Here is a 42,236-nt window from a genome sequence, read left to right on the forward strand (position 1 = left end):
TTAAAAGGCATTGAATTTCAGGAGTTAAATGAAGATGACATGACCACAGAAGAACTTCTTCTTCATATGATTAAACTTTTAGACATGGAAGATACGACATTTACAACAAATGTATTGAAGCTTGTTAAATCAAGAAATGAAGAGTTACTTACAGAGTACATATTGAGTGATTCTATCGTTTCAAAAACATTGAAATATCTTTTAATGGTTGGAATATTTGTCACTGAATTAAAAGGGAAACAAGCAGGGGAATGGATGGAAGAAGCAAGAAAAAATGGAGCCTCAGAAGCTCAATTAGCCGATGTAGGATTTATTTGTTTATTAACGGCGGGTATCCCTGCTTGGTTTGAAGCAAGCGATTCATTAATAGAAAAATAGAGTGAGAATGAAGGTGAAAAACATGACGAAAATATATCAAGATATTAAGTCTACATTGTCTTGTGTAAAGAATGGCCATACGTTAATGGTAGGTGGGTTTGGATTAATTGGAGCTCCTCTAACATTAATTGATGGTCTAACAAAAAAAGATGTAGTAGGTTTAACAATCATTAGTAATAACTTAGGTGAGAAAGGAAAAGGCTTAGGAGCTCTGCTAAGCCAAAAGAAAATCAAAAAAGCAATTGGCTCTTATTTTACAAGTAACCGTGATGTTGGTGATGCTTATCAAAGAGGTGAAATTGAATTAGAACTTTTACCTCAAGGGACATTATCTGAGTCGATGCGTGCTGGCGGGGCTGGCATTGGTGGTTATTATACGAAAACAGGAGTAGGGACAGAACTAGCAAAAGGTAAAGAAGAAAGGGAAATTAATGGTATTAAATATATCTTCGAACCTGCGATACGAGCAGATGTTGCTTTAATTCGAGCTTGGAAAGCAGATACACTAGGTAATTTAGTATATTACAAAACAGCTCGTAATTTTAATCCGCTGATGGCAACAGCAGCAGATATCGTAATCGCAGAAGTAGACGAGATTGTCGAACCTGGAGAACTGTCGCCGGAAGAGATTGTAACACCTCATTTATTCGTTGATCACATTATTAAAGCACAAAAGGTTTTAACGAAAGAGGGTGTTATAGCGTATGTATAAAAAAAATCAAATTCAAGAATTGATCGCAAAACGTGCAGCGAAAGAGTTAAGAGGTTCTTGTGTCGTAAACCTCGGGATAGGGATTCCAACTTTAGTAGCAAAATTCATTGAAGATGAAAACGTTTATTTTCATACAGAAAATGGATTGTTAGGTGTTGCGGATGTTGATGAAAATCAAATTGATCCAAACTTAGTTAATGCAGGAAAGTTGCCTGTTGGTGAAACGATTGGCGCCTCGTTCTTTAATAGTGCCGAATCTTTTGCCATGATTCGCGGAGGGCATGTTGATGTAGCAATCCTTGGGGTCCTACAGGTGGATCAGTCAGGACAAATCGCCAATTGGGCAGTTCCAGGTAAGAACATTATGGGAGTAGGTGGAGCAATGGATTTACTTGTAGGAGCAAAGAAAGTCATTGTCACAACTACCCATACATCGAAAGACGGAAAAAGTAAATTACTAAGAAAGTGTCATTTTCCTATCACCTCGACAAGAAGTGTAGATATGATTATTACTGAATTAGCTGTATTTAAAGTAGAAGATAAAACATTGAACCTAATTGAATTAATGCCAGGTGTCAAACTTGAAGAAGTGAGGGAAAAAACAGAAGCCAACTTTATTGTCCGAATAAAGGAGGGAGCTAAGTGAAGATACATTCATTGGAAGTGTACATCGTAGACTTACCAACGATTCGACCGCACCATTTAGCGATGCATACTATTGTAACGCAGACGATTGTACTAGCTTGTATGAGAAGTGAAGATGGAATAGAAGGGTGGGGAGAGGTTGCAACAATTGGCGGAGCTTCTTACTTTGAAGAAAGCCCAGAAGTTATCAAATTAACCATTGAGAAGTATATTAGTCCATTACTCATTGGAAAGAATCCAATTAACTTTGATGCTCTCTCTCATACGATTGGTATCCATGTTAAAGGCAATTACTTTGCAAAGGCACTAGTTGAAGCAACAATGATAGATTTAGTGGCTAAATATAAAAATGTTCCAAGCTATGAATTATTCGGAGGCCAATGTCACACATCATTACCTGTAGCTTGGACGTTAGCGAGCGGAGATACGGTAAGGGACATTGAAGAAGCCAAGCATTGTTTAGAAACGAAAAGGCATAATATCTTTAAATTGAAAATAGGAAAAGGTGATCCGAAAAAGAACGTCGCACATGTGATTAAAATTAAAGAAGCGATTGGTGGTGCAGGCAGCGTTCGTGTAGATGTTAACCAAGCTTGGGATGAAGCCACATCTCTTTATTGTATAGAAGCGTTGGAAGATGGGGGCGTGGATTTAATTGAACAACCATTAATGAGTTGGAATAATGAAGGGATGTCAAGATTATCTTCCAGATTTAAAGTCCCAATTATGGCAGATGAGTCACTAGGAACAATTCAAGAGGCCTATCAAATTGCCAAGAATAGAGCAGCGGATGTATTTGCACTAAAAGTTCCCAAAGCAGGCGGCTTAACGGCTACTAAAAAAGTAGCAGCCATTGCTGAAGCGTCAGGCATTCCAATGTATGGCGGAACTATGATTGAATCATCCCTCGGAACGGCCATCTGTGCCCAGCTTTATTCCACAATTCCAGAAATGAAATTTGGCACAGAGCTATTCGGTCCTTTACTATTTAAAGATAATATAACAGTAAATCAAATTGAATATGAGAATTTTGAAATCATAATTCCAAATGGACCAGGGTTTGGGATGGTGGTGGATAAAGAAAAAGTGAAACATTATTCAAGAGAAACTGTAAGTAGTATAAACTAGTAGGGAAATAGTAGTACCCTAATTAATTTATAAAATATTTACAAGTCATCTTGAAAGGATGTAGTTCGATGGGACAGCCGACATTATTAATTACTGCATATGCAAAAGCACCGCAAAATACAAGTATGTATGAAAATTACAAGTACGCTGGGATGGTGCTTGAAATTCATAAGGAAAGTCACATTATTATTAATGCAGAATTTACTTTTTTGACAACATTGGCACAAGATTTTTTTAAGAGAATGGTAGTTGGATATGATTTTAGTAAAGATATTAATCCTTTAATAGAGGATATTAAAACTGATTTTTTAGCTCCATCACAGCAGTCCGTTATTGTTGCTTTAAAAGTAGCACACCAAAGGTATAAAGATAGTTTAGAAGGAAGAGATAAAAAGTAAGGATGCGGAGGTAAGGCAATTGACTAATGTCGTTATTATCGACTCCGTTCGAACAGCTATTGGGAGATTAGGAGGAGCATTAGAAAATGTTCCTGCTGATTTTCTAGCAGCAGCTGTTCTTGATGAAGTTGTTAAGCGAGCGGATATACCAAAAGAGATGATTGATGAAGTAATCATGGGACAAGCAAAACAAAGTGCTGATGCCTCAAACTTAGCTAGAATAGCTTCACTCCGTGCAGGTTTTCCTGTTGAGGTACCAGGATATACGATTCATCGTCAATGTGGATCTGGCGTTCAAGCAATAAATTCAGCCAGCCAGCAAATTCAAGGTGGCTTGGGGAAGGTTATTATTGCCGGTGGAGCAGAATCGATGAGTACAGCTCCGTATTATTTAAGAAATGTTCGCTTTGGATTAAAATCAGGAAATGGACAGTTGTTGGATCCAAATACAGAAAGTCAGCCTGGTTCACAGCCTATCGAAGAATATGGAATGTTAACAATGGGGATGACTGCAGAAAATTTAGCAGAAAAGTACACTATTTCGCGAACTGAACAAGATGAATTTGCATTAAGAAGCCAAGAAAATGCAAGACGGGCTATTTTAGCAGGAAAGTTTTCAAAAGAAATTATTCCATACCAATTGAAAACGAGAAAGGGTGTAATGGAGTTTAAAGTAGATGAGCATCCAAGGGAAACTAGCTTAGAAAAATTAGCTGGGTTAAAGCCTGTTTTTAAAGAAAATGGCACAGTTACAGCTGGAAATAGCAGTGGAAGAAATGATGGAGCAGCTGCTCTTATACTGATGTCAGAGGAAGAAGCAAAGCGACTAGGAAAAAAACCAAAGGTGAGAGTAATTGCTCAAGCGGCTGCAGGAGTATCCCCAAATCTTATGGGAATCGGACCTGTAAACTCGACTTTGAAAGCGCTTTATATGTCTGGTTTAAAACTGGAGGATATTGATTTAATTGAATTAAATGAAGCATTTTCTGCCCAAGCTCTAGCCGTAATCAAAGAATTAAAACTTGATCTAAATAAAGTGAATCCTAATGGCGGGGCAATTGCTATGGGACATCCAATTGGAGCCACAGGAGCTATTCTAGCAACAAAGGCAATTCATGAATTAGAACGTACAGGAAAGAGATACGGTCTAATCACCCTATGTATAGCAGGAGGACTAGGGATTACCACGGTAATTGAGAATATTCAGAAATAAGGAAAAGATGATATAAAAAATCATGAAAATTGGAGGAATTAACAATGAAAAATCAAAAGGTAATCGATGTTTATAATGGATTAGTAATTAAATTTAAAGAACTAATTAGTGAATACGAACTTGACCATGATGATTATCAAGCTCTTGTAAATTGGATGGATCAATTAGGGAGAGCAGGGGAAATTCCCTTATTTATGGATGTTTTCCTTGAGACGCATGCTCTTCAAGAAATGTATAAAAGTGTAAAAGGGACTGAACCTACGATTTTAGGACCTTATTACATTGAAAAGACCCCTGTTGTCCAAAATCCAGGGATATTGCCACAACGTGAAAATGAACCAGGAGATGTTCTTTACTTTTCAGGATCAGTAAAAGATGTAGATGGAAATCCACTAGCTAATACAAAAATTGATATGTGGCAGGCAGATGCAAATGGAGAATATTCTTACTTTGCGGAAGATATTCCAGATGATAATTTACGAGGTGTATTTTACACAGATGAGAATGGTTACTTTGAAGTTCGAACGGTTGTGCCAGGCAATTATTCTATTCCAGCTGATGGACCTACAGGTCAATTTTTGAAATGGATCGATCATCATCCATATCGTCCTGCCCATTTGCATCTCTTATTCCAACCAGAAAAAGGTGATAAATTAGTTACACAAATCTATTTTGAAGGTGATCAATATTTAGAAGATGATGTGGCACAAGGAGTTCGAGGAACGTTAATTACTAAGTTAGATAAACATGCTGGTGCGGAAAAAGGATTGAAAAGTAACTATTATACAGCTCATTTAGATTTTGAACTTCGTTTACAAGATAAACCTGTTTTTAATAAAGCGGTTACAAATAATTAATTGTTTAAGTAAGAGGCAGTTTACGTGACATAAGGCAAAAGAAAAGGGGCAGATTCCTCAAACTGAATATATATTGCTTTGAAACATTAAAAAGCTATATATAGGAGTTGCTAGAGGAATCTGTCCCTTACCAATTTATATGACGCTTAAAGAGTAGTAAATCCTTCACTTCAAGGTTCAAAAGAGATAAAGAAGGAGGAGTGGAACAGCCTCTAAAGTCTTGATTATTCCGATTAACTATCAGGGGGGAAATCCTAAAAACCACACTAATGTAAGTTTCATTTTAGATTGTGTTATATCTCCAGGTTGATATTACTATTCGGATAGTCATTTAAAAAGAATTTATAAGCGTATTAGGGCTCAACAATAGAACAGATAATTTTAGAATAGGAGGAAGGAAATGCGTAGTATTGTTGCTTCGGATGTTGTTGCTGCTAGTAAATTTAATCGCTTTCATTTGCTCGTTTTTCTTTGGTGTTTTTATGCTATTGGTTTTGATGGATATGATATTGCAATGTATGGTGTAGGATTGCCGTGGATGATGGAGGAGTGGAATATCTCATCCGTTCAAGCGGGAGCTGTTGGTAGTTATTCTTTATTTGGAATGTTAGTTGGTGCTCTTATTTTAGCTCCAGTTGCTGATAAATTGGGACGGAAAAATGTAATTGTACTTTGTATGTTTTTATTTAGTGTCTTTACACTAGGTGCAGGGCTTGCGCCTAATATCACATGGTTTACAGTTATGCGCTTCACCGCTTCAATTGGCATGGGGGGCTTGATGCCGAATGCCATTTCATTAATGACAGAATACTCTCCTAAAAAAAATCGTGCCTTCATTGTGGCTATAATGTATGTTGGATATGCATTAGGTGGAATAATGGCTTCCTTGATTGGCATGTATATTGTACCTCATACAGATTGGCGCATGTTGTATTATATTGGGATTATTCCATTAATTACTCTTCCATTGTTTATGAAGCAGTTTCCGGAATCCATTACTTATTATTTAGCAAGGAAGCAAGTTGGCAAAGTAGTCGGTATTTTAAATAAAGTCCATCCAACCGGCAATTATAAGGAAACAGATGATTACAAGCTTAAAGAAGCTGAAGAAGGGGCTAAAGGCTCTCCAGTAAAAAAATTATTTACGGACAAACGTGCATTTAGTACTGTTTCGATTTGGATTGCTGTATTCTGCACATTGATGATGGCTTACGGGCTTAATACGTGGCTGCCAAAAATGATGCAAGACACAGGCTTCAGCATCACTTCAAGCCTGTCGTTTAACTTAGTTTTATGTGTTGGTCAAATCCTTGGTTCAGTTGTAGGCGGTTATTTAGCTGAAAAAATAGGTCATCGAAAAATTCTTGTTTCCCTATTTTTTTTAGGAGCGATTACATTTGTTGCATTGAGTATGACAAGTAATGTGATCGCTCTATATTTCTTGATTGCCATTGGTGGTGCCTGTACAGTTGGGGCAATGAATTTAGGAAATCCATACATTACAGAATATTATCCCCGCGCAATCCGTGCAACTGGAATAGGTTATGCCCAAGCATCTGGGCGCATCGGTTCTATCCTTGCTCCAACTTTAATCGCTATGCTTATGGCAACAGGGATGAATCCAAACGTTCTTTTTGCTACCTTTGCTGTTCCGAGCCTTATTGCAGCTCTTGGATATATACTGATTCAAGAGAAATATGGCTCCTTTGACAAGTTAGTGGAAGAAGATAATGAAGGGGTTGAAACAAAAGAAGAGATCACCATTGTCCCATAATGCAAGTGTTCTCTACGGGATTATCGATATTAAATAGAAAGATTCTACTAAAAGAGAAATGTGCTGATTATATGTGATATGGAAGAGGGGAAGGATTTTTCTCTTTCCTTCTTTTTCATAATATTGTGCTTTATTGATGAAAAAATATATAAGCCTAATTAAAAAATAGCTAGTTAGATGTCTGAACTATACATTTCTAACTAGCTATTTTTATTCTATGTTTTTATAGTTATATTAGATATAGAAATCCATTCTATTCATTATATAGAAATCCAGCTATTGTTTCTTCTTTCTCTCCTGCCTGCCATTCTATTGGCAATCCGACATAATTCTCAGCAAGAGTTGTAGCTGCTGCTCTTGAAGAAGTCACATAATCTAGTTCAGCTAGTTGGATTTGTTGTTCGAACGGTGTATGATCAGGATGGCGATGCAGCATTGCTGTCATAGACCATGAAAAACGCTCTGCCTTCCAAACACGACGTAAACAAATTGTAGAGTAACGTTTGAGTAGTTCTTCATTGCCTGTTGCATAGTAAGTATCAAGAGCGCGTGCTAGGACTTGCACATCTGCTATTGCTAGGTTGAGTCCTTTAGCACCTGTTGGAGGCACAATATGAGCTGCATCACCAGCAAGGAAGAGGCGTCCATACTGCATTGGATCGCAAACAAAGCTCCGCATTGGAACAATATTCTTCTGAATAATCGGACCTTCAGTCAATTTCCATTCACCATTGATTTCAAGGCGAGCGTGAAGTTCTTTCCAAATTCGATCATCAGGCCAGTTGGTGATATCATCATTAGGGTTAACTTGAAGATAGAGGCGCTGAACTTCCGGTGAACGAGTGCTTAATAAGGTAAAGCCGCGTTCGTGGTTAGCATATATCAGTTCAGGTGCTGATGGAGGGGCTTCAGTAAGAATACCGAGCCATCCGAACGGATAAATTTTTTGATATTCTTTACGAACTGAGTTAGGAATAGAGGGCCGGCTTGGGCCATGAAAGCCATCACATCCTGCAATATAATCACAGGAGATTTCCTGAAGTTCGCTATCTTTATCATAGTGAAATTGGATTTTTGGTTCCGTAGTTTCAATGCCATGTAAACTTACTTCTTGGGCATTGAAAATAATCTTTCCACCTACATTAAGACGGGCAGCAACTAAATCTTTTATAACCTCATGTTGGGCATATACTGTAACTTTCTTTCCTCCGGTAAGGTCATGTAAGTTAACTCGATGACTCTGTCCGTTAAAGCGGAGTTCAATCCCTTCATGGAAATGTCCCTCTCTCATAAGCCGTTCACCAACACCCGTTTTCTTCATAAGATCGACTGTACCTTGTTCGAGTAATCCGGCACGAATTGTCCCTTCAATTTCTTCACGACTGCGTTTCTCAAGAATAATAGAATCTATACCTTGAAGATGTAGGAGATGAGATAACATTAGTCCAGCGGGACCCGCTCCAATAATTCCAACTTGTGTGCGCATATTTGCAACCTCCTTAATAATTTAGATAGATAATAGGTTTGAGAGGCGCTTTCATAGAGTAAATGGCATTGTTAATTAGTAAAAAGCAATCTCATTAATTTATAAAATATTCAGTTAATTGTAAGCGCTTCAAACGTTATGATTATGCTACAATATAATTGAGACAAATAGAATGCTAGAATTCTTTTATACGGAACAATAGTGAAAATTTTAGGGGGAGTGATTAAATTAACATGTCCAAAGAAGGATATCTTCTTAGCTCTGTTAAAAATGCGATGAAAATTCTCCGCTTATTTTCAATAGAGGAACCAGAACTAGGGGTAACTGAGATTGCTTCTAAAATAGGATTGAGTAAAAGCTCTACCCACCGCCTCATTTTAATTCTCTTACAAGAAGGCTATATTGTAAAAAACAAAGATAATAGTAGATATCGCTTAGGGTTATCTCTATTGACTCTCAGTGGAGTCATTATAAACCATAAGGAAATTCATAGAGAATCTCTTCCCATCCTCCAAGATTTAGTCAAGCAATTAGGGGAAACAGTACATATCAATGTATTGGAAGGAAGTGACGTAGTCTATCTTCATAAAGTAGAGTGTAATCATCCTGTCCCGCTTCTCTCTGGTATTGGGGAAAGGAATCCCGCTTACTGTTCTAGTGCTGGAAAAGTAATTCTTGCTTATCAAAAGAAAGAACTCATTAATAAAGTTCTACAGTCTAAATTATCCTCGTATGGACCAGACACTATTACTAATCCACAAAAATTACGGGAAAATCTATTAGAGATTAAGAGTAAGGGCTATTCAATTTCCATTGACGAATTACATGAAGGAGTTGTTAGCATCGCGGTCCCGATAAGGGATTATACAGAAGAGGTCATCGCTGCCATTAGCGTTGTAGGGCCAAAGCATAGAATGTCGGAACATCTTTTTGGAGATTATGTCCAAACTCTTAATCGTGCAGGGGAGAGACTATCTATCAAGCTAGGATGTATTGAAACTGTAAAAACAAGATAATTAATAAAAAATAGCAGGAGAAGAGTATGAGTAAAGACAAAGAGGAGAGAAAGCGTTTTTCTACTTTGGAAAATGCATTACACGTATTAGAGTTATTTTCGGTAGAGGAACCTGAACTAGGGATTAGTGAAATCGCTAACAAGCTAGGGATTGCCAATAGTACTGCCCATCGATTAGTAACGAGTTTGAGGAGTGAAGGATTTATTACAAAAGATGCTCATACAAATTTATATCGTCTTGGAACTTCTATTCTTGCTTTAGGAAATGTCATAATAAAACACTCTAAGATTTATAACATTTCCCAGTCTATTTTAAAGTCGCTTGTTCAACAAACGAACGAAACCGCTCATATAGCGGTGCTGAGAGAATTTGAAGCTATGTACCTTAATAAAATAGTCTGTTCTCATCCCGTTCGGTTGCTTTCTTATATTGGAAAGTGTAATCCAGTCCATTGTACAAGTACTGGCCAAGTCTTGCTTGCACATCAATCAAAACGATTTATTGAGGAATTATTTCAGAAAAAGCTGCAACGCTATACCTCGAAGACCATCATTGATCCGGCTTCTCTACTTGACCGTTTACAAAAAATTAAGAAACAAGGGTATGCTTTAAGTGTTGAAGAACTGCACAAAGGAGTTTCTTCTATCTCCGCGCCAATTTACAATTTGAAGGGCAACGTAATCGCATCTGTCACAATTGCAGGTCCAGTACAACGCATAAATAATAATATGACTTCAAATCTAGTCAAGAGTGTTATTCAATCAGCTAACGAAATCTCTCAGCTTTTACATTATAAGTGACCATTTAATAAAACCTTGTTTATGGAAAGGTATGGTCAATGCAATATAAAAAAAGAAGAAGAGTGAACTTGTATAAGCAGGCTTTCACACTGGGTGCATCTTTCAAACAGTTTAAATAAATTTATTCGAATGTGTGACATTACATTAATGAATATCTAATTATCCTCTATATAAAGGGGTATTTTTTGTTTTTAAAGAATATAAAGAAGTGAAGAATGTACTTTTTATCGATTGAATTTTTGAAAACGGGTATCAAGATTGCTCGACTGTTGAATATTGTTCTTATAAAAAAGTTTTCTTGTGTATAGTGAAACTAGTCATTTAGAGTTTAGTTGCTTGTATTAGATTACAATATTTAAAAATGGTGTAGAAGTTGTAGGCCTAGGCTTTTTTTGTATAGGGGAATGTATCTATAGATGCTTCATATTTTTAATGAAATTGATTTTGTTCAAGTTTCTGAAAATGCTTGTTGAAAGCTTCTCTTAAAAAGGCGTTTGATAGAAAAGTAGAAAGGGAAAATAATAAAATAAAAAGACAAAAAACAATTGTGAATTTTTCCGAAAAAGCAGGTGGCTTTATGGAGTTTATTGATATTGTAGTTTTCATGAAAGAATATGGGGTTATTGTTTTTATTCTTCTCTTGTCCCTTGGGATGATTGGATTGATTATTCCGGTATCAAATGAACTGATTGTCATGACGGCAGGCTATTTTGCAGCTTTTCTATCGCAAAATGACCTCTTACTCTGGTTTTTAACATGGGCAGGGATGACGATTGGAACCCTTGTAAATTATAGTATTGGCCGATGGATTGGTGTACCTCACTTGCTCAAATGGAAAACATTGCGTGAAAAACTGTCTCTAGAGCGAGGACAAAGCTTCATTGAACGTTATAAAAAAAGTGCTTTTCCTATAAGTGTTTTCATTCCTTTTATAAGGCATCTAATTCCGTATGTTGCAGGAACGGGCAAAAGTCCTTTTTTTCTTTTTTTTTCTCTTACAACTTTTGGCAACCTTGTGTGGACGTCGCTGTTTTTCGTAGCTGGAACTTATTTTCATAAATATATTTCAGTTATGGAGGAAACAGTAACAAGCTATGGGCTTCTTTGTTTTATTCTGATTTTTGTATTATTAATGGTTATCCGAAAATGGACAATCAGAAATAAACAAAAAGCTAGAATGAAAGGATAATCATTATCCACATTCTAGCTTTTGTATTAAGCCATATAAAGGGGAAGGCGAATTGTAAATGTTGAGCCTTCATTTGGTTCACTTTCAATTGAGATACTTCCGTTCTGTTGCTCAATAATTTTATAGCAAACCATGAGTCCAAGTCCATTTCCTGTCTTCTTTGTTGTAAAGAATGGGGAACCGAGCTTTTTGAGAAGATGTTTTGGAATACCGCATCCGTTATCTTTTACTTCAATCACGGCTGTATGTTCGTCTTCTTTAAATACTTTAACATTAATTTTCCCATCTTGTTCGATGGCTTCGATGGCGTTTTTTAAGATGTTGAGAAACACTTGTTTACATTTTGTATCATCGCAGTATACGTATAAGCTTTCTTCTGTTAATTCCTGTTCAATTTTAATGGAGTGACGAAAAGCTTCGCTGTCTAGCAGCATAATAACGTGTTCTAGTAAAGACTGAAGGCGATGAAATTTAAAATCTGTTTGTTTTGGTTTGGCTAAAACCATAAGCTCATTTGAAATCGTTTCGATTTTTGTTAATTCTGATTCCATAATCTTAAAAAAGTCATCGCGGTGATCATTATCCATTTTTAATAGTTGTAAGAAACCTTTTAGAGAAGTAAGAGGATTTCGAATTTCGTGGGCAATTCCTGCTGCAAGCTGACCTGTGACAGAGAGCTTTTCTGATTCCATCATATGCTGTTCTGTTTTTTTTCGATGGCTAATATCCCTTGCAACAGCAACAGCTTCAACATACTGCTTTGTCTCAGGGTGGGGGATGAAGGCAACAGTTGTTTCCATCCAAATATAGTGTCCGTCTTTATGTTGAATGCGGAAGTTAAAAGTTTCGATTGAGTCGTTCATTTTTTCTAGCTGCATATGCAACTTTTTTAGGTCTACTGGATGGATGAAGTCTTGGTAGTTTTGATCAATGAGTTCTTGTTCTGTATATCCTAGTAAATATTCACAATTGGGGGATACTTGTAAGTAAGTGCCTTCTAAGGAAAAACGACATTTCACATCAATATTTTGGTCTAATACTAAATCATGTGGGGTATTTTCAGATACGGATTTTGTGCGCTCTTGATCATCAGTGGTAAATGACACATAAATCACTCCTCTTCTTTATGTAGCTATTCGCCTCGTAAATTTCCCGGTGAGCAGACAAGAAGATTTTACTGCCTAAACGATGAAGGAAGATGGACAGGTTCGTAAACAAAGAACTTCTTCTCTTTTTCAATATATGACAGGAAAAAGCAATTTATAACATTGTATGTGCTAAAAAGGACAAAACAAAAGAATAGAAACATAAAGGATATGTCCTTATTAGACAAATAAAATGTTTTTTACATAAAAACGGAAATAGCATATGTGTTTTTATAGGGAGTAACGTAAGCGGATCGATAATATCATAAAAGATTGAGAGTAACGATTATGTTTTATTTTACCTTATCTTTACTATTCGAGATAATTGAGCAACTTCCTTTCTCTTTTTGAAAGAACAGAAAAACAATACACTAGGAGTGACATTTTTGGATATAAATATTACAATTTTTATTTTTCTGTGTGCAGCTTTACTAATGATTGGCGTTATTACAACAAAATTCTCTAATCGCTTAGGAGTTCCTTCGCTTGTTTTATATATTTTAATAGGAATGGGGCTTACGAGTTATATTTATTATGATAATGCTTCAATTACCCAACTTGTTGGTATCTTCGCCTTAATTATCATCCTCTTTAAAGGAGGAATTCAGGCGAAATGGAAACATATTAAGCCTATTCTTGGTCCATCTACATCTCTTGCAACATTTGGCGTCTTAATTACAGCGGTTCTTGTTGGGGCATGTGCAAAATACATTTTAGACTTAACGTGGGCAGAAGGAATGCTTTTTGGAGCCATTGTTGGTTCAACAGACGCAGCAGCCGTTTTTTCAGCACTTGGCAATAGAAATATTAAAACTAAGCTTACTTCAACCCTTGAAGCAGAATCAGGAACAAATGACCCAATGGCCGTTTTTCTAACGGTGTCCTTAATTGAATTAATTAATGAACCATCAACATCATTATGGTCTCTTCCATTAGATTTCGTTCTTGAGATGGGGCTTGGGCTTCTTTTAGGTCTTTTATTTGGTTTTTTATCAATTAAAATTATTAATAACATCAATCTTGATTCGTCAGGTCTCTATCCTGTTCTTGCCCTTTCTTTGGCTATTGTAACTTTTAGTGGTACAACTCTTCTACACGGAAGCGGGTTTTTAGCTGTTTATGTTATGGCACTTACGGTTGGAAATAATGATTTGACATACCGTCTGTCAATTGTTCGTTTTACAGATGGTTTTGCTTGGATGATGCAGATTTTAATGTTTATTTTGCTTGGTTTGCTTGTTTTTCCTGAGCATCTCTTAGCTATTACATGGCAAGGCCTTGTTTTGTCTTTTATTCTCATGATTATTGCCAGACCAATCGGTGTGTTTTTAAGTATGATCGGTACGAAATATACAGGCAAAGAAAAACTATTTATCTCATGGGCAGGATTAAAAGGAGCAGTTCCAATTGTTTTAGCTACATATCCATTAATTGCAGGAGTAGAAGGAAGCGAGCTTTTATTTAATGCCGTCTTTTTTGTTGTCTTCACCTCTGCCCTTATTCAAGGAGCAACCCTTTCACCTCTTGCTAACAAGCTGAATCTTGCTGGTCCTGAGCAAGAGCAGTCGCCACATATTTTAGAGCTTGTATCAATGGGGAAAACAAGTTCAGAGATTATTGAAGTTGTGTTAAAAGAAGGTTCAAAAGTGATAGGAAAGGAACTAAAAGATATTTACTTACCTTCTGAAGTATTGATTACGGCTATTGTAAGAGGAGAGCAAGTTGTGACACCAAGAGGTGAAACAATTCTTGAAAATCATGACACCCTTTATGTGCTTATTCCAAAAGCAAAACGGCAGGAAGTTAAAAAAATGTTTCAATAAGAAAGAAAAAGAGCTTCAGTATACTGAAGCTCTTTTTCTTTTTGAAACTTTAACAGTGTTTCATTCGTAAATAGGAAGAGAAGGAATAAAAATGTAATAACCTCTCACACTTTTATCGCGAAAGAAAAGCTAGTATGGGAAAATAACAAAGACTAAGTAGGATATGTAACATAATGGATGAAGAATCGAATTGAAGCGCAATGATCAGGCACTCAGAACTGTTAAAAACAGGGGATATGAAAGGTGAATCACCTATTTGTCTCTATCTAAAAAAGCAAAGGTTCTTCATTTGTACAAAGGAAATAGAGATGAATGACAATGAGGAGCTAAGAGAAGCGGGTCTCAATTTTAGAATAATTTTAAGGTGAGCAGGAGTAGCTGTGCTTGGACAAAAATTTACAGAGTCTTGGTGGAGAGAATTGAAAAAGAAAAGCAATAATTATAAAGAAGATAAAGGAGCGTTGACATGAGTGTACCGTTGGAGAATAATGAGGAATATTTGTGGAAAGACCAGCCTTGTCCGTCCGCAGTAAAAGCATATTGGTTTTTCCGACGTTTAGCTGTTAAGGATCTGCTTGTTTATCACTGTGGCGCTGGGCATAATAGCTTGTTTTTTGCCGAAAAAGGTCTAGGCGTTTTAGGGTATGATGAATCTAATCAGAATGTAATAGAAGCTACAAAAAAGGCAAAAATAAGAAATGTGAAAAACCTTCAGTATCTTTCAACTTTGGAGGAGAAGGAACATGCATTTCAAGGTATTTTTGTCGCTAACGATTTTCATGTTACGACATTTTCAGAGAACGAAAAATTTGTGGAAGAAATGGCCTCAATGCTGAGAGAGGGAGGGTATCTTGCATTAGCGTGCTTAGCGCAGTTAGGAGAAGAAGACGATAAGACATCGCTTCTATCAGATCAGGATATTGCTGAGTTTCTTTCTTCACATTTTACAGAAGTTCATACAGATTTGTATACAGATATTGTGGGTGGAAAGAAAAAATGGTTTATATTAGCTAAAAAAAGATAAAGTAAATGAAAAAGGACCGAAATATATTTCGGTCCTTTCCCTTTATTTATGAAGCTGTCCGATAAACTCTTTCATAACAGCAGGAAGATCAGGCCATGCATGACCTGAGACAAGGTTGTTGTCAACATGTAAAGGTTTGTTAATATAAGTTGCACCAACACTTTCAACTTCAGGTTTGCATGCAATGTAAGCAGACATTTCTCTATTCTTTAAGAGCTCGCGATTAATGACTGTAAAAACGAGACTTGCATGACAAATGGCTGCGATGGGTTTTCCTTCTTGGAAAAAATGTTCCACGATTGACGGAACGTATTCGTTCATACGAATATGTTCAGGAGCACGTCCTCCTGGAATGATGAGTCCATCGTATTCTTCTGGTTTGATATCTGAAAAAGCTGCATGGGAGTCTAGTTTATAGGCTTGTTTCTCTGTGTATGTATCCCAATCTTCAAAATCATGGACAACAGTATTGATTTTCTTTACAGCTGGAGCCGCAATAGTTGCGTCAAATCCTTCTTCAAGACAGCGGTAGTACGGATAAAAAACTTCTAGAGCTTCAACGGCGTCCCCTGTTAAAATTAAGATTTTTTTAGACACTACAAATCCTCTCCTTTTTAAAGAATACTGTACAAGTTAAGAATAGCAGAAATGGATAAAAATTGCACAGAAAGAGGATAAGCAAATTGCTTATCCTCTCATATCCGCACAATTTTATAGAAGGTAAGGGGAGGGTGTACCTTAGTATAAAAAAAGTCTGCTTTTAGTAGCGTTTTCTTTTACATCCACAGTCATCATCTTTAAAGTGCATGTAGCCTTTAAGAACGATTTTTTTGCGACCATGATGATGGTGGCGGTCTTTTTTGTCTTCCTCTTTATCTTTACATTTACAGTCGTCATGTTTGTCATGGTGTTTATAGTCGTCTTTGTCATCATGTTTGTAGTCATATTTGTAGTCATCTTTGTCATCATGTTTACGACGGCGTTTGCAGTCATGTTTGTAGTCATCTTTGTCATCATGCTTGCGACGGCGTTTGCAATCTTCTTTATCATCGTCGTGACGGTCTTCGATTTCTTCACAAACACATTTTACTTTTTTGAATTCTTTCTCTTTACAGTCTTTTTCGTCATCTTTCCAATCTTTTTTCTTGTCATAATCATATTCGAATTCGTACATACCTATTCAGCTCCCTAATAATTTGATTAATAAATTTCGTTTCAAAAACAGTTTTCTTCTTCATGCCCAAAAGGTGAGTATCTTTTGAAAATAAGAGGTGGATTCAAACTTAGATCGTTGTTTTCGTCCATATTTTGATCTTCCCTGCAACAGCTGATATTTTGACGTTGTTTCTTTTGCTACCCCAAAAAAGGTTTTTGGAGCTTCGTTTCTTTCAGCTTTCTTGTTGCAGTTTCGTTCGAAAATAAGCGTCTTCACCTCCTTTGTATAGTAGTATCATATGAGAAATAGAACAAAACGAATGGACGAGTATACTAAATCAAAAGCCTGATTTTACGGGAAAATCTAAATAAAAGCCTAAAAACTGTTGAAAAAGATAAGAATCATAAAAACAAGTTAGAGACGTGTTATACTAAAGAAGTACAGAAGAGTTTCTTATTGAATAAGGAGGGACGAAACATGCCGTTTATTGAGGAGATGATCCTTATAATTGGGATTCTCTTTATTTTAGTTTCATCACTGCTTTGGTTTGCCCCGCTAGCTTCTATAAAATATGTAGCTTCTGTTACAGAAAAAGAAGTGCATCAAAAATTTAGAACAAAATTGAGCTATGGAAGTCTGATTGTTGGCATGCTATTTATCGGATTTTCGATTTTCTTTTAAGAACGTTTAAAAAGCTGATGTAGGAGTATAAAAGGTTTATACGTCTACGTCAGCTTTTTTACTGTTTCATAATGAAAAATAGCCTTTTCTACATATACTAGCTACTAATATAGAGGAAGGAGGGAGAAAGAGTGCAGCAGTTCTTAGCTAGGGTAGCTGCGTTTTGGCTTACTTTTCATATGCTAGCTTCTTTATACTACGGTATTTATTTACATGATAAGCACTCGCTTCTTTCATGGTGGAAACACTCTTTCTTCTTGACTCTTCCTCTTTCTTTCAGTAGCTGCCTCCTCCTGCAAATATGCTTGCTTATATTAGGAAAACAACGGGATTTTCTAAAAGGGCTTTTTCTTTCTTTTTTACTTTGTATCGTGTACAAAGTTCTTTTTTCATTTCAATTAATTATGCTTTCGATTATTTTTACGAGCTGTATAGCTTTCTTGGCTAGTGGTAAATCTATAACTATAATAAGAAAAAAAACCTGAAGAAAAAGAGGCAACGAACTAGTGTAAAATATGGGAAGTTAGCAGAAGTATTCGCCTGTTTTTCATTTCTTTACCATGGACAATATGACAGCTACAAGCGGTGTTTAAAAACAGTTGTCATTACACAGGAAAGTTGCTAAAATGTAAACTGTTGCAGTTTAAAACTGTTAACGGGTAGGGTCGAGGGTTTTTAGGAAAAGAAGGTGCGAAGAAAGTGCATCCATTTTTTGAAAGACGCTTTCATCTCGCAGAACATGGTACAACCGTAAAAACAGAAGTATTAGCAGGCATGATTTCGTTTTTTACAATCGTGTATATTATTGCTGTGAACGCTTTAATTTTGTCAGAAGCAGGGATTCCGCTTCAAGCAGGGATAGTGGCGACAGTCGTTACTTGTTTCGTCGGATGTCTTCTTGTCGCTTTTTTAGGCAATGCTCCTTTGCTTATTGTTCCTGGTATGGGTGTAAATGCTTTGTTTTCCTATACTATTGTTCAAGGTATGGGGTTGCCGTGGCAAGAAGCGCTAGGAGCTGTTTTTGTTGCTGGCATCTTGTTTACAATCGTCGCGTTCACGCCTCTTTCTCATACTCTTTCACGATCTATTCCAAAAGGCTTAAAAGAAGCTATCACAGTTGGAATAGGACTTTTTCTAACTCTCATTGGATTAGAAAAAGGTGGAATTGTTGTTGGTGGCAATAATGCTATATTAGCGCTTGGGGACTTTCACAGTCCAGAAGTCTTAGCAACTGTTGTAACACTTCTTATTGCGCTCGTATTGTTCATTCGGAATGTTCCAGCTAACTTTTTGTTAACGATTATTGCAGGTTCTTTAATCGGTCACTTTTTTGGAGTAGAAAATGCTGCTCCGAAACAAGCGGACGTATCGCTTTCGAACTATTTGGACGTCTTTGCTCAGTTTTCATTTCAAGGTATCTTTTCAGTAGCCTTCTGGATTGCTGTTTTTTCATTAGCAATGGTTCTTGTTTTTGAAAATATTGGTCTTATTCATGGTCAAACAGAGATGATTGGAAAACCTGAGAAGTATAAGCGTTCTATTCGAGCAACAGCGATTTCTTCCATGCTTTCGGGACTTTTTGGAACAAGTCCAACGGTGTCAACGGTAGAAGCTGCTTCAGGTATAACAGCAGGAGGTCGAACTGGTTTAACATCTTTAGTTAGTGGACTGCTGTTTTTAGTAGCTCTATTCTTTCTACCGGTCATTTCGCTTATTCCGAACACTGCTATTGCACCAATTTTAATTATTATTGGTGGACTTATGCTTGAGAATGTAAAGGGAATTAACTTTAAGGATTTCTCAGAAGCATTTCCTGCGTTTTTAGTAATTGTGATTATTCCGTTTACGTATAGCATTGTAGATGGAATGGCATTTGGCTTTGTTGCTTATCCGTTTATGAAGCTTGTTCTTGGTCGCTACAAAGAAGTGTCTGTTCCGCTATATATTATTGCAGGACTTTTTCTCATGAATTTCTTTTTACACGGCATATAAAAAATGGTGCGGACACTAGTTCGTGCCATTTTGTTATGTCAACTAATTGTGGGACTTTGTGTGAATTTATGTGAAGAAGACCATAAACCGTGATTTTGCGATAGAGCTTTGCTACAATAAATTCACAGCTATCATAACCATATACACCCAAAAATAAAAAACTATGAATGAGTCGTAGACGTGAAAGGAGACGTTGTTATGGGATATTACGATGATTCTGAGTCACAAGAACAGTATCGCTCGCAAAAGAAACGTAATCCAGTTTTTACATTTCTGATTATGATCATTGTGGCCGTTGTATCAAGTGCAGCTACTGTATTTTTTATGACAAGCGATGAATTTGGGTTGCTTGAGGATAAAGCAAACACAGCTTCCTCACAAACAACCACAACAAGTTCGCTGCCTATTAAAAATGCCGTTGCTGTGAAAAGTGATACAACAAAAGCAGTTGATAAAGCATTGGAATCTGTTGTGGGTATTTATACATACCAAGGAAACCAACTTTTTGAGGGCACAACAGAAACAGGAGCAGGATCTGGCGTTATTTATAAAAAGTCCGGTGATTATGCTTATATTGTAACAAATCATCACGTTGTTGATGGAGCTTCTCAAGTTGAAGTGCAAGTTTCAGAAGGAACACGCTTGCAAGCAAAAGTGGTTGGCTCTGATGAGTTAACAGACTTAGCTGTTCTTCGTATTGATGGAAGTAAAGTGAACTCTGTAGCAGAGCTTGGTGATTCAAGTAAGCTAACATTAGGAGAACCAGCTATTGCAATCGGAAATCCGCTTGGTTTCTTAGAAGGAAGTGTAACAGAAGGAATTATTAGTAGTACAAACCGTACGATTCCAGTTGATACAAACGGAGATGGTCAAGAAGATTGGCAATCTGAAGTTATTCAAACAGATGCATCAATCAACCCAGGAAATAGCGGTGGAGCTCTTATAAATATCGACGGACAAGTGATTGGGATTAACTCAAGTAAAATTGCTCAAGACGAAGTAGAAGGAATTGGATTTGCTATTCCAATGAATGTAGCGAAACCAATTATTGAAGATTTAGAGCAGGATGGGAAAGTGGACCGCCCAACATTAGGTGTACGAATTGCTGATCTTTCTCAAGTCAATCCTGTTGGAAGAACAGAAACATTAAAACTGCCGGATAGCGTTCAAGAAGGCGTTGTTATCATTGAGGTAGAAGGTTCATCGCTAGCCGAAAAAGCTGGATTGAAGCAGTACGATGTAATCACGAAAGTAAATGGAGACAAAATTTCAAGCGATGCGGAACTTCGACGCAGTATTTACGAGTCAAATGGTAAGAAGATGAGTATTACGTACTATCGCAACGGAAAAGAGCAAACAACAACAGTATCATTTTAATGAAAAAAGAGCGGCGCTTATGCCGCTCTTTTTCTATTGAAGTAGCGAGAAGAGAAGAGATAGAAAGATAAGAAAACAAATATTGTTAAACATAAAGACCAAAAAGCATTTTCATCTTCTACCACAAATAGTGAAGGAAGAAGTCCATGTACACTATGAGCATCTCCAAGAAATAAAGCGATAAAAAGGTTGTTTGCAGTATGAGCGCCTATAGCTAGTTCAGAGCGGTTAGCTTTTACTGTTATATAGCTTAGAATAAAACCAACAAAAACGTACTGAAACCCAACAAGGAAGAAAGAAACGTTCATTTCAGGATTCATAAAGTGGAGAGAACCAAAAAATAGCCCAGAACATATTGCAACCCAAAGTGGAGAGAAACAGACTTTACCCCACCATTGTAGAAGAAATCCCCTAAAAAACAGCTCTTCTGATAAAACCTGTAGGGGAACGAGGGAAATAGAAAGTAAAGCAAAGAACAGAAACCTTGTCCACTCTATGTGCTGTAAAATATAAAAATGGGGAAATAAAGAGAAGTTGATAAGCTGTGATAAAAATAATAAAAAAAATACAGTGAAAAAGCTTTTGTAGAAAAAGGGCCAACAAAATGTACGCTCATTTGTTATAAGAGTTAAGAAAGGCCGTTTATGAATTTTTTCTACTGAAATCCATAGTCCAGCAATCCAACAGATATTAAAAAGGTGACTTAACCCGAACGATACGGCTGAAGAAGGTGATAAGATGAAGGAGGTCACAACAGTATAAAGAAATGTACCTGCTATAACATATGAAAAAAGAATAATAAAAAAAGAGTAAATGTAATGTTTATGATCGTTTTTTCCTTTTACTTTATAAATAAAAGAAGGCAAAAGCATAATGTTCTCTCCTTCCAATTCGGACTTTATATCATATTTATGGTCCTAAAAGAGAAACATGCTTATTGCCTTGTTATAAGAGTTATTTTTCTTCTTGAAATAAGACGGCAGGTTCTATTCCTTCACTTTTTTCACCGGTTAGCGAACCTGTATACAAATCAATATCCACTCCGTAGTGAGGTCTAGCTTTTACTTCTGTGAATATTTTTCCAATATATTCTCCGACAACTCCAATTCCGATTAGATTCAACCCGCCTAAAAACCATAGTGAGACAATAATAGATGTCCAACCGGAATCAGCAGAACCAAGCAGCTTTTGGACGAAAGCATACAAAAAGGCAAATCCGCTTAAAAGGAACAAAAAGAATCCAATATACGTGATAAATCGAATAGGCTTTACGCTAAATGACGTAATTCCGTCAAAGGCAAATGAAAGCATTTTTTTTAGAGGATATTTGCTTTCACCTGCAAGTCTTTCTTTTCGGTCATAAAAAACTTCAGCAGTGTTGAGACCGATAAGAGGGATGATACCCCGAAGAAACAAATTTTTTTCTTTATAACGATGAAGCTCTGTTAACGCCCTTTTGCTCATAAGACGAAAATCAGCATGATTATAAATAAGTTCAATACCAAGTTTGTTCATACATCGATAAAAACCGAGAGCTGTGGATCGTTTGAAAAATGTATCTGTTGTTCGTCTTCTTCTTACTCCATAAACAATATCATAGCCTTCGTGAAACTTTACTAAAAACTCTTTAATTGCTTTAATATCATCTTGAAGATCAGCGTCAATAGAAATGGCACAGTCTGCTACTTCGGCTGCTTTTTCTAACCCTGCTATAAGTGCTTTCTGATGGCCAACATTACGAGCAAGTTTCAATCCTTTTATCCAAGGATGATGTACGCTTTCTTTAGCAATTATGCTCCACGTTTTATCACGGCTTCCGTCATCAACAAAGAGGAGGTTACTCTTTGGATGAACGAGTTTCTCATGAACAAGCTCTTCTAATAAGTTATGAAGTTTTTTCATCGTATCTTCTAGTACTTCTTCTTCATTGTAACAAGGTACAACGACAGTTAAGAGTGGGGTTTCACTCATGCTCTTTTTCCTCCTATACTATTTTGCTTCGTACAAATAAATTTTCCAAGCCGATTCTTTATGATCAAATACTTTTACAAGCTCAAGGTTGTTGTCGCTTGCATTTAAAATAGGAAGAGCAGAAAATAAATATTTTCCTCCCATTTCTTTAAAGGCACCTGTATTAAGCTCCAAGTTTTTAATTTTCTTTTTAGAATCTTTTCGAAACTCATACTTCTTCCCAAGTTCAGCTACAAAGATATAACATCTGCTGCCCCATTCATCAAAATATGTTCTAATTTTGTCGTTCTTATCAAGCTCAGAAGCAATGATTTTACGAAATTGATACTTATAAGAAAGTGGATAAACATTGCTGTATGAATCAATCGTATAAAACCCGTTGTATTGTGCAATGGCTGGATGAATACCAATGCTTGCGACTCGGTAAGTGCTTTGAGGTAAATTAATATGCTCCTTGATATCTTGAAACTGCTTTTCGGCATAAAACTCCCGGAACGATGGAGGATGATAATAAGTACCGTACAAAAATTCTTCATTAAAAGGCGCAAGCACGATAATTTGAGCTGCTACAGCGAATAATGAAAGTGCCTTAAAAAACGAATTCATTCGATACAAAATATAGCAAGCAAGAGCAAAACTTACGTAAATCACAAGCGGGCGTAGAAAATGAAAACGTGCAAAGTTAAACGTATTAAGCAAGTCAATGTGTGATTTTAAAGGAATCCACATTTTATTAAACCAAAGCGCATACCAAAGAGATAAAACGTAACTTAAGAAGAAAAGAAAGAGAAAAGTTGCGTTCTGTTTAAGCCTATTACGGACAATTACAAGAAACGAAGCAAGAAACAAAACCGGCAATATAATAACGGTATGCATTGTGTGCACATGTGTGTGACCGAAAATGAAATTTTTAAATGATAGTCGAAATGATTGAGCAAAAGTGTGTCGTGAAGAGATGAATTCACTTCTGTGCGATAATTCATGTGGAATAAGAAGTGAATAGATAAGCCTATATTCAATAAGTAAATAAATGAGTGTCATAAAGACGATGCTTAAAAGAAACATCCCATTCCATCGCTTTTTAAAAATTCCATCATAAAGCCATAGGAGAGATACAGCTACAAGCAGAAAGAAAAAGCCAAGTACAATGCTTGAATAGAAAGGAATAAGAGCAAGTGTGAGCCACTCTTTCCATGACGAATCTCTATTACGAATGTTCAAAAAAGCCCAAAGTGCAAGTGGATGTCCAAGCGTACTTAACATACCAGAAGGCCAAAAAGGGGTAAGTGCAAAAGCTAATGAAACCCCAATTGTAATAAAGGAGGCTTTTTCCTCTGTAATAAAATGCTTTCTTAATAAAAGATACATTCCAATGAAGGCTACCACTCTTGTAATGGTTTGGCTGAGTGCATATGCCGTCATAGAGGGAAAAAGATAGTGAAGCCAAACAATCAAGCTCCATTCTGTGCCGAAAGAACCTCGATCAATTCCATTCATGACTTGAGGAATAACAGCATGAAGAGGTCCTTTAAGCTGACCGCTTTCAGCAAGTACTTTGTACCAGGCAATATTGGAATCTAAATTATCATGAACGCGAATGTGCGCATCTTCTCCTAATATATAGAGAGGAGAGACATATAGGAGAAGAAGGGCTAATCCAATAAAAAAGTAGACTCGTTCTTTTTGGTAATGTGAAGATGAAAACATAAAAAACACATCCATTAACAGTATTGCTCTTTTAAGGTGTAGAGGAGCGTAGTAAAAGTATTTCCTAGCTTAAATCGAACAATGCGCCATCACATGCTTTTACAACAAATTCCAAAGCGTGAAGTTTGGAAAATTGAAACTGGCAGAAGAGGTTTTTTGAGAAAAAAAGAGGAAAACTACGGTTCAAAGTGTTAAGATAATAAAGCAGTTATTTTTCAAATATGATATAAAAAGAGAACTTTTTGAGATAGAAATGAGGTTAGTAAAGATGTCAATACAACAGGAGCAAGTGGAGTCCCGACGCACGTTTGCTATTATTTCTCACCCTGATGCTGGGAAAACAACGCTCACAGAGAAGCTGCTTTTGCTTGGAGGAATGATTCGCTCAGCGGGAACAGTAAAAGGTAAAAAATCAGGTAAATTTGCGACGTCTGACTGGATGGAAATTGAGAAGCAGCGTGGAATTTCAGTAACATCAAGCGTTATGCAGTTCTCATATCGTGATCATTTTATTAACATATTAGATACTCCAGGACATGAAGACTTTAGTGAAGATACGTATCGAACATTAACGGCCGTAGATAGTGCAGTAATGGTTATTGACGGTACAAAAGGAATTGAAGCTCAAACGCTCAAGCTTTTTAAAGTATGCCGTATGCGTGGAATCCCGATTCTAACGTTTATTAATAAGCTTGATCGTGAAGGAAAAGATCCGCTTGAGCTGTTAGAAGAAATCGAAGAAGTACTTGAAATTGAATCATATCCAGCAACATGGCCAATTGGAATGGGGAAAGCGTTTCAAGGAACTTATGATCGTTTTACAAAACAGGTTGAAGTATATCGTGGAAACGAAGAATCTGTGTTCATTCCTTTTGATGGAAAAACGGTTACAAAAGAGTTAGAGGAGCATGTGAGAAGTGAATATATACCAGGGCTTATTGACGAGATTAGCTTACTTGAAGAAGCTGGAAATGAATTTGATCTTGAAAAAGTAAAACGCGGGGAGCTAACGCCTGTGTTTTTCGGTAGTGCTATTGCTAACTTTGGTGTTCAATCTTTCTTTAATTCATTTTTACCCCTAACTCTGCCACCACAGCCTCGTCATGCTTCAAAAGGCGAAGTAAGTCCGCTAGATGACGGCTTTTCAGGATTTATTTTTAAGATTCAAGCAAATATGAATCCAGCACACCGTGATCGTATTGCTTTTGTGCGGGTATGCAGTGGGGTTTTTGAACGTGGAATGACAGTAACGCTCCCAAGAACAGGTCGTAGCATGAAGCTTGCTCAATCACATCAATTTTTAGCATCAAGCCGAGAAACGGTTGATAAAGCTTTTCCGGGTGACATTATTGGAATTTACGATTCAGGTAACTATCAAATCGGCGACACAATTATTGGTGGGAGCGAAACGTTTGAATTTGATGAACTTCCAAAATTCCCACCTGAAATGTTTCGTAAAGTTCGTGTGAAAAACGCAATGAAACATAAACATTTCGAAAAAGGTTTAACACAGCTTGTTCAAGAAGGAGCTGTGCAGCTTTATAAAACACCTTTCTTCCAAGACTATATTCTAGGGGCTGTTGGAGAACTTCAGTTCCAGGTTTTCGAACATAGAATGAAAGGGGAATATGGGGTAGATTTGGAATTCCAGTATATGAATCATCATATTGCACGTTGGATTCCAAAAGAGCAAATTCAAGACCGTATGCTTGATTCCCGTGTTCTTCATGTTCTTGACCGTGATGGACATTCTGTTTTGCTTTTTGAAAATGACTTTGTGTTCCGTCTTTTCCAAGATAAATATCCTGACGTTACATTAACAACATCATTTGAAAAGAAAAAAGAGAGCGAATAAGCTCTCTTTTTTCTTTTCAAGTTTATGATATAATAAAAGAAAATTATGAAAGAAGGTTTTGGTCACGGAAAAGTCTGCAGCTTTTTTTAATCATCAATCCCAAGATGCAGAAGACAGAAACCTTAATGATAGCGCTTTAAAAAACACGTTTCGCCTTGAAACGTGTTTTTTTGTAATTGTTTAGGGTAGAAATGAGAGAATTTTTCGTTGAATCCTTAACATTGAAGAAGGGTTTTAGGGAGAAGGGTCGGAAATTTGTGAAAAAAGCCTTGAAAAAATAAAAAAGTCAGAATATAATATAAATATAAATGGTGTAAGAAAAAATAACATTAAATTGAGAGGTTATATAACATGAGTCAATTAGCAATTACAGAAGCAACTCCACAAACGGACGTTTTATCACAAATCAAAGACATCATCTCCCAAAAAAACGTTGAACTTCTTCATCTTCAATTCATCGATCTTGAAGGAACTTTAAAGCATGTTACAGTCCCAGTTGAAAAGTTAGACGATGTTGTGGAAGGTAAAAGCATGTTTGATGGTTCATCTGTTGTAGGTTTTTCACCAATCAATAAATCTGATCTTTATCTTCAACCAGATCTACAAACATTCGCTGTTTTACCATGGTCTGTTGAAGAAGGATATTCGGAAGCTCGTTTCCTTTGTAGTGTAACAAATCCGGATGGCACTCTTTTTGAAGGAGATACACGTAATGTTTTAAAAAACACGATTGAAAAAGCTGCTGATCATGGATATACAATTTCAGTAGGTCCAGAACTTGAATTCTTCCTTTTCAAAACAGACGAAGAAGGAAATCCAACAGTTCAGGTTCACGACAATGGCGGCTATTTTGAGCCATCTCCAAAGGACATCGGGGAACGCGTTCGTTTAGAAATCTACCGTGCGTTAAAAGCAATGGGTTTCACAATTGAAGCATCACACCATGAAGTAGCGGAAGGACAGCATGAAATTAACTTCAAATATGCAGATGCACTAACAGCAGCTGACCGTTCAACAACATATAAATGGGTAGTTAAAACAGTAGCTGCTAAATTCGGCTTACATGCGACATTTATGCCAAAACCAGTAGCAGGTATTAATGGTTCTGGTATGCACGTAAATATGTCATTCTTCAAAGATGGTGAAAATGCGTTCTTTGATCCACAAGGAGAAGATGCTCTTTCTGAGACAGCTTATAGCTTCATTGGGGGCCTTATGGACAACATTAAAAACTTTGTTGCTCTTACAAACCCGCTTGTAAACTCTTATAAGCGTCTTGTTCCAGGATATGAAGCACCTTGTTATATCGCATGGAGTGCTTCAAACCGTTCTGCACTTGTGCGTATTCCATCAACAAGAGGCATGGGTACACGCGTTGAGCTTCGCTGTCCAGATCCATCAGCAAACCCTTATTTAGCGTTTGCAGCAGTTGCTGCAGCAGGTCTTGATGGAATTGAACGTAGCTTAAAACCTGTTGATTCTGTAAATGAAGATATTTTCCATATGACAGAAGAGCGCCGTGCTGAGCTTGGAATTGACAGCTTACCAGGTGACTTAAAAGAAGCAGTAGAAGCACTTCAAAATAGTGATTTTGCAAAACGTACGTTAGGTTCACACGTATATGAAGAGTATATTGCATTGAAAAAAGGTGAGTGGGATAGCTACCGTTTAGCTGTTCACGGCTGGGAACTTGAAAACTATCAAGCAAAATTCTAATTCAAAAAACAGGGTGCGAATGCATCCTGTTTTTTTATAAAAAGCTCTATTTTGTTGTGACTAGGATAAAGAAGCCATCGTGTGTAAAAAAGCGAATCTCTTTTTCATCCTTTTTAAACACTGTCATTTCTTTACGATCTTGTTGTTCTTTCTCTTTCCAGCCCCACATTGTAATTAACGTTTTATAAGAGGAAGGAATTGGTTCATCTTTCTTTATTTTTGGCCAGCTATATCTAGCATACTTTTCAACAGAGGAGTCGTGAGATATCTTTGCCTCTTTTTCAGCTGTTCTTGGAATAGGAAATTGGGCAAAAACATCAGATTCTCGTACAGAAAACAGAAATCCAATGCCAATCAATAGAAAAAGAATGATAAAAATAAATGCTTTTTTCATACTTTCTCACCTCATCTTTTTATCTCTTGTAAGTCATTCCATACCATAAGCTATTTTCCTTTTAAAACTGAAAAAAAGCATCCTGCTATTATGCAGGATGCTTTTTAGATTAGCTTATGGTCAGAAGATGGTGGTGGGTTTTGGTCTTCATCCTTTTCATCTTCTTCATGTGGAAGCATATTGCCAAGCTTGCTTGCAACAATAATGAGAGCAACCGTTACAACTCCTGAAAAAATCCAGCCTGTTACACGCATTACAACAAGCATTTTATCGTATCCATCAACACCGTATTTTCCGATTAAATACCACTTCACACCGCTTGTAGCGAACTGTCGAAGCGCCATGATTCCTGTGCAAATTTGGAATCCTTTTAGAATAGAAGGGTGCAGACAAGCTGTGAGTGTTTGTTGACGATCATAGCCCATTAACTGATAGCCATCAACGAAAAAATACATAGCGAATGGTCTTTTTGTAAATGTTGTCACAAGGAAAAAGGCGCCAATAACAGCAGAAACATATACGCTATTAACGAGCATTGCTTCAGCAGAGCCTGATAAAAGATCAACAGCAGTGCTTGAAATCATCGTTGTTAAAATAAACAGCCCTGTTACATTAAACTGCTTGTCTCGACCGAAGCGATAAAGCGTATAAAGGATACCAGGTCCTGTGGATAGAAGCATTGCATAATAGTCACCAAGGCTTTCACGGCCATATTTCCAAATTAGCCATGGAACAGCAATGTAAAATAGAATATCAAAAATAATTGTACGACTTGCTTTTCCCAAATCTATGTGCCTCCTAAAATTCGATTAGAATCAAGCTGTTTCTCTTTTGCGAAATCGGTTATAGTACTTGTAAGAACACTCGGTTCTAGTAAAAAGTGTAGCAGAAATTCTAGAAAATAAAAGGAAAAAAGGAGAAATTATTTCATGTTGAAAAAGTTTACGGTAGAAACGAAAAAAAGAGATGAAATGATTGATGTAACAGACACAGTACGTAGTGTTATAAAGGAGGCGAATGTGAAAGAAGGAGCGGTTCTTGTATATTCTCCACATACAACAGCAGGCATTACGATTAATGAAAACGCAGATCCAGACGTGAAGAAAGATATGATTCGGCGCTTTGATGAAGTTTATCCGTGGGAACATAGGGAAGATCGTCATATGGAAGGTAATACAGCAGCTCATTTAAAAGTAAGCACAGTTGGTCCTTCGCAACACATTATCGTTACAGAAGGGGATCTTCTTCTTGGAATTTGGCAGGGAATCTATTTTTGTGAATACGATGGTCCAAGAACGCGTACATTTTATGTGAAAGTATTATAAAAGAAGAAAAAGCTGACAACCTAGTTGTCAGCTTTTTTATTATATTTTAAAACAGACCAACAAGGGCTCGTACAAGTATAAGTACAATGAAAGAGCCAAAAACTGTTGCTGCAATCGCGATTAAAAAGATTTGCGCGATTTTTCTTAGATTCACCTTGTCCACCTCGTTAAATGCATTCTTTCTTTTATCGTAGCTTATTAAGAGGTAGAGAGCAACTGATAGTCCTTGTTTTTTGAAGAATCGTCATATTTAAACGAAGAAGGAACTAGTGCATAATCATCGAATCATAAGCATTTTCGATATTTTGAATTTCTTTTCGAACCTTGGCCATTTTCAAATCTAGCTCGTTAGCGGCAGAGGCAGCTTCTGATAATTCTTCTTTTAAATGGGTAGGGATTTCTCGGTCGTATTTATAGAAAATCTTATGTTCAACACTTGCCCAAAAATCCATTGCAATAGTGCGAATTTGAATCTCTGCTCTAACCATTTCTGTTTTCTCATGCATTACAACAGGTACTTCGACAATTAAGTGTAGACTTCTATAACCGTTTGATTTTGGTTCTTTAATATAGTCTTTTTCTTCAACTACAGTTAGATCAGGACGTGAATAAAATAAGTCACGTAAAAAGTAAATATCTTCTTCAAAACAACATACAATGCGTGCGCCAACGATATCATTTAAAACATTTTTTGCACTTGTTAACGTTGCAGCCGCACCTTTTCTTTTTAACTTTTTTGTCATGCTTTCCGGGCTCTTAACCCGAAACTTCATATGTTCAATTGGATTGTGCTCAAGTGAAAAATAAGCCTCCTGCTGGATGATTTTTAGTTTAGTTTTAAGTTCATCAACAGCAAACTTATATGGCATTAAAAATTGTAGCGTTTCCTTACTAGGTAACATTGTTAAAAGCTCCTTGTCATATGGAAATTTCCAGTAACTCACTTTTTTAATGTAGATTCATCATTATTAAAGCACTGCTATAAAAATTCGTCAACTTTTAAGGAATAAGGGAGATGTATCCACTAAAAATTTATTTTAAAGTGAAATAACCCCCAAAAAAGATGAGTATAACTTGAATATTATAGTAGGGTTATTTTTTTGGGTTTTTAACGTCTTAAAAATAAAAATAATGTCAAAAATGGAAAATAGTCAGTAAAGCTGTTTTGCAACTTATGTGTAAACATCATGCGAACAACTTCAAGCATGACGGCTCTACTGATGATGGGAGTATAACAATGGACAATTACGAAATTAAGCAACTAAGCAGCACGGAGGAATGGTTTCAAGTTTTTCATTTTCTAAAACGTCTTGATGCGGAATTAGATCGTGATCAATTTATTCAGCAAGCAACGGTTATGAATGCAGAAGGTCATCATTTCTTTTCGCTTTCTGTGAAGCAAAAGATGGTGGTTATTGTTGGGGGAAGCATTCATACCAACTTTTGCGACGGAAAACATTTGTACATTAGTGAGCTTCTTTATGGGAATGAGGAGATTGATTTATATATAGATGCTTTGTTTGTTTATTTGCAAACATGGGCAAAGCAAAAAGGTTGTAAGAAAATTATTGTGTCCACGAACGTTGAAAATGAGAGGTTTCAACATCATGATAGTGCACTTTTAAATTATGATGAAAGTCGTCACACGTTTGTTAAACAACTGTAATGTGAAAAATGAAACTTTGCTCTTACCTTTTTCGTTAATGTGGTAAAGACACTGTGAAAAGGAGAATGATCGATTGTGGATTTTGATTTTGTAATGGTTTTAACCATTTTGTTGTTTCTGCTTAGTTTAGGTGGGTATGTTTATTATCGTCGCCTTTTAGTTCTATGGGAAGAAAGAGAAGCAGACAATCGCTCTACTCAAACAAAAGATGTCTTTGCAAATCGGTTGAAAAACGCGCAAAAATCAAGCCAAAATGTATAATATAGAGTAAAAAAGTAGCATCTACAAGATGCTGCTTTTTTTTTGGTAACATTGGCTAATTCATTAGACGGTTCATAAAACAGTATATGGTGGAGACGCTAAAAAAATGGGATAGTTCCTAAAATCTAAACGAGAGAAGGGATAAAATGAATACGCTTGATCCAAAAGAAATACGCGAAGGAGACGACGTGTATGTTATATATCGCAATCCACATGCTGCGACAGTAGCAAACATTCAAAAAGCAGAGATTGTACAACACCCTGAAAATAAAAACGACGTTGCTCTTTTTATTCATGAATCATATCACCTTATTGGTGAAGATGATGCTCTTTTCCCTACGGAACAAGATGCACAGCAGGCATACAACGAAATCTTTGATTATGAGCAGTACGATTAAAAAAATGATTCTCTACTATATAAAGGAACGCTTGTAAAGCCCGTGTCTAACGGAGAAAGGATTTACAGAGATGATAAAACCTTTTGTACCCCAGCTTGTATATATTGAACCAAGAGCGCTTGAATACCCTCTTGGTGTAGAATTGAAAGAAAAGTTTGAAAAGATGGGCCTTGAAATAAGAGAAACAACTTCACATAATCAAGTGAGAAACATTCCAGGGAAAAATCATCTACAGCAATACCGTAACGCCAAATCAACGCTTGTTGTTGGCGTAAGAAAAACGTTAAAGTTTGATACATCAAAGCCATCAGCAGAATATGCAATACCTTTTGCAACAGGATGTATGGGACACTGTCACTATTGTTATTTACAAACAACAATGGGAAGTAAACCATACATTCGAACATATGTAAATACAGATGAAATCTTTGATCAAGCAAGAAAGTATATGGAGGAAAGAGCACCTGAAATGACCCGTTTTGAAGCTTCATGTACTTCTGACATTGTTGGAATTGATCACTTAACACATACGCTTAAACATGCTATTGAATACTTTGGAAAAACGGATTTTGGAAGACTGCGTTTTGTTACAAAGTTTCATCATGTTGATCACCTTTTAGATGCAGAGCATAATGGACGTACAAGATTTCGTTTTAGTGTGAATGCTGATTATGTGATTAAAAATTTCGAGCCTGGAACATCACCGCTTGATTATCGAATTGAGGCTGCGAGGAAAGTGGCAGAAGCAGGATATCCGCTTGGGTTTATTGTTGCGCCTATTTACATTCATGAAGGCTGGGAGGAAGGGTATAAGACGCTTTTTGAAAAGCTTGATGCACAGTTGCCTGAAAGTGCCCGAGAAGACATCACTTTTGAAATGATTCAGCATCGCTTTACAAAGCCAGCAAAGCGAGTTATTCAAAAAAACTATCCAAAATCAAAGCTTGAAATGGATGAAGAAAGTCGCCGCTATAAGTGGGGGCGATATGGAATTGGAAAATATATTTATTCTAAAGATGAAGAACATGAGCTTCGTGAGCATTTGGAATCTTATATCGATAAATACTTTCCGAACGCCAAAATTGAATACTTCACATAATAAAGCTAGAGAATATCTCTAGCTTTATTTTTTTGTTGATTGGCTAGGGGAATTTTAAGATAATGAAGAAGATAGGGGCTGGTAAATACGGGAAGTTATGGAGCGTGAAAGAAGCAAAACCGATATAATAGAAGAAAGCATTTTAGAAAGAAAGGTGCATAATAAATATGAAGCGGAAAACGCTCTTAGTCAGTTTTTTTATTTTCATTTTATTTATACAAACTGCATGTGGCAAAAAGGAAGAAACTGATGCTCATTCAAGCACTAATATAGAAAACATACCACAAGCAGCAGAAACTGTAGAAGATATGAACAATCAAAAGCAAGGAATTCTTGTAAAAAAGTATTTAAGGGGGAGAGAACTTGCCCAAACGTTAAAATATGACGAAATCATCGAAAGTGATCTAGAACCTTCTCTACATAAGAAAATTGATTCATTTGCCCAGTTACAAAAAAGTAGCGAGCAATCGTTTTATAACTATCTTGTTTACTTATTAGGAAGTGGAGAGTACGGGGAAATAGAAAAAGAGCTTGAAACATTTGAACCTGTATTTCCAGAGGTAACTGCTGATCAAAAGAAAAAGAAGAATGCCGTATTTTTGATAGACGGGAGTCAAAGTATGGAGGAAACGTTAGGAAACCAAACAAAACTTTCCTTAGCAAAAAAGGCAATTATTGATTTTGCAGCAGCTCTTCCTAACGACGAATCTCTTACACTTCTAACATATGAAAACCCAATAGAAGAGAGGGAGGAAACACAAAAAGTCCCCGCATGCCGGAATATACAAGTAGCATATGATCATAAGTCATATGAACCAGGTGAATTTGCTTCTTCTCTAGCAGAATATAGAGAAGGAGATGACACTTCATTTACAGCAGGATTGCAAAAAGCAGAAGAAGTTCTTTCTTCCTACAGTGATAAACAATATGAAAACTCTATTTATATTATTAGCGATGGAATAGATATTTGTGAGAACGAAGGAGAAGAAAGTAAAAGTATTCTTTCTAATGGCAGCGAGGATATCCATATTATTGGTCTTGATGTAGATCAAGAGGAGGAAGCGGCACTTCAACAAGTCGCAGCAAAAGGTACCTACAAGACCGTAGCAACCGAAGAAGAACTCCAAACATACATTAAGGAAGAGTGGGAGCAAGAAACGCCTGAAAAAACTTTTGTGCAAGAAGCTTCAATTTCAGATGAGGAACAGCTTAGCGAGCAGAGACGTTTTGACTCTATTAAAGAATCTTATGATAAAGCAAGCCTAAGGGAGCGTGATCGTCTTCTTTTAGGGGTAAAATATATAGAGGAACAAAAATTACTCTCATCAAATGAAATAAAACGGTTAGAAAAACGTATTTTAAATCAATATAAAAGCCGTAAAGAAGCCGTATGGGAGATTAGAGATCAAAAACTAGCTCTCATGAAAGCGAAAATAAAAGAAAATAATAAAATGATTCAAGAGTGGAAAGATAAGTGGCAGTGACATTCATAAAAGAGAAGAGCATGCTCTTCTCTTTTATGCTGGAAAATATCCAGAAAAATGTAAAAAAGGGGGAACAGAAGAGAAAATGTATGATAAACTTGGGATAATTGTTTAGTATATATGAAAGGAGAAGAAGAGTGAAAAATACCAAAAGAGATACGGCGCTTTCCTTTATATTTTTAGGACTTTTATTTTTAGGGTTTGTACAAGTATGGCACGAGCGTCAATATGTGCTTGGGGTTGGTGCAATGCTTGTAAGTTTTGTCGGCATCTGTGGGGTATGGAAAGGAATTAATAAAGAACGTCAAAAAGATATTTTGTTAGGAATAAAACTTTTTTTTATAACCATTATATTTTGTTTACTACACCGTTTTGTCTTTCCTTTTATACAAAGTATAAACAATGATCATCGCTTTCTAGCCGCTTTTTTATCAAGCCTCCTTATCGTCTTTACTATGGACAAACTTGTCCGAATTACGTATCACAAGCTTCATCAAAAGTCTGCTTAAGAAAAACAAAAGATGTGTATTATAAAACTAGTTCATATTTTTTGTGAACTAGTTTTTTTAATAGTAAAAAAGTGAAATTGATTTTTTTATAAGGAACAATACCTTGAGAGAAAAGAAGTTTAATAAAAGCGGGAAAAGTCAAGGTCTTTCTTTCGGGCAAGAACTGTGTATAATCAAGTATTGTAACAAACATAGAGTTTTTCTGTTGTAAAATCTAAAAGAGTCTGATAGAATAATAAACACAATATGTAGTGCTTAGATGAATATGGAAATACTATATTTTGTATAAACCTAAAATAAAGGTGTCATGTATTGACTTAAAAGGGAATTTGGTAATCAAACCAAAACTGTACCCGCAACTGTGATTGCTGATGAAATAAGCACATCCACTGTATGAACGAAAAGGCTTACATAAGCTTATTATACGGGAAGGGCTTAGAGTAGAGAGACGCAAAAGTCAGGAGACCTGCCTTTTATTGAGACGTTTTATTCTGTTCGGGAGTTAGGAGGATAAAGCGAGGGTTGTGCTTTTTTGTGCGCACATTCCTTCGCTTTATGCTCATTGCTCTCGAAGAGACAATGAGCTTTTTTTGTAGAGTGAATGGTAAAGACTGGAGGAAATAGTATGTTACAAACAAATTCGAACACGTTAGAAACGGTTGTCGAAAAAGATGGAGCTGAAGAGGCATTAGTTGGATATCTAGAAAAACTAAAAGAAAAATATCCACATCTAGATTTTGACGATTATGAACAGAAAATTGTTCAAGGGGTGTTCACATTACAGAAAGTCACGAGAGATCGTCTTTCAAACTTGCTTATTTTAGGTGCGCTTGAGCGTATTAACACGCTTGAACCTGATTGGACATATGTTGCAGCTAGCGTTTTATTGGACAAGCTTTACGGAAATGCAGCAGAAAACCGTGGCTATCAAGCAGATGAGAAATATGGTTCTCTTTATCATTTAATTGAGACGTTAACAAACACAGGAATTTTCAGCCCTGCTCTTTTATCTTCTTACACGAAAGAAGAGATTGAAAAGATTCAAAGTTTTATTTCACAAGAACGTGATGAACTTTTTACATACATCGGGCTCCTGACATTATCTGATCGTTACTTAGCTCAAACACACGATCGTAAAACCATGGAATTACCGCAAGAGCGCTTCTTAATTATTGCAATGACGCTTATGCAAAATGAGCCAAAAGAAAAACGTCTTGCTCTTATTGAAGAAGCATATTGGGCTCTTTCAAATCTTTATATGACAGTAGCTACACCAACACTTGCAAATGCAGGTAAAACATATGGCCAGCTATCAAGCTGCTTTATTGATACAGTTGAAGATGATTTAAGAAGCATCTACGACAGCAATACAGACGTTGCTACACTGTCAAAACACGGTGGAGGCATTGGGGTATACCTAGGGAAAGTGCGTCCAAGAGGAAGCGATATTAAAGGATTTAAAGGTGTTTCCTCAGGAGTTATGCCATGGATGAAACAGCTAAATAATACAGCGGTGAGTGTTGATCAGCTTGGACAGCGTAAAGGAGCAATTGCTGTTTACTTAGATGTATGGCATAAAGATATTTTCAGTTTCCTTGATGCTAAGCTGAATAACGGAGATGAGCGTCTGCGTACACATGACTTATTTACAGGAGTATGCTTACCAGATTTATTTATGGAGAAAGTGCAAAACAGAGAAGAATGGCATTTATTTGACCCACATGAAGTGCGAAGCGTTATGAACTATTCTCTTGAAGATTTTTATGATGAAGAAAAAGGTAGCGGTTCATTTAGAGAAAAATATGAAGAGTGTGTAAGAGAAGAGAAGCTTTCTCGCGAAACAATTCCGGCAATTGAAATTATGAAACGAATTATGATTTCACAGCTTGAAACAGGTACACCTTACATGTTCTATCGTGATACAGTAAACCGAGCAAATCCGAACAAACATAAGGGAATGATCTACGGAAGTAACCTTTGCAGTGAGATTGCTCAAAACATGAGTGCAACAACACTTGTTGAAGAAACAACAGATGGAGGCACAATTGTAATTCGCAAAGAGATGGGCGATTTTGTTGTGTGTAACTTATCTTCTGTTTCACTTGCAACAGCTGTAAAAGCAGACGTTCTACCTCGTCTTGTGAAAATTCAAATGCGCATGCTTGATAATGTAATTGACTTAAATACAATTCCTGTACCACAAGCTAAATATACGAATGAAAAGTATCGTGCTGTTGGACTAGGAACGTTTGGGCTCCATCATCTACTAGCCCTTGAGGGAATTAGCTGGGAAAGTGATGATGCTGTTGAGTACAATGATCGCTTATATGAGAATATTGCCTATTATGCAATTTCAGCGAGTATGGAGCTTGCAAAAGAAAAAGGTTCATACCCTGTATTTGAAGGTTCAGAATGGGAAAATGGCCGCTATTTTGAGGATCGCGGGTATACGAGTGATCGTTGGGAAGAACTTCGTGCTAAAGTTCAAGAACACGGAATGCGAAACGGCTACGTTATGGCTGTTGCACCGAATTCTTCAACAAGTATTATTGCGGGCTCTAGCGCAAGTATCGATCCTATTTTCCGCAAAGAATATTCGGAAGAAAAGAAGGACTATAAAATTCCAGTAACGGCACCAGATCTTACACCGCAGACAAACTGGTATTATAAATCAGCATATCACATTAATCAAAATTGGAGCATTAAACAAAACGCAAAACGTCAGCGTCACATTGACCAAGCTGTATCTTTTAATCTTTATGTACAAAATGATATTCGTGCAAAAGACCTTTTAGATCTGCATCTTAATGCATGGTCAGAAGGATTAAAAACAACATATTATGTTCGTTCAACATCTGGAGATGCAATTGATGAATGTGAAAGCTGCCATAGCTAAGCGTAACATATATAATAGAAGAAAGGTGAATTGTGATGTCATATACACTAAAAAAGCGTGACATTATGGATCGTCAGGCACCAAACAGATCAACAAGCATTATTAACGGAGAAAGCTCTAATGTTTTAAACTGGGATGACGTTCGATTTAGTTGGGCGTACCCTAAATATAAAAAAATGCTAGCGAACTTTTGGACACCGTTTGAGATTAATATGTCACATGATATTAAGCAGTTTCCGCAGCTAACAGAAAAAGAACAAGACTCTTTCTTGAAAATTATTGGACTTCTTGCTCTTTTAGACAGTATTCAAACAGACTATGCCGGGAAAGTAGCAGACTATTTGACAGACTCAAGCTTAAATGCGCTTATGATTATGCTTGCACAGCAAGAAGTCATTCATAATCACTCTTACAGCTACGTACTTTCAAGCATTGTAAACAAATCTAAACAAGACGAAGTTTTCAACTACTGGCGTGAAGAACCAACGCTTGTAGAGCGCAATGAATTTGTCACGAACGGTTATAAGGATTTTGCTGAAAATCCAAACGTCGAAACGCTCTTAAAATCGCTTGTGTACGACGTGATTTTAGAAGGTTTGTTCTTCTATTCTGGTTTTGCCTTTTTCTATCATCTTGCTCGCAACCGCAAAATGGTAGCTACAAGTACCATGATTAACTACATTAACCGAGATGAGCAAATTCACGTTGATTTATTTGTGAAGATTTTTAAAGAAATTTTAGTGGAGTATCCAGAATACAACACGAAAGAACTTCACCAATTTATTAATGAAACACTTAAGCGCGCCGTTGAGCTTGAAGTAAGCTGGGCTAAGACTGTAATTGGAGACGAAATTGAAGGTCTTGTTCTACAAGAGGTAGAAGATTACATTAAGTTTTATGCAAACGTTCGGGCAAATCAGCTTGGTACTGATCGTCCTTATGAAGGATACCGACAAAATCCCCTTCGTTGGATTAAAGCATATGAAACAGTGGATCTTGGCAAAACAGATTTCTTCGAACAAAAAAGTCGTCAATATGCTAAAACAACAGATGCAAATGGTTTTGATGAACTATAAAAAACGAAAAAGCGCAGAATCTTTTCTGCGCTTTTTCTCTTTGTTAAAAAAGGTAATGGATTGACAAGGATAGGTTATACTAAAAAATAGAGTTGGAAACTTTTTAAGGAGCAACAGCGTTAAGGTGAAAAAATATGAAATAACGCAAAGAAGGGCGAAAAACGAAGAAAAAAAGTGAAAAAAAGTGAAAAAAAGAGATGATAATCGCTTTCATGCTATTTTCACAAATATAACAAGTATGTTAAGGTAATAGGCGTAAATCAATGAGTTTCTACAATGGAGTCTTTTCCATTATAAGGTATACATAAAGAAGAGTGAAATTTTTCATAATGTAATGCTTAGAAACGATTCCCCATTTCCTATGTAAGATTGTTTGTAAAAAAGACAATCTTGAAATATGATAGATGTATGAGGTGATGAGAAAAATGAAAAAAATCGGCGTATTAACGAGTGGCGGCGATTCTCCAGGTATGAATCCAGCAATTCGTGCGGTAGTCCGCAAAGCAATCTTTGAAGGACTTGAAGTGTATGGAATTAGTCAAGGATATAAAGGGCTTATTGAAGGAAACATTCAAAAGCTAGAAGTTGGTTCTGTTGGAGATATTATTCAACGGGGTGGAACAATGCTTCAGTCAGCTCGCTGTGAAGAATTCAAAACAGAAGAGGGACAAGATAAAGGTATTGAGCAACTGAAGAAACATGGTATTGAAGCATTAGTTGTTATTGGAGGAGATGGATCTTACCAAGGCGCAATTAAGCTTACAAAAAAAGGATTTCCTTGTATTGGAATTCCAGGAACTATTGATAATGATATTCCAGGAACAGACTATACGTTAGGGTTTAACACAGCTTTACATACTGTCATTGATGCAATTGACCGTATTCGCGATACGGCTTCTTCGCATGAGCGCACATTCATCATTGAAGTAATGGGACGAGATGCTGGGGACATTGCACTTTGGTCAGGTCTTGCTGGTGGAGCAGAAACAATTCTGATTCCGGAAGCAGACGAATCTTTCGATGATATCATTGCTCGTCTTCATCAAGGAAATGAGCGTGGTAAGAAACACAGCATTATTGTTGTTGCTGAGGGTGTTATGAGTGGAAATGAACTTGCTGAGAAGTTAAAAGAAAAGTCAGGTGTCGAAACGCGTGTAACAGTTCTTGGCCATATTCAACGCGGAGGATCTCCATCTGCATTTGACCGCGTATTAGGAAGCCGTTTTGGTGGATATGCTGTTGATTTACTATTGCAAGGCCGCGGCGGACGTGCTGTTGGAATTCAAAAAAATGAGCTTGTTGATTACGATATTCTAGAAGTATTAGGAAAAGAACATCATATCGACATGAACATGTATAAACTATCTAAAGAATTATCAATCTAAAGAAAAAGAACGTGTAGTAATTTGTAACTGTTTCATAATCTTTAGACGTAAGGAGAAGAGAGAATGAGAAAAACTAAAATTGTATGTACTATTGGACCAGCTAGTGAAAATCGAGAAACATTCACGAAATTAGTAGAAGAGGGTTTAAACGTAGCTCGTTTAAATTTCTCACACGGTGACTTTGAAGAGCACGGTGGCCGTATTAAAACAATTCGTGAAGTGTCAAAAGAAACTGGTAAGACAGTTGCTATTCTTCTTGATACAAAAGGCCCTGAAATCCGTACAAACGAAATGGACGGCGGAGCACTTGAGCTTGTAGCAGGTGAAAAAATCATCGTGTCAATGAAAGAAGTAAAAGGAACGAAAGAAAAGTTCTCTATTACATACTCAAACCTTGTGAACGATGTAAAACAAGGGGATACAATTTTACTTGACGATGGTTTAATCGGTCTAACTGTAGACACTGTTGACGCTGCAAATGGTGAAATTCATACAACAATCGAAAACACTGGCGTTCTTAAAAACAAAAAAGGCGTAAACGTTCCTGGCGTAAGCGTAAGCCTTCCTGGTATTACAGAAAAAGACCGTGCAGATATCTTATTCGGGGTTGAGCAAGGCGTAGATTTCATTGCTGCTTCTTTCGTTCGTAAAGCAGCAGACGTTCTTGAAATCCGTAAGCTCCTAGAAGACAATAATGCAACGGATATTAAGATCATCTCTAAAATTGAGAACCAAGAAGGAATCAATAACATTGATGAGATCTTAGAAGTTTCTGATGGTTTAATGGTTGCTCGCGGAGACATGGGTGTTGAAATCCCGGTTGAAGAAGTACCTCTTGTACAAAAAGAGCTTATCGAAAAATGTAACCATTTAGGAATGCCTGTTATTACAGCAACACAAATGTTAGATTCTATGCAACGTAACCCACGTCCAACTCGCGCTGAAGCAAGTGACGTAGCAAACGCAATCTTTGATGGCACAGATGCAATCATGCTTTCTGGTGAGACGGCTGCTGGGGACTATCCAGTTGAAGCTGTTCGCACAATGAACAGCATCGCACTTCGCGCAGAATCTGCTCTTGATTATTCAAAAGAAAAACTTTTTGCTGATTCAGTGGGCGTTTCAAGCGTAACAGATGCAATTGGTCAAGCAGTAGCAGATACAGCAATGACGCTTGATGTAAAAGCAATCTTAGCTCCAACGGAAAGCGGATATACAGCACGTATGATTTCTCGCTTCCGTCCAAAAGCAACAGTTGTAGCAATCACAAAGAATCAATCAACTTCTCGTAAGTTAATGCTTATGTCAGGTGTTGTTCCAATCGAAGGCAACACGTTTGAAACAATTGATGATATTACAAGTGATGCAACAAACCTTGCTGTTGATAAAGGTATTATTGAGCACGGTGATCTTGTTATTCTTGCAGCTGGAATGCCATTTGGTAAGTCTGGTTCAACAAACCTTTTAAAAGTTCACGTAGCTAACTAATTTAGGCAGAATACCGCGTAAAGAGCGAGAGCTCTTTATGCGATTCTATATTACATATTCTAATTTGGAGGAATTATCATGCCATTAGTATCAATGAAAGAAATGCTAAATACTGCGAAAGATAACGGTTATGCAGTAGGTCAATTCAACTTGAACAACTTAGAGTTCACGCAAGCGATTTTACAAGCAGCACAAGAAGAAAAATCTCCAGT

The 42,236-nt window shown here is 36.7% G+C and carries 39 protein-coding genes, 1 pseudogene and 1 riboswitch (1 of these 41 only partly in view); of the genes and pseudogenes, 30 read left to right on the plus strand and 10 right to left on the minus strand.

The window, feature by feature from the left end; genetic code table 11:
• From B9N79_RS15895 to B9N79_RS15930, 8 genes are all read left to right on the plus strand, one after another.
• Nucleotides 1–378 carry the 3' portion of a carboxymuconolactone decarboxylase family protein gene (locus B9N79_RS15895; RefSeq protein WP_046216826.1) on the plus strand. Its footprint begins 339 nt before the window's first position, so only the last 378 of its 717 coding nucleotides appear in the window; its start codon lies beyond the left edge, outside the window; it ends in the stop codon at nucleotides 376–378.
• Nucleotides 379–400: 22 nt separating this feature from the next.
• Entirely contained in the window at nucleotides 401–1,090 is a 690-nt protein-coding gene (locus tag B9N79_RS15900) for a CoA transferase subunit A (protein WP_046216827.1), read from the plus strand.
• Entirely contained in the window at nucleotides 1,083–1,736 is a 654-nt protein-coding gene (locus B9N79_RS15905; RefSeq protein WP_046216828.1) for a 3-oxoacid CoA-transferase subunit B, read from the plus strand. The genes B9N79_RS15900 and B9N79_RS15905 overlap by 8 nt, the downstream gene beginning before the upstream one ends.
• On the plus strand, nucleotides 1,733–2,863 hold the full coding sequence (locus tag B9N79_RS15910) for a muconate cycloisomerase family protein (protein WP_046216829.1): 1,131 nt from the start codon (nucleotides 1,733–1,735) through the stop codon (nucleotides 2,861–2,863). The genes B9N79_RS15905 and B9N79_RS15910 overlap by 4 nt, the downstream gene beginning before the upstream one ends.
• 68 nt (nucleotides 2,864–2,931) lie before the next feature.
• A complete protein-coding gene (locus B9N79_RS15915) occupies nucleotides 2,932–3,261 on the plus strand; it encodes a DUF3870 domain-containing protein (RefSeq protein ID WP_019393320.1) in 330 nt (109 codons plus the stop codon).
• A gap of 19 nt (nucleotides 3,262–3,280) precedes the next feature.
• Nucleotides 3,281–4,474, plus strand: coding sequence for a thiolase family protein (locus tag B9N79_RS15920; RefSeq protein WP_046216830.1), 1,194 nt, complete (start codon nucleotides 3,281–3,283; stop codon nucleotides 4,472–4,474).
• A 44-nt stretch (nucleotides 4,475–4,518) separates the two neighbouring features.
• Nucleotides 4,519–5,331 carry a dioxygenase family protein gene (locus tag B9N79_RS15925; RefSeq protein WP_046216831.1) on the plus strand — a complete coding sequence of 271 codons (813 nt, stop codon included), beginning with the start codon at nucleotides 4,519–4,521 and terminating at the stop codon, nucleotides 5,329–5,331.
• 400 nt (nucleotides 5,332–5,731) lie between these two features.
• Nucleotides 5,732–7,105 (plus strand): MFS transporter, encoded by a 1,374-nt coding sequence (locus B9N79_RS15930; protein WP_085118682.1) that lies wholly within the window; start codon nucleotides 5,732–5,734, stop codon nucleotides 7,103–7,105.
• Nucleotides 7,106–7,358: 253 nt separating this feature from the next.
• Here B9N79_RS15930 and pobA read toward each other — a convergent pair whose 3' ends face one another.
• Entirely contained in the window at nucleotides 7,359–8,591 is a 1,233-nt protein-coding gene (gene pobA, locus B9N79_RS15935; protein WP_046216833.1) for a 4-hydroxybenzoate 3-monooxygenase, read from the minus strand.
• A 233-nt stretch (nucleotides 8,592–8,824) separates the two neighbouring features.
• Here pobA and B9N79_RS15940 point away from each other — a divergent pair, with 233 nt between their 5' ends.
• From B9N79_RS15940 to B9N79_RS15950, 3 genes are all read left to right on the plus strand, one after another.
• Entirely contained in the window at nucleotides 8,825–9,607 is a 783-nt protein-coding gene (locus tag B9N79_RS15940) for an IclR family transcriptional regulator (RefSeq protein ID WP_046216834.1), read from the plus strand.
• A 26-nt stretch (nucleotides 9,608–9,633) separates the two neighbouring features.
• Complete coding sequence (locus B9N79_RS15945) at nucleotides 9,634–10,407, plus strand: IclR family transcriptional regulator (protein WP_046216835.1); 774 nt, start codon at nucleotides 9,634–9,636, stop codon at nucleotides 10,405–10,407.
• A gap of 577 nt (nucleotides 10,408–10,984) precedes the next feature.
• Complete coding sequence (locus B9N79_RS15950; RefSeq protein WP_123796566.1) at nucleotides 10,985–11,596, plus strand: DedA family protein; 612 nt, start codon at nucleotides 10,985–10,987, stop codon at nucleotides 11,594–11,596.
• A gap of 26 nt (nucleotides 11,597–11,622) precedes the next feature.
• On the opposite strand, the gene B9N79_RS15955 is transcribed toward B9N79_RS15950, so the two are convergent.
• On the minus strand, nucleotides 11,623–12,702 hold the full coding sequence (locus B9N79_RS15955; protein ID WP_019393328.1) for an ATP-binding protein: 1,080 nt from the start codon (nucleotides 12,700–12,702) through the stop codon (nucleotides 11,623–11,625).
• 425 nt (nucleotides 12,703–13,127) lie between these two features.
• On the opposite strand from B9N79_RS15955, the gene B9N79_RS15960 reads away from it, so the two are divergent.
• Entirely contained in the window at nucleotides 13,128–14,564 is a 1,437-nt protein-coding gene (locus B9N79_RS15960) for a potassium/proton antiporter (protein WP_082864698.1), read from the plus strand.
• 466 nt (nucleotides 14,565–15,030) lie between these two features.
• A complete protein-coding gene (locus B9N79_RS15965) occupies nucleotides 15,031–15,588 on the plus strand; it encodes a class I SAM-dependent methyltransferase (RefSeq protein WP_046216837.1) in 558 nt (185 codons plus the stop codon).
• Between the two features lie 42 nt (nucleotides 15,589–15,630).
• On the opposite strand, the gene B9N79_RS15970 is transcribed toward B9N79_RS15965, so the two are convergent.
• Together B9N79_RS15970 and B9N79_RS15975 are read right to left on the minus strand one after the other, a co-directional pair.
• Nucleotides 15,631–16,185 (minus strand): DJ-1/PfpI family protein, encoded by a 555-nt coding sequence (locus tag B9N79_RS15970; RefSeq protein WP_019393332.1) that lies wholly within the window; start codon nucleotides 16,183–16,185, stop codon nucleotides 15,631–15,633.
• Between the two features lie 163 nt (nucleotides 16,186–16,348).
• Complete coding sequence (locus B9N79_RS15975) at nucleotides 16,349–16,762, minus strand: hypothetical protein (protein WP_019393333.1); 414 nt, start codon at nucleotides 16,760–16,762, stop codon at nucleotides 16,349–16,351.
• Between the two features lie 459 nt (nucleotides 16,763–17,221).
• Here B9N79_RS15975 and B9N79_RS15980 point away from each other — a divergent pair, with 459 nt between their 5' ends.
• The 3 genes from B9N79_RS15980 to B9N79_RS15995 all read left to right on the plus strand — a co-directional run bounded on the left by B9N79_RS15980 (nucleotide 17,222) and on the right by B9N79_RS15995 (nucleotide 20,794).
• Nucleotides 17,222–17,425 (plus strand): hypothetical protein, encoded by a 204-nt coding sequence (locus B9N79_RS15980; RefSeq protein ID WP_019393334.1) that lies wholly within the window; start codon nucleotides 17,222–17,224, stop codon nucleotides 17,423–17,425.
• A 699-nt stretch (nucleotides 17,426–18,124) separates the two neighbouring features.
• Nucleotides 18,125–19,417 carry an NCS2 family permease gene (locus B9N79_RS15990; RefSeq protein ID WP_019393336.1) on the plus strand — a complete coding sequence of 431 codons (1,293 nt, stop codon included), beginning with the start codon at nucleotides 18,125–18,127 and terminating at the stop codon, nucleotides 19,415–19,417.
• 198 nt (nucleotides 19,418–19,615) lie between these two features.
• Nucleotides 19,616–20,794, plus strand: a complete 1,179-nt coding sequence (locus B9N79_RS15995) for a S1C family serine protease (protein WP_019393337.1) — start codon at nucleotides 19,616–19,618, stop codon at nucleotides 20,792–20,794.
• Between the two features lie 17 nt (nucleotides 20,795–20,811).
• On the opposite strand, the gene B9N79_RS16000 is transcribed toward B9N79_RS15995, so the two are convergent.
• From B9N79_RS16000 to B9N79_RS16010, 3 genes are all read right to left on the minus strand, one after another.
• Nucleotides 20,812–21,666: a CPBP family intramembrane glutamic endopeptidase gene (locus B9N79_RS16000; protein ID WP_085118685.1), complete on the minus strand. Its 855-nt coding sequence runs from the start codon at nucleotides 21,664–21,666 to the stop codon at nucleotides 20,812–20,814.
• An 82-nt stretch (nucleotides 21,667–21,748) separates the two neighbouring features.
• Nucleotides 21,749–22,765, minus strand: coding sequence for a glycosyltransferase family 2 protein (locus B9N79_RS16005; RefSeq protein WP_046216838.1), 1,017 nt, complete (start codon nucleotides 22,763–22,765; stop codon nucleotides 21,749–21,751).
• An 18-nt stretch (nucleotides 22,766–22,783) separates the two neighbouring features.
• Nucleotides 22,784–24,487 (minus strand): DUF6044 family protein, encoded by a 1,704-nt coding sequence (locus tag B9N79_RS16010; RefSeq protein WP_046216839.1) that lies wholly within the window; start codon nucleotides 24,485–24,487, stop codon nucleotides 22,784–22,786.
• A gap of 253 nt (nucleotides 24,488–24,740) precedes the next feature.
• On the opposite strand from B9N79_RS16010, the gene B9N79_RS16015 reads away from it, so the two are divergent.
• A complete protein-coding gene (locus B9N79_RS16015; protein ID WP_046216840.1) occupies nucleotides 24,741–26,327 on the plus strand; it encodes a peptide chain release factor 3 in 1,587 nt (528 codons plus the stop codon).
• Between the two features lie 351 nt (nucleotides 26,328–26,678).
• The gene (gene glnA / locus B9N79_RS16020; RefSeq protein ID WP_019393343.1) at nucleotides 26,679–28,043 is read left to right on the plus strand and encodes a type I glutamate--ammonia ligase; all 1,365 of its coding nucleotides are present in this window, start codon (nucleotides 26,679–26,681) and stop codon (nucleotides 28,041–28,043) included.
• A gap of 46 nt (nucleotides 28,044–28,089) precedes the next feature.
• Here the strand turns inward: glnA and B9N79_RS16025 are convergent, their stop codons facing one another.
• A complete protein-coding gene (locus B9N79_RS16025; RefSeq protein WP_046216841.1) occupies nucleotides 28,090–28,437 on the minus strand; it encodes a hypothetical protein in 348 nt (115 codons plus the stop codon).
• A 104-nt stretch (nucleotides 28,438–28,541) separates the two neighbouring features.
• Entirely contained in the window at nucleotides 28,542–29,222 is a 681-nt protein-coding gene (locus B9N79_RS16030) for a VC0807 family protein (RefSeq protein ID WP_046216842.1), read from the minus strand.
• A gap of 144 nt (nucleotides 29,223–29,366) precedes the next feature.
• Here B9N79_RS16030 and B9N79_RS16035 point away from each other — a divergent pair, with 144 nt between their 5' ends.
• Entirely contained in the window at nucleotides 29,367–29,762 is a 396-nt protein-coding gene (locus tag B9N79_RS16035) for a secondary thiamine-phosphate synthase enzyme YjbQ (RefSeq protein WP_046216843.1), read from the plus strand.
• Between the two features lie 266 nt (nucleotides 29,763–30,028).
• On the opposite strand, the gene B9N79_RS16040 is transcribed toward B9N79_RS16035, so the two are convergent.
• Entirely contained in the window at nucleotides 30,029–30,664 is a 636-nt protein-coding gene (locus tag B9N79_RS16040) for a GTP pyrophosphokinase (RefSeq protein ID WP_019393348.1), read from the minus strand.
• 335 nt (nucleotides 30,665–30,999) lie between these two features.
• Here B9N79_RS16040 and B9N79_RS16045 point away from each other — a divergent pair, with 335 nt between their 5' ends.
• The 11 genes and pseudogenes from B9N79_RS16045 to B9N79_RS16095 all read left to right on the plus strand — a co-directional run.
• Nucleotides 31,000–31,428, plus strand: a complete 429-nt coding sequence (locus B9N79_RS16045) for a hypothetical protein (protein ID WP_019393349.1) — start codon at nucleotides 31,000–31,002, stop codon at nucleotides 31,426–31,428.
• Nucleotides 31,429–31,503: 75 nt separating this feature from the next.
• Nucleotides 31,504–31,689, plus strand: a complete 186-nt coding sequence (locus tag B9N79_RS16050; protein ID WP_019393350.1) for a hypothetical protein — start codon at nucleotides 31,504–31,506, stop codon at nucleotides 31,687–31,689.
• Between the two features lie 146 nt (nucleotides 31,690–31,835).
• A complete protein-coding gene (locus B9N79_RS16055; RefSeq protein WP_019393351.1) occupies nucleotides 31,836–32,087 on the plus strand; it encodes a transcriptional regulator SplA domain-containing protein in 252 nt (83 codons plus the stop codon).
• 70 nt (nucleotides 32,088–32,157) lie between these two features.
• Nucleotides 32,158–33,186 carry a spore photoproduct lyase gene (gene splB, locus B9N79_RS16060; RefSeq protein WP_019393352.1) on the plus strand — a complete coding sequence of 343 codons (1,029 nt, stop codon included), beginning with the start codon at nucleotides 32,158–32,160 and terminating at the stop codon, nucleotides 33,184–33,186.
• Nucleotides 33,187–33,353: 167 nt separating this feature from the next.
• Nucleotides 33,354–34,670 (plus strand): vWA domain-containing protein, encoded by a 1,317-nt coding sequence (locus B9N79_RS16065; RefSeq protein ID WP_046216844.1) that lies wholly within the window; start codon nucleotides 33,354–33,356, stop codon nucleotides 34,668–34,670.
• 137 nt (nucleotides 34,671–34,807) lie between these two features.
• Complete coding sequence (locus B9N79_RS16070; RefSeq protein WP_019393355.1) at nucleotides 34,808–35,179, plus strand: hypothetical protein; 372 nt, start codon at nucleotides 34,808–34,810, stop codon at nucleotides 35,177–35,179.
• 283 nt (nucleotides 35,180–35,462) lie between these two features.
• Nucleotides 35,463–35,667: riboswitch (cobalamin riboswitch) on the plus strand.
• Between the two features lie 137 nt (nucleotides 35,668–35,804).
• Entirely contained in the window at nucleotides 35,805–38,075 is a 2,271-nt protein-coding gene (locus tag B9N79_RS16075; protein ID WP_046216845.1) for a ribonucleoside-diphosphate reductase subunit alpha, read from the plus strand.
• A gap of 35 nt (nucleotides 38,076–38,110) precedes the next feature.
• Nucleotides 38,111–39,151, plus strand: coding sequence for a ribonucleotide-diphosphate reductase subunit beta (locus B9N79_RS16080; protein WP_019393357.1), 1,041 nt, complete (start codon nucleotides 38,111–38,113; stop codon nucleotides 39,149–39,151).
• Between the two features lie 425 nt (nucleotides 39,152–39,576).
• A complete protein-coding gene (gene pfkA / locus B9N79_RS16085) occupies nucleotides 39,577–40,536 on the plus strand; it encodes a 6-phosphofructokinase (RefSeq protein WP_019393358.1) in 960 nt (319 codons plus the stop codon).
• Nucleotides 40,537–40,599: 63 nt separating this feature from the next.
• A pseudogene (pyk, locus tag B9N79_RS16090) lies at nucleotides 40,600–42,012 on the plus strand (pyruvate kinase); the annotation flags it as partial.
• A gap of 90 nt (nucleotides 42,013–42,102) precedes the next feature.
• Nucleotides 42,103–42,236 (plus strand): class II fructose-bisphosphate aldolase (locus tag B9N79_RS16095; RefSeq protein ID WP_205635670.1); only part of this gene is annotated, 134 nt, incomplete at its 3' end.

This window comes from Priestia filamentosa (assembly GCF_900177535.1).
GTDB lineage: Bacteria > Bacillota > Bacilli > Bacillales > Bacillaceae_H > Bacillus_I > Bacillus_I filamentosa.

Coding starts and splice junctions, on each gene's coding strand:
- B9N79_RS15900 (WP_046216827.1), top strand. CDS start 401: ATGACGAAAATATATCAAGATATTAAGTCTACATTGTCTTGTGTAAAG.
- B9N79_RS15905 (WP_046216828.1), top strand. CDS start 1,083: ATGTATAAAAAAAATCAAATTCAAGAATTGATCGCAAAACGTGCAGCG.
- B9N79_RS15915 (WP_019393320.1), top strand. CDS start 2,932: ATGGGACAGCCGACATTATTAATTACTGCATATGCAAAAGCACCGCAA.
- B9N79_RS15925 (WP_046216831.1), top strand. CDS start 4,519: ATGAAAAATCAAAAGGTAATCGATGTTTATAATGGATTAGTAATTAAA.
- B9N79_RS15930 (WP_085118682.1), top strand. CDS start 5,732: ATGCGTAGTATTGTTGCTTCGGATGTTGTTGCTGCTAGTAAATTTAAT.
- pobA (WP_046216833.1), bottom strand. CDS start 8,591: ATGCGCACACAAGTTGGAATTATTGGAGCGGGTCCCGCTGGACTAATG.
- B9N79_RS15940 (WP_046216834.1), top strand. CDS start 8,825: ATGTCCAAAGAAGGATATCTTCTTAGCTCTGTTAAAAATGCGATGAAA.
- B9N79_RS15945 (WP_046216835.1), top strand. CDS start 9,634: ATGAGTAAAGACAAAGAGGAGAGAAAGCGTTTTTCTACTTTGGAAAAT.
- B9N79_RS15950 (WP_123796566.1), top strand. CDS start 10,985: ATGGAGTTTATTGATATTGTAGTTTTCATGAAAGAATATGGGGTTATT.
- B9N79_RS15965 (WP_046216837.1), top strand. CDS start 15,031: ATGAGTGTACCGTTGGAGAATAATGAGGAATATTTGTGGAAAGACCAG.
- B9N79_RS15975 (WP_019393333.1), bottom strand. CDS start 16,762: ATGTACGAATTCGAATATGATTATGACAAGAAAAAAGATTGGAAAGAT.
- B9N79_RS15980 (WP_019393334.1), top strand. CDS start 17,222: ATGCCGTTTATTGAGGAGATGATCCTTATAATTGGGATTCTCTTTATT.
- B9N79_RS15995 (WP_019393337.1), top strand. CDS start 19,616: ATGGGATATTACGATGATTCTGAGTCACAAGAACAGTATCGCTCGCAA.
- B9N79_RS16000 (WP_085118685.1), bottom strand. CDS start 21,666: ATGCTTTTGCCTTCTTTTATTTATAAAGTAAAAGGAAAAAACGATCAT.
- B9N79_RS16005 (WP_046216838.1), bottom strand. CDS start 22,765: ATGAGTGAAACCCCACTCTTAACTGTCGTTGTACCTTGTTACAATGAA.
- B9N79_RS16010 (WP_046216839.1), bottom strand. CDS start 24,487: ATGGATGTGTTTTTTATGTTTTCATCTTCACATTACCAAAAAGAACGA.
- B9N79_RS16015 (WP_046216840.1), top strand. CDS start 24,741: ATGTCAATACAACAGGAGCAAGTGGAGTCCCGACGCACGTTTGCTATT.
- glnA (WP_019393343.1), top strand. CDS start 26,679: ATGAGTCAATTAGCAATTACAGAAGCAACTCCACAAACGGACGTTTTA.
- B9N79_RS16025 (WP_046216841.1), bottom strand. CDS start 28,437: ATGAAAAAAGCATTTATTTTTATCATTCTTTTTCTATTGATTGGCATT.
- B9N79_RS16035 (WP_046216843.1), top strand. CDS start 29,367: ATGTTGAAAAAGTTTACGGTAGAAACGAAAAAAAGAGATGAAATGATT.
- B9N79_RS16040 (WP_019393348.1), bottom strand. CDS start 30,664: ATGTTACCTAGTAAGGAAACGCTACAATTTTTAATGCCATATAAGTTT.
- B9N79_RS16045 (WP_019393349.1), top strand. CDS start 31,000: ATGGACAATTACGAAATTAAGCAACTAAGCAGCACGGAGGAATGGTTT.
- B9N79_RS16055 (WP_019393351.1), top strand. CDS start 31,836: ATGAATACGCTTGATCCAAAAGAAATACGCGAAGGAGACGACGTGTAT.
- splB (WP_019393352.1), top strand. CDS start 32,158: ATGATAAAACCTTTTGTACCCCAGCTTGTATATATTGAACCAAGAGCG.
- B9N79_RS16065 (WP_046216844.1), top strand. CDS start 33,354: ATGAAGCGGAAAACGCTCTTAGTCAGTTTTTTTATTTTCATTTTATTT.
- B9N79_RS16075 (WP_046216845.1), top strand. CDS start 35,805: ATGTTACAAACAAATTCGAACACGTTAGAAACGGTTGTCGAAAAAGAT.
- B9N79_RS16080 (WP_019393357.1), top strand. CDS start 38,111: ATGTCATATACACTAAAAAAGCGTGACATTATGGATCGTCAGGCACCA.
- pfkA (WP_019393358.1), top strand. CDS start 39,577: ATGAAAAAAATCGGCGTATTAACGAGTGGCGGCGATTCTCCAGGTATG.